The sequence below is a fragment of the Methylophilus sp. UBA6697 genome (assembly GCF_002454655.1).
GTDB lineage: Bacteria > Pseudomonadota > Gammaproteobacteria > Burkholderiales > Methylophilaceae > Methylophilus.
In genome coordinates this window covers 1-57,301 of sequence record NZ_DKJH01000031.1, presented here as the reverse complement: position 1 = coordinate 57,301, position 57,301 = coordinate 1, and the positions used below count along the sequence as shown (strand labels likewise).

Genomic DNA, 57,301 nt, shown 5'->3' with positions numbered 1-57,301 from the left:
GCAGCGCGTTCAAACATGACAAGGAGCGATCAGTATGAATGTACGGCAGCGTTGGGTCAGTTTTGCAGGGCGGGTTTTGTTGTCTCTGATTTTTATTATTAGTGGCATTGCCAAGATCATGGATCCGGCAGGCACTATTGTTTATATCGAAAGTGCGCACCTGCCCTTGCCGCAAGTGGCTTATGTGGTGGCACTGATAGTCGAGTTAGGCCTGGGTATTGCTTTACTGGTTGGCTTTAAAGCGCAATTGGCCGCAGCAGGGATTGCCATTTTCACCTTTATCACCGCATTGATGTTTCACAGCAATATGGCTGATCCGGTGCAGGTCATTATGTTTCTGAAAAACACCACGATTATTGGCGGTTTGTTGGTGATCATCGCATTTGGCCCTGGTGGTTACAGTGTGGATGGCGGCAAGCGCGTGATGTTAATGGAATAAGGTTTCGTCATTGCGGCTGCCAGCGACTCAGGCAGCCGTTGCTTGAAACCAGTGGCGCAAATGCTCGATCAAGGCCAGTGCATTCGCCGACACCTGCTTGTGATAGGGATACATGGCATAAATGCCCGCGCGCTGCATGCGATATTCTGCTAACACCTCAACCAGGCGCCTCTGTTGCAAATCTTCCAGTACATAAAAGGCCGGTAAGCCGGTAATGCCAAGTCCGGCGACGGCGGCATCGCGCAATACTTCTCCGTGGTTTGATTTTAAGCGTGCCTGAATCGGGATGCGGTGTATCTGGTCGTTTTCAGTAAATAACCACTCACTTGCCCGGTGTGTGAGGCAGGCATGCTTGGAAAGTGCTTGCGGGGAGCTTGGTACGCCATAGCGTGCGATGTAGTCTGGGCTGCAGCAATAGCACATCGCCGCATCTTCCAGTTTACGTGCCACCATGCCTTCTTCTGGCTGGTCGGTCACGCGTATCACCATATCATAGCCTTCGCTAATCATATCCACATGCCGGTTATCTGCATCCAGCCAGACATCCACCAGGGGATGTTGTTGCATAAACGCAGTGAGGGCAGGCGCCAGCCGCAAGTTGGCATAAGACAGTGGCACAGATATTTTAAGCAGTCCACGCAACTCGTCCGAGCGATTACTGATTTCGAGTTCAGCATCGTGAATAGCTTGCAGGATTTGTTGCGCGCGCTGGAAAAACACTTTGCCGGTTTCTGTTGGCGACAGTTTGCGGGTCGTGCGTAACAACAAGCGCACACCCAGTCTGGCCTCCAGCGCAATGATGCGGCGGCTGACCAGTTGCTTGGAGATCCCAAGCGCGTGCGCTGCACTGGTGAAATTGCCGTGTTTGACCACCTCCACAAAAAAGTGCATTTCCTCTAATGAAGCCATCGATTGTCAACCTATATGAGACAGTTTTACTATTATGCGTGGGATTATCATTTTTTTGTTTCAGGAATACAATGCCATTCATCAGCCAAATAACGGCAGTACACATTTTCTCAGGGAAGTGTGCGATGTGCGGCTGATCATCGCATCGCACAACCACAACAAGGAGTACAACATGAACGCAATCCAATCCGCAGCCAGTGTGGCTGGTCGTATTTTGTTATCACAGATTTTTATTATCAGTGGCTTGAGTAAGGCAGCGAATCCGGCCGGCACCATTGGCTATATTCAAAGTGTAGGCGCGCCATTGCCTGAGGTAGCGTATGCGATTGCCTTATTTGTAGAGCTGGTGCTTGGCATTGCTTTGCTGGTGGGTTACAAGACGCGTTTGGCCGCGGCCGGCATTGCCGTGTTTACTGTCGCCACGGCATTTATGTTCCACAATAACCTGGCCGATCAAATGCAGCAGATCATGTTCCTGAAAAACCTGACCATTGTTGGTGGCTTACTGATGGTGGTGGCATTTGGCGCGGGTGCGTTTAGCCTGGATAACCGTCGCCGTTAATATAGGCGGAGTGTATTCATATGACGACCTTGTTTGTGTCACATGGTGCACCAACGCTGGCGATCGAACCGGGTAACACCGGCGAGGTGCTGGCCGAGGTGGCTGCCGCCTTGCCCAGGCCGGATGCCATCCTGGTTGTCTCCGCACACTGGGATACGCGCGTACCGACAGTCAGCCTGGCGAACCAGCCGGAAACCATTCATGATTTTGCCGGCTTTCCGCCAGCGTTGTATGCAAAGCAATACCCGGCACCGGGCGCACCAGCATTGGCACAACAAGTAGCGGCATTGTTGCAAGCGCAGGATATTGCGGTGCAAGCACATCCACAGCGCGGGCTGGATCATGGGGCGTGGGTGCCGCTGATGCTGATGTACCCGGAGGCAGATATTCCGGTGACGCAGTTGTCGATCCAAAGTCGCAGCACGCCAGCTGAACAGTTTGCGCTTGGGCGTGCGTTACAAGGCCTGCATGAGCAAAATGTGCTGATTTTAGCCTCAGGCGCCATCACGCATAATTTGTCAGATTTTTTTACGGCTGACAGAAATGCCGCCCCTTTGCCATATGTGTTGCCTTTTGCCGACTGGATGGCTGAACGTATTCAAACGCAACAATGGCAACACATGTTCAATTACCGTGCTCAGTGTCCGCAAGGGATGCAAGCGCATCCGAGTGAAGACCACTTGATGCCATTGTTTGTCGCGGCGGGCAGCGCCATTGGTGAGGCCATACGTTTTACGCCAGAAAACACTTATGGTATTTTGGCCATGGATGCTTATCTGTGGCGTACTTGAAACTAAGCCGAGTAAACGGTTAGCTAACGCAGCCCGTATTGGTTCAATTTGTTCCAAAGTGAGCGCTCGCTGATCTCTAATAGCTTGGCGGCCTTGGTTTTGTTGCCCTGACAATCATCAAGGGCTTGCAGGATCAGGCGACGTTCAATTGCCTCCGTCGCACGTGGAATAGACAGGTCATGACTGTCAGCGGCCAATGGACTGGAGTCCGTGTTTACCGGTATCAGCTGTTGAGCAATATCGGCAGGCAAGTGTTGCTGTTGTATCGTCTGGCTGCCAGCCAGAATCGCGGCGCGTTCCAGAATATTTTCCAGTTCGCGCACATTGCCTGGCCATCGATATTGCTGCAAGCTCAAGCGCGCACTTTCGCTAAGCTGGCTTTGGCGTTTGCCTAGAAAATAGTCAGCCAGCAGGCTAACATCTTCGCCGCGCTCACGTAGCGGCGGAATCTGTAGTTGAATCACATTCAAACGGTAATAGACATCTTCGCGTAGCTTGCCCTCTTTGACCGCTTGCAAGGGGTCACGGTTGGTGGCGGCGACGACGCGCACGTCCAGCGCAATCTGCCGGTTACCGCCCAGTTTTTCGACGACGTTTTCCTGCAGCACGCGCAAAAGTTTGGACTGTAACTGGATAGGCATCTCGGTGATTTCATCCAGGAACAGGGTGCCGCCATTGGCCAGTTCAAATTTGCCGACCCGCTCTTTTACTGCGCCGGTAAATGCGCCTTTCTCGTGCCCGAACAATTCAGATTCCAGAATATCGACCGGGATCGCCGCACAGTTCACCGCCACGAATAATTCTGACTTGCGCGAGGAGGCGTCGTGCAATGCTTTGGCCACCAGTTCTTTACCCGTGCCAGTTTCACCAACAATAAATACCGTCGCCCGTTCTGGCGCCACTTGCTGAATCATCTGCTTGAGCGATTGCATGGGTACACTATTGCCAATGAGGCCGGTGACAGGCGGTTGGCTGCTTTCCTTTAGAAACGTGTTTTCGATCTGGATACGATTCACCGCCAGGGCTTTCTGGATAGCGATTTCCAGGGTTTCGAGTTCAAATGGCCGCAGAATATAATCGCTGGCGCCCAGTTTCATGGCTTCAACAGCGGTTTTAATTTCGCCTTGCGCCGTCACCATGATAAATGGCAACTGTTCATATTGTTTGCGGATGGCGCTCAGCAATTGCAAACCACTCATGCCAGGCATATGCAGGTCGCTCACCACCAGGTCAATTTGCTGTTGCTGTATGAGTTCCAGTGCTTCGCGGCCATTGCCCGCAGACAGCGCCCGGTAGCCCGCCTGACGCAGGCTGATTTCCAGCAGTCTGCGCATGTGCGGTTCATCATCGACAGCCAAAATAGTGTGTTGCGGGGTGGACATGGTTATGCAGTCGCTAACGGAAGTGATAAGTTAAATTGGGCCCCTTGCCAGGGGCTGGTGCTATAGCTGATTGTACCATCGTGCGCTTCGATGATTTGCTTCACCACGGCTAGCCCGAGGCCAACCCCGCCAGCGCGTTGGGTAAAAAAGGCTTCAAATAAATGCCCTTGCTGCGCAGGCGGGACACCAGGGCCATCATCTGCCACCGCAATATGGGCACACTCTGCATCTGCTGAGAGTTGCAGCTGAATGTGTCCGCCCTCCGGCAAAATCTGAATCGCATTCATAAGTAAGTTGACCAGCACTTGTGTCATCTGGTCCTGGTCTGCCTCAATGATGGCGGGCTGTGTGGCTTGTAGTGTGAGGGTAATTTGCTTTGCCTGCGCCGGTTTTTGTAGCATGGCGACGACATGCTGCAAGTGCGCTTGCAGGTCCAGCGGGATTTTATTCGGCGGCCGCGGGCGGGCAGCGTCAATCAGGGCGCTGACCAGTTTATTCAGGCGTTCGGTTTCTGAAATAATAAACCCGAGTACCTCGCGACCATCTTCACTCAGTTGCGCCTCCCTGAGCAGCACATCAGCCGACGAGCGCATGATGCCCAGCGGAGTCCTCACTTCATGACTCATGGCAGCGGCCATTTCTCCTACCACGGCTAATTTTGCAGCGCGGGTCAGTTGTTGTTCAGAAGATTGCAGGTCAGCTGCCATTTTTGTAAATGCCTGGTTTAATGCCTGTACTTCTGCCGGGCCACTGAGCTTGGGAGGTGCGGCATCAGGTAGGCGTAATTGCTTGATAAAACGTAGCAATTCATCCAAGGGTTGTGTAAAACTTTTTGTAATAGGCGTGACTAGAATCAGTGAGAATACTAGAACCAGAATCAATAATATTAAAAAGGTCACACCCAGTCGATGCACGGGAGCCACAGCTACATCATGCGCTTTATTCAATTGCACCTCCCAACCATAGATGGGTAGTGCGCTTTGTATCGCAATGTGGGCATGCAGGCTGTGTCGTAGTTGCGACCAGTTGCTGGATTGCGCCAGTAAGTGCTTATTTTCATCTGCTAAAGCCAACTCTGTTGAGTGTTGCGCCGCATGATTAAGCAAGTCATGAATCACTGCCCAGTTAAATGTAGCAATCAGATGGCCAATTGGCTGCAACGTGACATTGGAAATGACTGGGGTAGAAATCATCAGTTGGTCATTCTGTAACCGATAGATCGTCATTGGTTGAGTCGTATCCTTAAACGAAAACCAAATGGGGGGGCTGGATAATCGTTGACCGATTCGGCGTGGATTGCTGGAGGCGACGATGTTTGATTGCAGGTCGACGACGTCTATTGAAATGTATTGTGTTGCATAACTGTTGCGCGTTTCTTCGAGGAAGATGGACAAACGTTTGTCGATATCACCGATCTGCATGTCCTGCATGATGGCCAGCTGGCTCCAGCTACGTACATTTTGTACGCGTTCGAAAAGCACTCTGTCTATGTGTTCACCCACGGCTTGACCGGTCGTTTGCAGATCATGTTTTATTTCGGTGCGCAATGCCGTACGTGCCTGATAGAAACTCAGCACGCTGACCAATAATGCAGGCAGCAAGCCCGCCAGTAAAAATGCGATAAGCAGCATTTTACGAATGGTTAAAGGTGCATGTTTAGGCATGGAGTATGAGAAAATACGGACTTAATTGTCGGCGTTGTACTTGCTTGATCGGAAAGTGTTTATGTTCACTATTTTACTGCGTTGTGCAGTCAGTGTAATCAGCCTCTGCATGTTGTGCAAGCCGTTACTGGCAGAGGAGGAATCCTCTTTCTGGCAAGGGTTCCGCGTGGGTGGTTATACCAGTGCTGACTTGCGTATTCCACGTACAGAATCTACACGGCTGACCTGGAATGAACTGAGTATGATCGTGACTTGGGACAAGAATACCAGGATCAAGTTTTTTGGCGAACTGGACCTGGAAGATCCCGCAAGTTATACACACTCGCAGGGGGTGGATTTTCGTGATGCCTATATCAATCCGGAACGTCTGTATTTCGATGTCAATTTGAACGAAAACAGCAATGTGCGGATTGGTCGTTTCTTGACACCGTTAGGTCGCTGGAATCAGCTGCACGCCTCTCCTTTGGTCTGGACAGCCAGCAGGCCGCTTGCAACCACTGAGTTATTTCCAAGCTTTACCAGCGGTGCACAGTTCTTTGGGAACATTGCATTTAAAGAGCGTTCACTAGACTATCAAGTATATACCGCACTCATGAATGCACAACCAGAAAGCCGTGGTGCAGCACAGTATCGCGATGCGCATGGCGCCAGAGTTTCGATCAATAATGTTTTTAATTTTACCGACGAGAATGCTGGCCTCAATACCATAGGCTTGAATTATTCAGGGTATCGCGATGAGAAATCTGGTGGATCAAGATATCGAATCGTTGGCCTGGATTTTTTACTGGAAATTGATCGCTGGGAGCTGAGTGGTGAAGCCTACACTCGCAAAGCAGAGCGTGGCCAGAGCGCGGGCAGTGGAGCGTATTTACAAAGTGCTTTTTTGATTAAGGATGATTGGTACTGGATTACCCGTCTGGAGAGTTTACGTCAACCCACTGCCCAGAATGCTGAGCGTTGGATGCTTGGGCTCACTAAACGCCTCAAGCCCAATCAATTGCTAAAATTTGAAGTCATTGGCGGTAGTGGTGAATATAACGATGTGCCGCGTGGGTTCGCGGCTTCATTTGCGATGATGTATTAAATGCAGTTTTACATGTTGAGGTACTGGATATTCTTGGCTGGTTTCCTGCCGTCGTTGGTGATGGCAGAGGAGCCGGTCATTGCGGTGATTGTGTCGGCACAGCCTAACTATAGCGTACCCATAACGGTCAATGATCTTGCGTCTATTTACTGGCGCAAAAAACTGTATGGCAATCAGGGTAAGCCCTTGCACCCAGCTAATTTGTCTACTGAGCATCCGTTACGTCAGCGCTTTTCTCAGCAGGTGTTACATAGTAGCCCCAAGGCCCAGCTTGGTTACTGGAACGGGCTGTATTTTCAGGGTGTTCAGCCGCCTTATACCGTGGAGTCACAAGAGGCCATGATTCGCTATGTGGCCTATACCGAGAGTGCTGTTGGCTATATTGAGGCCTGTAAATTGGATGAGCGTGTACGCGCTGTGGTGTGGCTCACTGCCAATAAAATCCAGAGTGAGCCACCAAGCCTGCGCTGTGATAGTGGTAATTAGTGAGTGCTTGCTTTGATTGGGTGCAAGTGTTTGCGCTGTTCCTCTTGTAGCTCGCGGTTTTGTGCCAGCCAGCCAAACTCGGCGTGGCATATTTCGGACTTCAGTTCATAGGCTGTAAGCAAGGTGCAAAACACATCGTCATGGCTGAGGGGATACTCAGCGTAGGGCGTGATTTGCGGCAGTTGATAGTCGAAATGCTGGCCCACCCATAAAATTGCCGGTACGTGGGTTTGTTCTTTGGGTGCAATCATATAGGGTGCTGCGTGCAGGTATATGCCATGCTCACCCAGGGATTCACCATGATCTGCAACATACAGCATGGCGGTCTCACGATTACTGTCATATTTCTTCAGAAACTGAATAACTTCTGACAAGAAGTAATCGGTATACAAAATCGCGTTGTCGTACGAGTTATCAATCTCTTGTTGTGAGCACTCTGACAAACGGCCAGTTTTGCAAATGGGCGTGAATTTTTTGAATTCATCCGGATAGCGGCGGTAGTATTCCGGACCATGATTGCCCATCTGGTGTAATACGATCAGGATGTCATGATCTTTGTTTTTTTCAACAAATTTGTCCAATCCGCTCAGCATGCCGATATCACGGCATTCATTGTCGTCACACACCGGGTTATGGGCGGGTGAGCGAAAATCCTCGTAAGGCACGCGCAAGGCGACGCCTTTGGAGTCGGAGTTATTATCACGCCATAACACTTTGACGCCTTCACGGTTTAACACATCCAGCGCGTTCTCCATATGCAAGGCCTTGTCTTCGTCATACTGCTTTCTGGTCAGCATTGAAAACATGCACGGCACAGAAACGCCGGTAGATGTGCCACACGAGGAGACTTGTTTAAAACTCACCACGGCCTCTTTGCTGAGTCTGGGGTTGGTTTCACGGGCATACCCATTGAGAGAAAAACGGTCGAAGCGGGCGGTTTCACCTACCACCATAATGATCAGTTCATGGTGCTGGTCCGCTTCCACATTGACCACATCCGTCGCGGTCTTTTGCAGGCCGGTGATGCTGCGCGTAAACAGTTTTTTCGAGGTCCATTTCACCACTGAGTAGTGGAAGAATGTTGGGTTGGCATACATGCGCACCATTTTATGCTCACGTACAAACGTGGCGTAATCGGCGCTGCATGGAATCACCACCAGGATCATGCCTAACAGTAGCAAGGCAATCTGCTTGAGGCGGACGCTGATCGGATCGCGCTGGAAAAAACGGGCTGGCACTTTTTTGATCAGGATAAATGTGGGGATCACGCCTAGCAGCAATATCTTGATTAAAAATCCCCATGACAACAGCCCCATGACTTCCTGGGTGTCGGTTTTCGCTGCATTGTCCAGCATGACGTGGTCAATAATGACGCCAAACTCATCCATGTAATAAGCGGCCCAGGCGGCAGACAGCAGGATGATGGACAACACCCAGCGTGCTGACTTGCCATGACTAAGCAGCATCAGCCATAAGGTAATGCTAAAGGTAAAAAACAGACTGATGCTGATGATAAAGCCAGCGTTATGTGCGTTCCATGGATAGAGGTTGAGCAGATGTTCAAATAAGGCATAGTTGCTGGTGAGCATCAGCCACAGGCTCGCGCCCCAGATCAGGCAGATTTGCGGGGTGAACAGCGCGCGTAGCGTGCGGGTAAACATTGCGAATATTTTCATTCAATACGACTCTTGGAAAAAGTGAATACCATTAATAACCAGCCGCACATGAGCCAAAGCGAGGTCAGTGTGTGCGATAAAAAGTGAGCGCCGCGGATTTGCTGCGCCCAGCCCAAGGCGAAGCCGACTGCGAGCCCGGCAATAGTCACCAATAAGGCTTTGCGAGGGGCTTGCGGTAACCATAGCAGGCCGAGTGCAGACAGCCATACGCCGCTGGTCGTGTGTCCTGCCGGAAAGCAATGACCAGCTTCTAGCGCCGGATGACTGGTGAAAGTAGGCACCCATGGCGCGCTGCCGCCGTAGCGTACGATATCCCAGGGGCAGGCATGCGGCATTTGGTGTTTGAGGCAGGAGACGACAATCGCATTGAGCAAAGCCAGCAAGACGATCCAGCGTAGTTTGTAACGGGTGGCTGTCGAAAGACGATGGCCTAACAGGCGCTCGGGCAGCCAGGCCAGCAATAACAGGGCTAACCAGATCACGGTAAACAGTTGTTTTGCATACACATGCATCACTGTTTCATAAAAAAATACATGCTTTTGAGTGAAACTGTGCTGTGTAAAGTCAAATTGCTGGTCAGCCAGCGCCAGATCTAGAGCGGTTGCATTCGCCAGCCAGACGATGGCAATCGCTAATGCGATCCAAACGCACCACAGTGCCGCCAGAGTTGGCTGAGGTAACCAGGGACTTTTTATCATGTCTATTTTGTGTTGATTGCCAAATGCAACGGGTTGTTATTTTTTGAAAATAGTTGATAGCCGGACAATTGTGAGGGTACACCATCTTTTCAAAATCTCCGACCATAAATGCAATTGATGTGCCACTTTATAATCAGCCTGATGTGTTATGAGTTAACCTGCTGATTTTGTTTGGAAAATTTATATTTTCCAACAGTAATGAAAATAATTTCATTTCAAGGTGTCTGCAAAAAATGCAGGGTATGAATTAAATGTGTGGCAATCTATCTGCAAAAAGTGCAGAGTGTGGCAGAAGTGTATATTTATAACTTCATGATTATTATGAATAATTGTCTCTGGCATGGTGTTTGCAATTAGCTTGACAAGATTGTTGTCAGTGAAAGAAATGGCATGCTGCATTCAGAGTCAAATACACCGTTTTACCATGCATCATCTGCTTATGAATTGAGGAACTTTGCCCAAGCGAAAAGGTATCAAGTGAATGAGATTACAGGTCATTTGGTTGAGTGGGGTGCGCCGTGCCGCCAGGAGGTGGAAGCCTTTATTGCGGCGGTATTTAAGCACGTGTACGGCGCGCAGGTGAATCATTTTATGCCGCAGTTGGTGGCCTTGCGTGATGCCAACGGTGTTTTAATGGCCGCGTTTGGTTTGCGTAATGCGGCACAAGAACGTTTGTTTCTGGAGCAATATCTGGATGAGCCGATTGAGCAGTTGATGTCGCGCCAACTCGGCAGAAATATACGCCGCGAAGAAATTACCTGCATAGGCAATCTGGCGGTGGCGAATCCGCGCAATGCCGGTGTGCTGATTGCGCATGTGATTCAACATAGTTTGAGCATGAATTTGCCGTGGGGCGTGGCGACCGCGCATCATAGCCTGCAAAATGGCCTGATTAAAGGCGGTGTCGATTTGTTTCCGCTGGCCATGGCGAACCCTGAACGCTTGAGCGCAGAGGAACGCGCAAAATGGGGCAGTTATTACAAGCATACACCGCAGATTGTGGCGATTCGTGGTGTAGCTGATCCTTTATAAGCGCAAATCATCATGATATTGCAACAGATTCATGCGCAGGCAACACAAAATCCGAACCGGATCGCCCTGGAAGGGCCGTCTGCGCAGCTGACTTATAGTGAACTGGCGGCGGAGATGGCGCGTGTGTCTGGCGCCTTGCGCGCGCTGACCAACCGTGCCACTGTGGCGCTGGCGCTGGATAATAGTCCGGCCTGGATTGTATTGGATTTAGCGGTGTTGGCTGCTGGCTGGAGCAACGTGCCACTGCCGGCGTTCTTTTCTGCGACACAAAAACAGCATGCGATTAAGGATGCTGGTGTTAGCCTGATCTTGACTGATATGCCAGCTTCCTGGCAGCAACTATACCCTGACAGTGTTGTGGTCGCTGAATGGCAGGTGGCAGGTCAAGCGGTGACAGTCTTGCGTATTCATGCCCATGATCGCGCCGCCGCTGCTGATAAAGTCACCTATACCTCCGGCACGACGGGTGCGCCTAAAGGGGTTTGCCTGTTTGCACACACGATGGGGCAGGTCGCCAGTGCTATTGCCAGTCTGATCGTGCCGGGCGCAGCGGATCGTCATTTCTGCGTATTGCCGCTGGCCACCTTGCTGGAAAACGTGGCGGGCGTCTATGCCAGCCTGATTTCTGGCGCAACGGTGGTGGTATATCCGTGCCACGCAGTTGGCTTTACTGGTAGTCAGTTCGACATTGGCCGCTTGTATCAAGGCCTGCAAGATAGTCGGGCGACGACTGCGATCCTGATTCCTGAGTTGCTGCGTGCGCTGGTGATGTATGTGCAAGCAGGCCAGGCGCCGCTGGCATCGTTGCGTTTTGTCGCAGTCGGTGGCGCCAAGGTGGTGCCGGCGTTGATACTGCAAGCCCATGCGCTAGGATTGCCGGTGTTTGAAGGCTATGGCTTATCAGAGTGTGCGTCGGTTGTTGCACTCAATACGCCACAATCACACAAGCCAGGCAGTATAGGCAAGCCCTTGCCACATGTGCAGCTACGGGTGGATCTGACAGGCGAGCTTTGGGTGAAAGGCGCTTTGTATGATGGCTACACTCAGCCCGAGGGTGGTATTGCCGCGCCAGTGCTGGACGAAGAAGGTTATCTGGCCACTGGCGATCTGGCTTATCAGGATGCTGAGGGTTATGTGTATCTGTCAGGCCGCAAAAAGAATATGTTTATTACCTCGTTTGGGCGCAATGTTTCGCCTGAGTGGGTGGAGAGTACATTAATACACCAGCCAGCATTGCAGCAGGTGTGTGTATTTGGAGAGGCGAGGCCGTTTAATGTGGCGATTGTGGTGCCGCAGCCGCCGTTTACCACAGAACAGGTGGCGCAGGCGATTGCGGAGGCGAATCAACAACTGCCTGATTATGCACAGGTGGGAGATGTGGTGTTTGCTCACCAGCCATTTAGCCCGCATAACGGACAACTCACGGCTAATGGCCGTTTAAAACGCGATGCGATTGCCGCTGCTTATGTGGCTGAAATCAATGCGATTTACGAAGGAATTTAAATGACTTTTTATCAGCAATTATTAAGCGCGACCGAGCAGGAGCGTAACACCTTGATGACGTTGCCGCTGATTGTGCAAGGTGCGCAAGGTAATATCACTCTGGACATCTACCGTGCATTCCTCACCCAGGCTTATCACCATGTCAAACATACGACCCCATTGCTCATGGCCTGTGGTGGCCGGCTCAGTGGAGAATACGAGTGGTTGCGCACCGCGATTGGCGAATATATCGAAGAAGAAATGGGGCATCAGGAATGGGTGCTCAATGATATTGCTGCTTGCGGCGGTGATAAAGAGTCTGTGCGCCATAGCGCGACGGCTGCCGATGCCGCCAGTCATGAAACAGAGATGATGGTGGCTTATGCTTATGACATGATCAATCGCGTGAATCCCTTAGGCTTTTTTGGCATGGTATTGGTGCTGGAAGGCACCAGCACCGCCGTGGCTACACAAGCCGGTGAAAAAATCATGCAGGCCCTCAATCTGCCGAAAAAAGCCTTTAGCTACCTGCTTTCACATGGCTCGCTAGATCTCAGCCACGTGACCTTTTATGAGGGGCTGATGAACCAGGTGACCAAGCCTGAGGATCAGCAAATCATTATTCATGCCGCAAAACGCTTTTACCGCTTGTATGGTGAGATTTTCAAGCATGTGGCGGCACAGGCGGCTGCCAGTCAACCGCTGGTGGCAGCAGCTTAGGAGTCGGCGATGGAGTTACGTAACCTGCATGTGGTATTGACTGGCGCAACTGGTGGCCTCGGGACCAAGCTCGCCCTCGCACTTGCTGCGCAAGGTGCTGTCGTCGGACTGGTCGGGCGGGATCCGGTCAAGTTGCATGCGCTGCAAAAAAGAGTCGCGGCGCAGGGTGGCAAGTCACATATTATTGTCACCGATCTGGCTCAGCCCAATATGGCCAGCCAGGTATTAAAACAGTCTTTGCGCGAGATGGGGCATGTGGATTTGCTGATTAACAATGCCGGTATTATTGAGTTCACCGAGTTTGCAGAGCAAACCGAGGTGAGCATCGATAATATGGTGCATACCAATGTCACGGCAACTCTGGTTTTAAGTCGCGAATTTGTGGCCTACTTTTTGCAACGTGGCCGAGGCCATTTGGCGTTCGTCGGCTCTATTTTTGGCTCGCTGGGCTTCCCACATTTTGCCACCTATTGTGCGAGTAAATTTGCCATTCATGGGTTTAGCCAGGCATTGCGCCGTGAGTTGGTGGATACCAATATTGGCATCACTTACATTGCACCGCGCGCCATTGCCACCCCCATGAATGATGACCGCACCAACGCCATGTGGCAGGCCTCTGGCCAGGCCGTGGATAGCCCGCAAGACGTAGCAGATAAAATTGTGCAGGCATTGCAGAAAGATAAGCAGGAGCTGTTTATCGGCCAACCGCAAAGCTTGTTTGCCTGGTTTAATGGACTGGCCCCCAGGCTGGTGAATTTGGGCCTCAAACAACAGGTCGCGCTGGCGAAGAAGTATTTATAAATGTGATTGCTCTGAAGTGAGCAATAGGTGCGGGTTCATGTAGAACATTCTTTTCCATCCTTGCTTTTCCAATGTGATTTCTGCCGGGTTGGGCATAAGCCTGAGAATGCTGTAATGCAGATGGGGAGCCTTGCCTCTGGCGTTACCGCTATTACCTACCGTGCCGATCAGGCTTTTCTGCGTGACCAGGGTCAATGGCTGCGTTGCCACCGACTCTAAATGTGCGTAGTAGTGAATACGTCCTTTGGGCGAAAGGATTGCGACGACATTTCCGCCTCTTTCAATGTTTCCTGTGAATATGACTAATCCGTTACTTGCTGAAAGCACAGGGGTTTTCTTGCGGGCAAAAATATCTATACCTTTGTGTACACCTGACTTTCCCCAAGGGGCAAACCAGTAACTGTCCTGGTTCCAGTCTTTAGCTGTCGCCGTTTGCACCGGAATGACCGTGTTTTCGGGCATCATGCTTGCCAATACTGTGCAAATGATCAGTCCGTAAAAAATCTTTTTCATCGCTGGCCTCACTTATACGGACGGCAAGTGCCGCCCTGAAGTTTTATGGATGGCTAAGTGCGTACCAGTTCACTTTTCTGGTCACTATCATGGTGAAGGTCAATAGGCTGAATACCAGCAAGGAGCCCATGAGCAAGGCATTGTCTTCGGAAATCAGAATGCCATATAAGGTGCCATACAACAGGCTCAGCTTGCAGGAAAATACGATGCCATAACGCCTGTTCTGCAGGATGCTCACCAGATAGTAACCAATCAGGCCGATGCAGGCTGCGCTGGCAATCAGATAGGCATAGCTAAAACCAATATGCTCTGCCAAAGAAATCAGCAATAAATAAAATATTGCCATGGCTAAGCCAACCAATGTGTATTGTGCGGGGTGAATGCGCAGTTGTTTCATCACCTCAAAGATAAAAAAGCCCGCAAAGGTTAGCCCTATAAACAATAAACCATATTTTGTGGCCCGATCTGACAGGCTGTAGATGTTGACTGGTTCAACAAAGCCGACTGTGATCGCTTCGAGGGGCAGGTTCGCAGATGTGCGGTTTAAACTGGAGAGCAGTCTTTCTTGGATATTGCTGGCGAGTGATGAGACCTCCCATTGGGCATCAAAGCCTTTGTCACTAATACGTTGGCTGTTAGCATCAGGTAAAAAGTTACCGTCAAAATGTGGGTGTTGCCAGCTGGAGTGTAAGCGCACGCTATTCTTGTCTGCCAGCGGGATCAGATTAAATTGCTGCATCCCTCGCAGGTGTAGATTCAGCTTGAACGATACCAAGCCTTGTTCTGGTTGCAAGTGGCCCAGGTCCGCATGGATGCCTGCCCCCAGCAAAGGTAATTGCGTGCCTTGTTTCAGGCCTAATGTTTGGGTGCCCCAATGCAATACCGGTTGACCATCTATACCCCGTGTGTCACTGAGCCCAATCGCAAGTGAGGCCTCACCAAAGCGGATGCTGCCGTTTGTATGCTGAGCTTGCACCTTGATTTGATTTAAATTGAAGCCGCCCGCAATATCCCCATTAAAGCGATACATGAGGGCTTTGAAAATGCCGCGTTGTTTATAGTTGTGCGCAAAGTCGCCCGTGACCGTCAGTGTACTTGGCAGCAGGTAGAGATGTCCCTCATCCTTACGTTCAACTATCTTGCTATCCTTATCTCTGCCTACCGTTTCGGTGTAGTGTTCGGTATAGGGAATCACCAATATGGGGCCGGTGAATGTTTGTGCTTCGGTGGAGGATTTTGCGATATTGCTTTCTACGTTAGCTTGCCTGGACTGGCGTTCGAGAATCAGGTCATTCACATAGCCCAAGGCCAGCGACATCAGTAATATCAGCGCCAATATGCCAAGGGATTTATATAAAAATGGTTTTTGCATTGCAAACTCCTCAATGAAAGAGTTTGCAGCATAAAACTGGCAGGTGAAGCCTTGTTGTGTTGAATGTGAGGCGAGTGTGAAGTGCGCTTGAGTATTTAGCCCGGCCAGCACAAACGGGCAATTGCCCCATTGGGATGTACATTGGTAATGAATACATCGCCATGATGCAAAGCCATGATTTGCTGCACAAAGTTCAGGCCGAGCCCCGTGCTTTTTTGGCCGGCATGTGGTGTATTGGCCGGCCTGGGTAAAGAGTAGAATTTGTCTTTGATTTTATCCAGAGCGTACAGCGGGATCCCGCTACCCTCGTCTTGAATGCTTAACTGGATGCCGATATCAGTCTTGCATAATACGATATGAATGCGGCTGTCGTTTGCACTGAAATCCAGCGCATTTTCCAGCAGGTTACTGATGGCCTGGCCGCAGAGGAAAGCATCTCCTGCTATGGATAAGGAGGTGTCTAGGGTTATTAGCAGCTGGATATTTCGCTGTGTGGCGCGGTCTTGAATGAGCCGGAGTTGTTGTTCTACCAAGTCAGACAAGGCAATGTGCACGGGGTGTACCAATACTTGTTGTTGTTCCAGCGCGGCCAGTCCCAGTATGTTTTGTATCATATGTTGCAAGCGCTTGGTCTGTATCTTGATGCTGTTTAGAAAGTGTGTCCGGTCTTGCTCGGGCATCTCTGGGGTAATCAGTTCGGTCGCCGCTTGTATGGCCGTCATCGGGCTTTTTAACTCATGGGTGAGTTGGTGTATGGCTTCCTGAATATGCTGATGGCCATCCAGTTCATCGCGCATGGTTTTCATGGCTTGTGCCAGCTCTGCCAATTCGTCGTTGCTTGAATCTGGCGCGACGGCTTTATGGCCTTGCGCGACCGCTATGGCGTAATCTCTTAAGCGATGAATGGCGCGAGTGAAGCGCCATGTAAATAAAATACCCAAGCATAAAGAGAGCGCTAGCAACAGTATGCCCCAACGCATGATCTTTGCCTGGGCGTGCAGGATAAATGGTTGCATGGTGCTATTAGGTTTCGCCACCGTCAACACGCCGATCAGTTGATAATTGTCCATGACCGGCGCCGCGACATACATTACTGTCTCGCCGTCTGGTCTGGTTGGATCTACAGGGGTGGTTCTTGCACCATATCGGCTTTTCAATGTCAGGTAGACATCATTCCAGCGGGAATAGTCTTGCCCGACTGCCTGATGATCAGAGTCAAATACAACCATGCCGGTGCTGTCGGTGATATATACTCGATAATCTGCAGATCGTTTGGGCACTCCCCAAATGTTGGCTGTCCCCGACTTGTGCTGATAGTCATGCAAGCTACGCGCAAATTGACCGTTTTGGATGCTGCCTTGCTTCAGGTCATCTTTGGCCAGTTCGGCCAATAAATTGGCGGTATCCACCAAGGTGTCCTCCATTGCTTGGCGTACACCAGGTTTGACTTCGTCTACAAATACCGCTAATACAAACCATGCGGCAAGCCCCACCAGTAAAAAGTATCCCAGGAAAATTTTAAGGCTGATTTTCATGCAGTTATGATTATGGGAGCAAGCTGTAACCCATACCTCTATGCGTCACAATTAACGTTGTTGCGGGTAGTTGATGTGCGAGTGAAACTTCGCGTAGTTTGCTGCGCAAGGTTTTTACATGCGTATCGACAGTACGCTCCATGGAGTCTTCTGCCGATTGCCAAACGGTATCCATCAGGCTGGCACGCGAAAATACGCGATGCGGTTGCAATATCAGTGTTTTGAGTAACAAAAATTCATAACGTGTGAGCGGCAACAGCTGTTGCTGATAATAGATACGACTGGCATGTTCATCCAGTTGAAATCCTGTGGCAGCGTGGTCAATTTCAGGATGTAAGCGTCGTTGAATAGCCTTGATTCTGGCGACAATTTCTCTGGGACTGAACGGTTTGGTGACATAGTCATCAGCACCTATCTCCAGTCCTAGAATTCTGTCTACTTCGTGATTGCGTGCTGTCAGAAATAAAACCGGTGTATTACAAAAACGCCGCAGTTGTTTGCAAACATCAAATCCGGTCATATCAGGCAACCCGATATCCAGAATGATCATGTCAAACGGTTGTTTTTTTAGCACATCCAATGCTTGTTGGCCGAGGACGACGTGGTAGGCCTGCATTTGCTCAGCTTGACAAGCATAGATGATGGTTTCGGCAATCGAGGGTTCATCCTCGATGATCAGAACGGAGAGAGACATGGCTGCATTGTAGAACAGAACGATCTTCAGATACCAGTCAGCGGTATGGCTGATCTAGATGGAGCATCACTGGCGCGTTGTTGTCGATAACCGTGCACAATGAACAGCAAAGCTAAGTGCCTACTCCCACTCCAGCTGCGGATAGATCACATTCACATTGCGTCGGTTGGCAATATCGAACAATTGCCATTTATCGTGTTCAGCGGCCGCTGCGGAGTCCATGGTTTGTTCCATGCTGATGCCCTTTTTGATGCTATTGCGGACGTCAGCCAGCAGCAAGTTGAGGTAGCGTAGCTCGTTGCCAATAATGGTTGGTTGATCTGCGCTTTCCAGACCATGCCCAGGAACAATCAGTGCATAATGTGACTGGTTTACATATTCAAGGGCCGCAATCAGGCCTTTGATATCCCCTTCAACGACAGGGGTGCGTTGCGCGAATAGCAAGTCGCCAGTAAACAAGGTGTTGGTTTTCGTATCGAGTACGGTTAAGTCAGTGTGGGTGTGGGCAACTTTTTGTGCTTGCAGTTGCAAGCTGCGGCCACCTAAATCCAGCGTGAGTTGATCATGCACGGCGGTATCTGGTGTGATGGTTGCGCTGGCTTTGCCTGCCTCACCGAGTAGTCGGGCATTGAGTTTTTCATACTGTTCCTTACGTAACAGCATAGTATTCGCCAGTTTTTCATGGCCGACAAAGTGGGTAGCGCCGTTTTGAAAAGCGGCATTGCCGTAGGTGTGATCAGGGTGCACGTGCGTGTTGATGACATAACGTATCGGCAGCGGGCTGATGGTTTTGATGGCTTGCAGTAATTGCTCGCCAGTGTGTTTGCTGCCACCGCTATCAATCACAGCAATGGCATCGCGCCCAACCACGACGCCCAGGTTACAAATGTCGCCCTGGTAGCCGTCGTCGATATCCAGATGTTGACCATGATGGACATACACGCCTTCGGCAACTTTTTGCAACTCAAATGTGTCTGCCTGCACATGACTACAAAACGTTACAAAACCGAATGTAACACCGGCACACAATAGCTTGATTTTTGATAACATGACGACTGCCCATGAATGTTTCATACATCATAATCAAATCATTCATGATGACAAAGTGACTGCTGTCACACGTAATTTCAAGGAGAAAACATGAGTTCCACGCAACGATATACCAAAGTTGCCGTTATTTTGCATTGGCTGATCGGGTTGGCGATCATCGCCATGTTCGCCCTCGGCTGGTACATGGGTGAGTTGCCCAAGGATGGCCCCAAGCAAACCGCTTTTGACTTGTTTGATCTGGGCATTTACACCTGGCAGATGGACGAACCCGCCAGCGCCAGAACCTTGTATTTCAATTTGCACAAATCGCTAGGGTTTACCTTGCTGTGGCTGATCCTGTTCCGGGTCTACTGGCGTATCAGCCACACGCCTCCAGCAATGCTGGCCAGCTATTCTGCGCTGGAGCGCAAAGTGGCAACAGGTGCGCACCATTTGCTGTATCTGTTGATGGTAGGCCTGCCGTTGAGTGGTGTGTTAATGACGCTTTATAGTAAATTTGGCTTGAAGTGGTTTGGGCTAGAGGTATTTGGTGGTCTGGATAATGCAGACTTGCGCGATGCGTTCAAAGAGTCTCACGAGCTATTCGCCAATATCCTACTGGTTGTGTTTATCGTGCATGTAGTTGGCGCGCTTAAGCATAAGTTTATTGATAAAGATGAGACCATGTCGCGCATGTCTTTAAAGTAAATCTGCCTGTTCACTAAAAAGCCTGCGATTGCAGGCTTTTTTTGTGTCTGCTATTTGCGAATACCTCGCAAGTTCTGCAAAAAATGCATTGACCACTGATTAAAGGCATTAGTGGTCTGCAAAAGATGCAGGGATTCTTATTTGGTTTGATGTAACTATTTGATTATTAATAACTATATTGTCGGCATGCTGTTTGCTAAATGGTTGCTATTGTTGACTTAAATGCTAATGACTTCCAGCCAATAGGGAGCGCTTTATCCGTCAGCAATACAGGGATCAATCTATTAAAAAAAGCGGGTAGGCATGTCGCAAGGTCGGTTAAAGCAGTGGGTCAGTTCCAGTCACCTGGTCTGGTTGGGAGTTACAATTCTTTGGTTAGGTGTCGCCGCCGTGTTCAGGCCGCTGGCGTTGCCGGATGAAGGACGCTATGTAGGCATTGCCTGGGAAATGCTGACATCCGGTGACTGGTTAGTGCCGCATCTGGATGGGTTACCTTATTTTCATAAACCGCCGCTATTTTACTGGCTCACTGCCGCTAGCCTCAACATCTGCGGCCCTCACCTCCTCTGTAGCCGTGTAGCGCCACTGCTGTCATCCATTGTGATGGCCATTGCATTATTCAGGTTCTTGTTCCTGTATTTAAATAAAAGAACGGCGGTGATGGCTTTTGTGGTGCTGGTCACACAACCATTCTTTTTTGCCAGTGCGCAGTTTGCCAACCTGGATATGCTGGTCGCTTGTATGATTTCGCTCACCATCCTGTCTGCAGCGGAGTTTGTCTGGAGCATAGATAGAGAGCGGCCAGCAGAGCACCATTTAATGCTGACCATGTTTTTTGCGGTAGGTGGGATCCTCGCCAAAGGCTTGATCGGCGTTGTATTGCCTGCAGCTGTTGTTTTTTGCTGGTTGCTGGCAAGCAGGCGCTTAGCTTACATCAAGCATTTCTTCTGGTGGCCAGCAGTCGCGGTGTTTTTATTACTGGTCAGCCCCTGGTTTTTGTTGATGGAATCTCAATTCAAAGGCTTTCTGGATTATTTTTTCATCCATCATCATTTTCAGCGTTTTGCCGGATCAAATTTTAACAACCAGGAGCCGTTCTGGTTTTATTTACCGGCACTCTTGTTGCTCACATTGCCTTCGTCATTATGGTTGCTCAGATTCCGTAGACATGCCTTACGGATGTGGACACCTGTGCAACGTGACGTGGGCTTGCTGATGCTGTGCTGGCTGGGTTTTATTCTGTTGTTCTTTTCTATTCCGGTCTCCAAGCCGTTGGGTTATATCATGCCGGTATTGCCAGCGCTGGCGACCCTTACTGCGCTATTGATGGTACAGGCCTGTCAGGACTCTGTATTCAAGCGCCGTAGTTTGTGGCTGACGCTGGCTGTGGCCATTGTGGCCTGTGTCATTGCGATTATGACGGTGATTCAGCACGCAAAAAAGGTGGCTTCTTATCAATTGGCAATGCAAGTGCAATCACTCGCCCATGCAGGCGATCAGTTAGTGATGTTGGGTAAATATCAGTTCGATTTGCCGTTTTATTTGCATTTATCCAAATCGGCCTGGGTTGTGACTAATTGGCAGGCGGCTGCGCAGGAGGTGTTGGATGACAGCTGGGAAAAAGAATTGCTTGAAGCCAAGCGTTTTAATCCTCAGGTCGCGGCAGAAAATCTGTTGAACGAGCAGCAGTTGGCGCAGCAAATATGCCGTTTGCAGGCGAATCAGTCACTTTGGGTCGCGGGTGATCCGGGGAGCGCGGCACATCTGGCCTTATTGGCAAAGGTCGCGCCGCAAGCCAAAGTACGCGATCATTATTTATGGCGCATCAGCCCGGCACAGATCGCTAGTGCTTGCGCTAAGATGTAAGTGTTAAGGATGTAAGCATTAAGGGCTGCATGACGCAGCCCTTCGTTGTATTAAAGATGGTATTGGGGGCTGAGTTTGCGCAGGGTTTCCAGCATGCATGCGGCATGTTCAGGCGGTGTCCACTGCGTAATGCCATGGCCCAGGTTGAAAACGTGGCCATGACCATTGCCATAGCTGGCCAGAATGCGGGCGACTTCTTTTTCAATCGCGGCTGTTGAGCTCAGCAGAATGGCTGGATCCATATTGCCTTGTAGCGCAACCTTGTTACCAACACGTTGGCGTGCTTGCGCGAGATCGACGGTCCAGTCCAGACCTAGCGCATCTGCGCCAATGGCCGCTTGTTGCTCCAGCCACAAACCGCCGCCTTTGGTGAAGACGATACTGGGCACGGTTTTACCTTCCGCGGTTTTTGTCAGTCCAGCGACGATTTTCTGCATATAGTTAAGCGAAAATTCGATATAAGCGTCATGTGACAGTGCGCCGCCCCAGGAGTCAAAAATCATCACGGCTTGAGCGCCTGCGGCAATTTGTGCGTTCAGGTACTGAATCACGGTTTGTGCCGTGATTTCCAGAATGCGATGCAACAGCTCCGGTCTGGCATAACCCATCTTTTTGGTATTGAGGAAGTCGGTACCGCCTTTGCCTTCGACCATATAAGTCGCCAGGGTCCAAGGGCTGCCGGAAAAGCCGATCAGCGGAACGCGGCCATTGAGTGCTTTGCGGATGCTGCTGACCGCGTCAAACACATATTGCAGTTTGGACATATCCGGCACTTCAAGCTTGAGGATATCTTCCTCCGCTTGTAAAGTGCGCTCAAATTTCGGGCCTTCACCCTCTTCAAAATACAAGCCCAATCCCATTGCATCCGGCACGGTCAGGATGTCACTAAACAGGATGGCCGCATCTAATTGCGGGTAGCGATCCAGCGGTTGCAGTGTGACTTCAGTGGCAAATGCCGGGCTTTGGCATAACTGCATAAAGCTGCCTGCAGTTTTCCGGCTCTCACGGTACTCCGGCAAATAACGACCGGCCTGACGCATCATCCAGACCGGCGTGTATTCTGTGGGTTGGCGCATCAGTGCGCGTAAAAAAGTATCGTTTTGGAGTTGAGTCATTGGATAGCAATTGCCTTATCTGTGATGAGGCAGGTCAACAATATGTAAAAGCATGATTATAAAGGCCAAGCTGCTATTTCACCCGAAAGAATGGTGTTTTTTTGCGATATGACAAATAAAAAACGCCGATGATATCCATCGGCGTTTTTGAGGGGGCCATTTTACTGAATTAACGTGGCAACGTCGAGCTACCCATCAAGAAAGCATCGACTTCGCGTGCGCACTGACGGCCTTCGCGGATCGCCCATACCACCAGAGATTGGCCGCGACGGATATCGCCAGCAGCAAACACTTTGGCTTTGCTGGTTTTGTAACAGCCTTCGCCATCGGTGGTGGCTTTGGCATTACCACGATTGTCTTTTTCGACACCAAAGGCGTCCAGTACTTTTTGTACTGGTGAGACAAAACCCATGGCCAAAAATACCAAGTCCGCTGGAATGGTGAATTCAGAGCCTGGTACGTCGACCATTTTGCCGTCTTTCCACTCTACGCGTGCGCCTTTGAGCGCGGTCAGTTTGCCATTTTCACCAATCAGTTCTTTGGTGGTGATAGACCAGTCGCGGTCTGCGCCTTCTTCGTGTGAACTGGAGGTGCGCATTTTGAGTGGCCAGTTTGGCCACACCAGTGATTTGTTTTCTTTTTCTGGTGGTTGTGGCATCAATTCGAATTGCGTGACGCTGGCGGCGCCATGACGGTTGGAGGTGCCTACGCAGTCAGAGCCGGTATCACCGCCGCCGATGACGACGACATGTTTACCGGTGGCTTTGATCTGGTTAGGGACGGTATCACCGGCGACCATTTTGTTGTTTGGTGTCAAAAAGTCCATGGCGAAATGCACGCCATCCAGTTCGCGGCCTGGTACTGGCAGGTCACGTGGCAACTCGGCGCCACCGGCCAGGATCACGGCGTCGAAGTCACGTTCGAGGTCCGCTGCGCTGACGTTCTCGCCTACGTTCTGGTTCACTTTGAAGGTCACGCCTTCGGCTTCCATTTGTGCAACGCGACGGTCAATATTCGATTTGTCCAGTTTGAAGTCTGGGATGCCGTAACGCAGCAAGCCGCCGATACGGTCGTTTTTCTCAAGCACAGTCACGCTGTGACCAGCACGAGCCAATTGCTGTGCTGCTGCCAGGCCTGCAGGGCCTGAACCTACCACAGCAATTGTTTTGCCGGTTTTGTTGGGGTTGATTTGCGGTGTGACCCAGCCGTTTTCCCAGGCTTTATCAATAATCGCGTGCTCGATAGATTTAATGCCTACGGCGTCATTATTGATGTTTAAGGTACAGGCTGCTTCACAAGGTGCCGGACAAATACGGCCTGTAAAATCAGGGAAGTTGTTGGTGGAGTGCAATACATCAATCGCACTACGCCAGTCCTGGTGATACACCAGGTCATTCCAGTCTGGAATGATGTTGTTGATTGGACAGCCGGTGGTACAGAAAGGAATGCCGCAATCCATGCAGCGAGCACCCTGCTGTTTGGCCTGGTCGTCTGTCAAATGCAGGACGAACTCTTTATAGTTTTTGACGCGATCTTTGACCGGCAGATTCTCTTCTGCCAGGCGGTCAAATTCCATGAAACCTGTGACTTTACCCATGTGAAATCATCTCTTCCCTGTTGCTTTGTACAGACGCAACCTTAACAAGGCCCCGCGCGAGGCGGGGCATACAATTAACAAAAACGATTAAGCGGCTTGTTTGGCAGAAGCTGCAGCCATTTCGGTCAGTGCGCGTTTGTATTCGTTAGGGAATACTTTGACGAATTTCGCACGTGAGGCCGGCCAGTCAGCCAGAAGTTCTTTTGCCCGCGGACTACCGGTCAGCGCCAGGTGCTGCTCGATCAAGCCTTTCAGAATCACTTCATCAGGCTGGCCCAGGTGCTGCACTTTGCCGACATCGGCTTCAGCGGCTTCCACTTTGTCCAATGACACCATGCTCATATTGCAACGTTGGGCAAATTTGCCATCAATGTCGTAAACATAGGCAATACCGCCGCTCATCCCCGCTGCAAAGTTCTGGCCGGTTGGACCCAGGACCAGCACAGTACCGCCAGTCATGTATTCACAGCCGTGGTTACCCACGCCTTCAACCACCGCCGTTGCGCCGGAGTTACGGACGCAGAAGCGCTCGCCTGCGACGCCGCTCAAGAAGCTCTGACCAGTCGTTGCACCGTACATGACGGTATTACCGACAATAATGTTCTCGTAAGACAAACCGCGGAAAGTCGCTGGTGGCTTGATGATGATGCGACCACCACACAAACCTTTACCCACGTAGTCATTGCCTTCGCCGGTCAGTTCAAATGTAATGCCTTGAGCCAGGAATGCCGCAAAGCTCTGGCCGGAGGTGCCGGTGAATTTGACGCTGATGGTGTCGTCAGGCAAGCCTGCATGACCATAACGGCTGGCGACTTCGTGTGACAGCATGGTGCCCACGGTACGGTTGGTGTTGACGATAGGCAACGCAATGCTGACTTTTTCGCCTTTTTCCAATGCCGGTTTTGCCAGTTCAATCAATTGATTGTCCAGGGCTTTAACCAGGCCATGATCTTGCACGTCATTGTTTTTGCGCGACACGCTGGCTGGCATTTCTGGCAAGTGGAATACCTTGCTGAAGTCCAGGCCATTGATTTTCCAGTGCTCAATCCCGGCTTTCATGTCCAGCAAGTCTGCGCGGCCAATCAGGTCTTCAAACTTGGCAATGCCGATGCTGGCCATCAGTTCACGTAACTCTTCTGCTACAAAGAAGAAGTAGTTCACCACATGTTCTGGTTGACCGGTAAATTTCTTACGCAGCTCAGGGTCTTGTGTCGCCACGCCAACCGGGCAAGTATTCAGGTGACACTTACGCATCATGATACAGCCTTCAACCACCAGTGGTGCGGTGGCAAAACCAAACTCATCTGCACCCAGCAAGGCGCCGATCAGTACGTCACGGCCGGTTTTCATCTGGCCATCGACTTGCAGCACAACACGGCCACGCAACTGGTTCAATACCAGGGTCTGCTGGGTTTCGGCCAGGCCGAGTTCCCATGGTGTACCAGCATGTTTGATTGATGAAATAGGGGAAGCACCCGTACCACCGTCATGGCCTGCGACCACAATGTGGTCGGACTTGGCTTTGGCTACACCAGCCGCCACGGTACCGATACCTGTTTCAGACACCAGTTTCACAGAAATAGACGCTTTTGGATTGGCGTTTTTCAGGTCGTGAATCAGTTGTGCCAAATCTTCGATCGAATAAATATCGTGGTGAGGCGGTGGGGAGATCAAACCTACGCCAGGCACTGAGAAACGCAGTTTCGCAATGTACGGCGATACTTTATGGCCTGGTAATTGGCCGCCTTCACCTGGTTTGGCGCCTTGTGCCATCTTGATCTGGATCTGGTCGGCGCTGCTCAGGTATTCAGCAGTCACGCCAAAACGGCCAGAAGCCACTTGCTTGATGCGTGAGCGCATGGAGTCGCCCGCTTTCAAGGCCACATCGGCTTCAATCAGGTCGCTACCCAGCACTTTGGCAATGCTGGAATCTATTTGTACTGGAATAAAGCGTTTAACGTCTTCACCACCTTCGCCGGTGTTGGACTTACCGCCAATGCGGTTCATCGCCACTGCCAGTGTGGCATGTGCTTCGGTGGAGATTGAGCCCAGTGACATGGCGCCAGTCGCAAAGCGTTTGACGATGTCTTTGGCAGGTTCAACCTGATCCAGCGGAATGGCTTTGCCAGCTGCTTTGATTTCAAACAGGCCGCGCAAGGTCATGTGACGGCGGGTCTGGTCATTAATCAGCGCAGCATATTCTTTATAGGTATCGTATTGACCGGTGCGGGTAGCATTTTGCAATTTGCTGATGGATTGCGGTGTCCACAAGTGCTCTTCACCACGCACACGGAAGGCATATTCGCCACCTGCTTCCAGGGCGTTGGACAATACCGGGTCGGTACCAAAGGCCTGACTGTGCAAGCGTACGGTTTCTTCGGCAACCTGTTCCAGACCGATACCTTCAATCTGGCTGACGGTGCCGGTGAAGTAGTCGTTAACGAATTGGCTGTTCAAGCCAATCGCTTCGAAAATCTGTGCGCCACAGTAAGACTGGTAGGTCGAGATACCCATTTTGGACATCACTTTGTACAAGCCTTTACCGATTGCCTTGACGAAGTTCTTGCCCGCTTTTTCAACATCGCTGGTCATGGTCTTCATGGTTTCATATACCAACCATGGGCACACTGCTTCGGCGCCGTAACCTGCCAACAGGGCAAAGTGGTGTACCTCACGGGCAGAGCCGGTGTCGATCACTAAGCCAGTGCTGGTGCGCAAGCCCGCTTTAACCAGGAACTCATGCGTTGCAGAGCAGGCCAGCAAGGCTGGAATGGCGATACGGCTGGCAGATACACTGCGGTCAGATAAAATCAGCACGTTGTAACCGTCATGCACGGCTTTTTCGGCCTGGTCATGCAAGATGTCCAGGGCCTGTTTCATGCCTGCTTTACCAAGGGCTGCATCATAAGTCAGGTCCAGCACGATGGATTTGAACTGGCCTTTGGTCAGTGACTCGATCTGTTTGAGTTTTTCCAGACCATCCAGGCTCAATACCGGTTGGCCACTTTCCAGGCGCAATGGTGGGTTGGTTTCGTCAACCGCCAACAGGTTCGGTTTAGGGCCGATAAAGGTCACCAGCGACATCACCAATTCTTCACGAATCGGGTCAATTGGCGGGTTGGTTACCTGTGCGAACAACTGCTTGAAATAGTTGTACAAGGTTTTGGCCTTGTTGGACAACACTGGCAGCGCCGCGTCGTTGCCCATGGAGCCTGAGCCTTCTTCACCGTTATCCAGCATTGGCTGCAGTACAAACTTCAGGTCTTCCTGGGAATAGCCGAAGGCTTGTTGCGTATCCAGCAAATCCGCATTCAGGCTGACTTCTCCGCTACCTACATTCGGCAGCTCGGTCAGGTGGAAGCGCGTTTGCTCAATCCATTGACGGTAAGGCTTGGCTTGCGCCAATTCAGTTTTTACTTCTTCGTCGTCAATGATGCGACCTTGCTCCATGTCGATGAGCAACATTTTGCCCGGCTGCAAGCGCCATTTTTTAACGATTTTTTCTTGCGGGAAAGTGATCACGCCCATTTCAGACGCCATCATCACGATGTCGTCTTCAGTCACCAGGTAGCGCGCTGGACGCAAACCGTTACGATCCAGGGTCGCACCAATCATTTTGCCATCGGTGAACGCCACGGCAGCCGGGCCATCCCATGGCTCCATCAGCGCGGCGTGGTATTCATAGAAAGCGCGACGGTCTTCATCCATTAATGGATTGCCAGCCCAGGCTTCCGGGATCAGCATCATCATGGCATGCGGCAGGCTGTAACCACCGGCGACCAGCAACTCCAGACAGTTGTCAAAACAGGCGGAGTCAGATTGGCCTTCGGCAATCAGTGGCCACAGTTTTTCCAGATCTTCACCCAAAACGGCGGATTTCATGGTTTCGTGGCGTGCCGCCATCCAGTTAACGTTGCCTTGTACGGTGTTAATTTCACCGTTGTGCGCAATCATGCGGAATGGGTGGGCCAAATCCCAGGCCGGGAAGGTGTTGGTAGAGAAACGCTGGTGTACCAGGGCCAAAGCCGAGACCACGCGCGCATCTTTCAGGTCGGTATAGTAGATACCTACTTCGTTCGCCAGCAGCATGCCTTTATAGACAATGGTGCGGGAAGAGAAAGAAGGCATGTAAAACTGTGCTTTGTCTTGCAGGTTGAGCGCGCGAATCGCATGCTCAATACGTTTGCGAATCACAAAACATTTGCGTTCAAAGGCAGTGCTGTCTGCTGTGGTGCTGGCAATAAATACCTGGCGCATCACCGGCTCAACGGCGCGCGCTGCATCAGCGATATTGCTGTTGTCGACAGGCACATCGCGCCAGCCCAGCAGTGTTTGGTTTTCTTCAGCGATGATTTGCGCAAAAATGGCTTCGCACTTGGCGCGGTTATCTGCATTTTGTGGCAAGAAAGCCTGGCCCACAGCGTATTGGCCTGTGGCTGGCAGGGTCATGCCCAATTTGGCGGCTTCTTCACGCATGAAGGTGTCAGGCATTTGCATCAGCAAACCAGCGCCGTCACCCAGTTTCGGGTCATAACCTGTTGCGCCGCGGTGCGTCAGGTTATCCAGTAATTGCAGGCCCTTGGCGACGATATCGTGGCTTTTCTGCCCTTTGATATGGGCAACAAAGCCCACGCCACAGCTATCCTTTTCGTGGCGTCTGTCGTATAAACCCTGAGATTGGGGAGCTAAACCAAACTGGTCGTCCAGAGCGGTTGCGGTATCTTGAGAAGCACTCATCACGTTGTTGTCAGACTGCATGTCCATTGCCAGATTCTTCACTTACAAAACATTTGGAGGAACCTTCAATGATACCGTTAAAGTTTAGCAATTTCAATTGTTTAGCCTGCGTTAAATAACGGATAAATCTATTTTTTTATCTTAATTGAGAATGGTTTTTATTTACCCGTGAAAAATGGCAGCAGAGACCGAAGTTTGGCGGTTTTTACGGCGGCAGTTGCGCACGCCGTGTATGAGATGTGCGCTGTTTTAATTGAGGAAAGTGGGCTTTTACGGATTGACGTCTTGAAATAAGGCGCGCATTTGAGGTGTCTTATTTAAGTGCCCAATGTGGGGCTTGTTCTTTTGTGCGGTCAGCTGGTTTTATTTGCATCATGCGGCACACCGGCGGATGGGGGTGCCGCATGATCAAGAGGGATTACAGGCTTGCGAAAGCGATTGCTGCCGCCTGTACTGTTTGCGCGATATCTGCATCGGTATGTGCTGCTGAAACAAAACCTGCTTCAAAGGCCGATGGGCCGAGGTAAATGCCGCTGTCCAGCATGCTGTGAAAGAATTTGTTAAAGGCGTTTTTGTCTGCCTGCATCATCTCTGCATAGCTGCTTGGGTGGCTGGCACTGAAGTACAGGCCAAACATACCGCCGACACTCTGTGCGCTAAACGTCACGCCAGCGGCCTGCGCTGCCTGGGTCAGGCCTGCGGTGAGCTTGGTTGTTTGTGCGGTTAGTTTTTCATAAAAATCAGGGGCTTGAACCAGTTTTAAAGTGGTCAGGCCTGCTGTGACCGCCACCGGATTGCCCGAGAGCGTGCCTGCTTGGTAGACCGGGCCTAATGGCGCTAATACACTCATAATGTCTTTGCGGCCACCAAAAGCACCGACCGGTAAGCCGCCGCCGATGACTTTGCCCAATGTTGTCATATCGGGTGTGATGCCATACAAGGCTTGTGCGCCGCCGAGGGCCACGCGGAAACCGGTCATCACTTCGTCAAAAATCAGTACCGTGCCGTGCTGGGTGCACAGTTCACGCAGGGTTTGCAAGAATTCCTGATGTGGCACGATCAGGTTCATATTGCCAACAACGGGCTCCAGAATCACGCAGGCGATTTCATCGCCGATGCTGGCGAAGGTGTCTTTGAGCATTTGCGTGTTGTTGTAATCCAGCGTCAAGGTGTGGGCAGCCACTTCTGCGGGTACGCCAGCCGAGCTGGGTTCGCCAAAGGTCAGCAAGCCAGAACCTGCTTTTACTAATAAAGCATCGGCGTGGCCGTGATAACAGCCTTCAAATTTGATGATTTTGCTGCGTTTGGTAAAGCCGCGCGCAACGCGGATGGCGCTCATGGTGGCTTCGGTGCCGCTGCTGACCAGGCGTACTTGTTCCATGCTAGGCACCAGCGCGTTGAGTAGCTCGGCCATTTCCAGTTCAAGGCCGGTGGGTGCGCCGAAGCTCAGGCTGTTGGCAGCCGCTTGCTGCACGGCGGCGATGACTTCAGGATGCGCATGCCCCAGGATCATGGGGCCCCAGGAGTTGATGTAGTCGATATATTCCTTGCCATCGACATCCCACAGTTGGGAGCCCAGGCCTTTTTTAAAAAAGATGGGCGTGCCGCCCACGCTGCGAAACGCGCGTACTGGCGAGTTGACACCGCCTGGAATCAGTTGCTGGGATTTTTCAAACAATTGCTGGTTGCGAGAGGTCATGGATTATGCAATCTGGTAAACATCAAAAAAACGTATTCTATCAGAGCGAGCAGGCTTGATCATGCTGGTGTAGATCGCTAGTGCAAATCGCTGCAAATCATTAGTGAAGCTGTTGCAGGCGCTGTTGAATGTCCGGCCAGGCCTGGCTGTCCAGTTGCTGGATATGCTGCTCGGCATTACTTAATAATGTGAGCTGTTGTGTTTGTTGCGCCAGGATAGCCAGACCGCTCCAGGCATCAAGATGCGCTGGCTGCAAGCTAACCGCACGTTCATAGGCTTGTTGCGCAGCGGCAGCCTGGCCTTGGCCATGCAGTGCACTGCCCAGGTAAAAACTGGCTTCTGCCGATTGCGGCTCCTGGGCCAGCCATGCGCGCGCAATGCCTTCTAATGCTTGCCAATCCCCGGTTTGATAAGGCTGTACCACTTGCATCAAATAAGGGCGTGCATCCGCAGGCAAATCCCAAAAGGCGGTGGCATCCGGCACGGTGGTGGTTGCGGCGCGCTGTTGCATCAGGTTTTTTATCCACTCTACAGGCAAACTGTAAAAATACGCATCCTTACCTGGGCTTTTAAACGTACTCAGAGATACCAGCTCGCCCGCCTGGTTGAAGGTCGGGCTGCCACTGGAGCCCATAATAAAAGCAGCATCCGTGCGTACAATGAGGCTGCCGTCGTAAGGATATAAGGCACGCACCTTGCCTGCGATGGTTTGTGGTTTCGGTGGGCCGCCTGGAAAGCCAATCGAAAACACGTCATCCCCATAATGCAGAGAGGCGGCTGAAGCGAGTTTGACCGCTGGTAATTCAAGGTATTTGAATTTTAGCAGGCAAATATCATGTCGCCAGTCGGCAATCATCTCGACCGGACTCATACTGTCGCCAAACTTCGAAATGCTGATGCCGTTGCTATTCGCGACCACATGGCAGTTGGTGGCGACCGTATCTTTATCAACAACGACGCCACTGCCGACGCCATGGCCACCGCTATTGGTCAAGGCGTGCACTTTCACCACCGAAGCTTTCAGGTGGTAAACCAGGTCAAGGTCAGGCTGGGCATGCGCTGCCTGTGCCAGCAGCCAGCAGGTCATTAAGGTAAAGAGATAAGGCAATAAGCGCATATGAACTCCCGGTATAGGATTGCGGGTCGTGATTGCAATCTGTTTTTGATTCAAAAATGCAAAAAATTCTCATTCCGGCCCATAAACCCAGTGAAAAGCCGTGCAAACAGCGCTAGAATAGCCGATATTTTTGATTGTCTTAAGGATTTACCATGCTGATTACAAGCGAAATCGTCGATTTGAACACTCCAACCGGAGTGATGCGTACTTATGTACATCGTCCAAAACACGATGGCAAGGTGCCTGCGGTTTTGTTTTACTCTGAAATCTTTCAGCAAACCGGCCCGATTGAACGTGCTGCACGCTTTTTAGCTGGCCATGGTTATGCCGTGCTGGTGCCAGAAGTGTTTCATGAATTAAACCCGATTGGTACCGTCCTGGGCTATGACGACGCCGGCCGCGATAAAGGCAATGCTGACAAGATGGCTAAAGACGTACAAGCCTATGACACTGACAACCGTGCCATGATTGATTACCTGAACGCACAAGCCTGGTATGACGGCAATTTGGGTGCGGCTGGTTTCTGTATCGGTGGCCACCTGGCTTTCCGTGCCGCGTTGCAGCCAGAAGTCAAAGCCACCGCCTGTTTTTATGCCACCGATTTGCATACCAATATTATTCCAAACAAACCAGGCCAGCACAGCATGGAGCGCGTTAACGAGATCAAAGGCGAATTGCTCATGATCTGGGGCAAGCAGGACCCGCATATCCCTGGCGACAAGCGCGCTGAGCTATATAACCGCTTTGCGGCTTTGCCTGGTTTGCATTACACCTGGCATGAATTCAATGGCCAACATGCCTTTATGCGCGATGAAGGTGAACGTTATGATGCGCAGTTGGTCAACCTCGGGTATCAGTTGACCTTGCAAATGTTCGGAAACGTACTCAAGTAAGTGATTGCTAGCAAACTTGAGTGAAAGAAAACTATGGTGCTGAATATGTCATGCCAGTTGCGAATTTCAAAACAACGAGCATGCGGTATTCAATACATACCCTAGTCCAAGCACAGGTCAAAAGCCTGTGCTTTTTTTTCAACTAAATTAACCATTTATTAGAGATAACTATGACTATAAAAAATGCGGATATTGGATTGGTGGGATTGGCAGTGATGGGCCAAAACCTGGCACTTAACATTGCGGATCACGGCTATACCATTGCGGTCTATAACCGTGACCCCAAGAAAATGCTGAACTTCATCGAGGAATGCAAAAAGAATGAGCCTTCGCACGAGCGCGTGGTGGGTCATGCCGATCTGGCTTCTTTTGTATTAAGCATCAAACGTCCTCGTAAAATTGTGCTGCTGGTGAAGGCCGGTAGTGCGACGGACGTAACGATTAACGCTTTGCTGCCTTTTCTGGAGCAGGGTGACATTATTATTGATGGTGGCAATGCCTTGTGGACGGACACTATCCGTCGCGAAAAAGAGCTGGCTGCCAAAGGCATCGAGTTTATTGGTTCTGGTGTTTCCGGTGGTGAAACCGGCGCCCGTTTTGGTCCTTCCCTGATGCCATCCGGCACACGCAAGGCCTGGTCTAGCCTGGAGCCGATCTGGCGCGATATCGCTGCTAAAGTCGACCCTGTGACTGGTGCTCCATTAGAAGGTGGCGCACCAGGCAAGCCGGTGGTGGGTGGCTTCTCTTGTGCCGAGTATATCGGCCCGGACGGTGCTGGCCATTATGTGAAAATGGTGCACAACGGCATTGAATACATCGATATGCAGTTGATTTGCGAAGCCTACTGGCTGATGAAGAACCTGCTGGGCATGCCAGCAGACGAAATCGGTAAAGTGTTTGCCGAGTGGAATAAAGGGGAGTTGTCCAGCTTCCTGATTGAAATCACCGCTGATATCCTGCAACAAAAAGATCCTGCCGGTAAAGGCTTCCTGGTGGACCAGATCCTGGATACGGCTGGCCAGAAAGGCACCGGTCAATGGACCGCCGCCAACGCACTGGAATTGGGTGCGCCTGCGAATGCGATTGCCGCTGCGGTATATGCGCGCGCCTTGTCCAGCCTGAAAGAAGAGCGCGTCGAAGCGAGCAAGATCCTCAAGGGCCCGGCGATTGTGCAAGAGAAAGACAAAGCGGCCATTATTGAGGCGATCAAGAATGCCTTGTATTGCTCAAAAATCTGCGCCTATGCACAAGGCTTCCAGCTCATCGACAAGGCACAAGTGGCTTACAACTGGAAACTCAACTTCGGTGAAATTGCCCAGATCTGGCGTGGCGGTTGTATCATCCGCGCGCGTTTCCTGCAAAAAATCACTGATGCCTATGCATTGAACTCACGCCTGAAAAACCTGATGCTGGATCCATACTTCACCAATGCGATGAATGAAGGCCAGGCTGGCTGGCGTAAAGTGATTGCGCTGGCGGTGACCAATGGTATCCCGGCGCAAGGCTTTGCGGCCGCGTTGGCTTATTATGATGGTTACAGAAGTGCAGATTTGCCAGCAAACCTGTTGCAAGGTCAGCGTGACTACTTTGGCGCGCATACCTATGAGCGTAAAGACCAGCCGCGCGGTCAGTTCTTCCACCTGGATTGGCCAGAAGCTGGTCGTCCGCAATTGGCGATTGAGTAGGTGCTTTGCCGGGTGCCAGCAATGGTGCCCGTAGCATGCATAGATAAGTCGGATGCATAAACAAAAAGATGGCGCTGGTCGCCATCTTTTTTGTTTTCTATCTTTAATATTTGTCGCCTTGCCTGAAGTCTCAGGTTTGGAGGGAGCAAGGGCCGCTACAGGCTGAATAAGGTCAGTGTATGACACTCAATGCATGTTTCTGCATTGAGTCAGAAATCGTGACCCGCTACCGGGTCTTGCGCCAGCTAAAGATGCGTGATTAAACGCAGTCGCAGCTGGATTCCAGAAAGCGGTGTAACTCGTTAATTGCTTTCGTGTGTTGCTGTGCTTCAATAGCCGCTTTTGCATCTGCCAGGTTGGCGGCGGTATTCAAGCTTGGTGCATAAATTTCGTCCACTAAAAAAATTTTGGACGGACTTGCCTGGTGTGACTGTGCGATTTGCATTTCAATATTCCTTTTGGGATTTCCAATATTCGGGGCACAAAACGACGAATTGTGTTCGTCGTGCATGTGGCGCCAAAATTAACAAAAAGTTCCTTGTACAGCAATGTGATATCCGCCGTGATGACCAAACTTGTCAATTTCTTACGACATATTTGTATTGCTACAACATACAAGCAAACATGGTGCCATGTTTAATGACCTTAACGCATACCAATCCTGTTAGGATGACAGGGCTTGAATGGCGCCTGAAAAAAGACCGCACATGAAAAACTGAAAGCCAAATGTGCTGATTTTTCGTAAAATATCGGCTTGATCAATCAAAAATGAAGAGCAGCATGCAAATTTTTGTCAACGGTAAGGCTACGCCACTGCCCGCAGAGGCCATGAGTGTGCTGGCGCTGGTAGAGCATATGCAGCTCACTGGCAAGCGCATTGCCATCGAGCGCAATGGCGATATTGTGCCGCGTGGCCAATTTGCCGAGGTGCAATTGCAGGCGGACGATAAACTGGAAATCGTGGGTGCCGTTGGCGGTGGCTAGTCACCGACTGCTGATATAGATGATTGAGTTAAACGCATTGAATAGAGAGTTTTTGAATATGAATGACGCTTTGGTAATCGCCGGTAAGTCTTATCAGTCCCGCCTGTTGGTGGGCACCGGCAAATATAAGGATTTCACGCAGACGCGTGCAGCCATTGATGCCAGTGGTGCAGAAATTGTCACCGTGGCCATCCGCCGGACCAATATTGGCCAAAATGCTAACGAACCCTCTTTGCTGGATTATTTGCCGCCCAGTGAGTTTACCTATTTGCCGAATACGGCTGGCTGCTATAGCGCTGATGATGCCGTACGTACATTACGCCTGGCGCGTGAGTTGCTGGATGACCATAGACTGGTCAAGCTGGAGGTGCTGGGTGACCCTAATACTTTATACCCGAATGTGATGGAGACGATTGCCGCTGCCAAAACCCTGGTAAAAGAGGGGTTTGAGGTGATGGTGTATACCTCGGATGACCCGATTATTGCCAAGCAGTTAGAGGATATCGGCTGTGTGGCGGTGATGCCGCTGGCCTCACTGATTGGGTCGGGCATGGGGATTTTAAACCCGTGGAACCTGCAGATTATTATTGAAAGTGCCAAGATCCCGGTGCTGGTTGATGCGGGTGTGGGCTGTGCCTCTGATGCGGCGATTGCCATGGAGCTGGGCTGTGCCGGGGTGCTGATGAATACGGCGATTGCTGCGGCGCGTGACCCGGTGCTGATGGCGAGTGCCATGAAAAAAGCGGTTGAAGCCGGTCGCGAGTCATTCCTGGCTGGCCGTATGGCGAAAAAGCTGTACTCTGCCAGCCCGAGCTCACCAACCACGGGCATGATAGGTTAATCATGACGGATACTGGCTTATATGCATGCGAAGTCTCGGTGGTGACCGAGTATTTGACTGCGCAATCATCGCCCGGGGCGGGGCAATATGTGTATGCCTACACCATCACCATCCGCAATACCGGCAAGACGCCGGTGCAACTCATTAGCCGCCATTGGGTCATTACTGATGCCATGCAGCAAGTGCGCGAAGTGAAAGGCCTGGGTGTGGTGGGCGACCAGCCGCTACTGGCACCCGAGGCTGAGTATAGCTATACCAGTAGTGTCATGTTCAGCACGCCTAGCGGTGAAATGTTTGGCACGTATCAAATGGTTGCGGTAGATGGTCACTGGTTTGAAGTGGATATCCCGACCTTTTGGTTACATCAGGCGGCCGGTTTGCACTAACTGTATTGATACTGCTTGCTGAATCCGGCGCATGCATGCGTCACATATCGAAACTGCCAAAGATAAACATTGCAAAAAGCAAAACAGTGATAGCCACCAACCATACTTTTAAATTCTGCCAGGCCATGTTGCTGGCCTCCCTATTTTTTCTGGCGGGTTGTCAAAGCGTGCCGCCCGCGACCAAGCCGCCAGTTATTAAGCCAGCCACGCCAGGCAAACCCGCTGTGGCACCTGCGCCTGAAAAACCAGCGGCGACCAATGTGCCGACGCAGCCTTATGCTTTGTTAAAGGCAGCCAGTTGGACGGATTTGCCCGGGCTGGCCAAAGAGGACTGGGTCACCAGCTGGCGAGCCTGGATGCAAGGCTGCCAGGGGCTCAGAAACAAAGCTGACTGGCAAGCCGTCTGTGCCGTGGCTTTACTGGTCAAGGCCGACGACGCTGCGGCCATACAGGCCTACTGGCAACAGTATTTCAATGTCTATCAGACACAGCAACCTGAAGGTGCGCCGCAAGGTTTGATGACCGGCTATTACCAGCCGGTATTAAAAGGGGCCCGCACGGCCAGCGCACGCTACCCGGTGCCTCTGTATAAAACACCTGCCGACCTGGTGACGGTGAACTTGTCCGGCTTGTTTCCTGAGCTCAAATACAAGCGTGTGCGTGGCCGCCTGCAAGGACAGTCACTCATCCCTTATTACACGCGCGCAGACATCGAACAAGCGCAATCGCCGTTGGCTGGCAGCGAGTTGTTATGGGTGAATGATTCTGTCGAAGCATTTTTCTTGCAGGTGCAAGGCTCGGGGATCGTTGAGCTTGAAAACGGCGAGCGATTGCCGGTGGGCTACGCGGATCAAAACGGGCATCCATATCAATCCATCGGCAAGCTGTTAGTCGAGCGTGGCGAGATGGTGGCGAGTGAAGCTTCCATGCAGGGAATTAAAAACTGGGGGCAACAACATCCTGACCAATTACGCGCATTGCTGGATGCGAATCCTAGCTATGTGTTTTTTAAATTATTGCCTGCAGGTTTGTCTGGACCGCTAGGTGCGCTGGGTGTGCCGTTAAGCGCCGCCCGTAGTATCGCGGTTGACCCGTTTTATATCCCACTGGGGGCGCCAGTCTACCTGGCCACGACTTACCCAAACTCGGAGGCGCCTTTGCAGCAGCTGATGCAGGCGCAAGATACCGGTGGCGCCATCAAAGGTGGCGTACGTGCAGATGTCTATTGGGGTGAGGGCGAGTCTGCGGGCAAGCTGGCAGGCGCGATGCGCCAGCAAGGGCAGTTGTGGGTGTGGTTGCCTAAAACGTTCCCGCTACCACACTAGCTGCTATGCACCGCATGCATGACAGGCAAGATTACGGCTGGCAAGCACATGTGGTTGGTCGGCTACCGTTGCGGCCCTGGTTGCAGGAACGTGGCTCGTTAACCGCTCGATTAAAGCGTCAATATCCGGATTTCTCAGTCAAGGTGTTGTCTCAAGGCTGGCGCAAGCCTAACGTCGATGAGCAGGCAGTGTTACGATTGCCTGCCGCCACCCATGCCTGGGTGCGCGAAGTCATGCTGATGGGGCAGGGGCAGCCGCAGGTATTTGCACACAGCGTCATTGCCCGTAAGGACTTGCGAGGGGCATGGTGCCAATTGCGCAATATTGGGCGTGTGCCATTGGGTGCGGCACTGTTTGCCAATGCCAGTGTGCAGCGTGGTCGTTTACACTACCGAAAATTGTCACCTGCACACCCGCTGTACAAAGCTTTTTACCGTCATTTTCCTGAGCAAGCGCGGCAGGTGCTATGGGCTAGGCGCTCATTGTTTTGCCTGCGGCATTATCGTTTGCTGGTGACTGAAGTGTTTTTACCGTCCTGCGCCCAGCCGCCTGGTCGTTAATCCTTATCAGGAATCCTTTTTATGCAACTTCTCGCCAAATGGCATGCTTATTACCGGCTGACGCGGCTGGATAAGCCTATCGGTATCTGGCTGTTATTGTGGCCTACGCTGTGGGGGCTGCTGATTGCAGGGCAAGGGCAGCCACAGTGGTGGGTTGCCTGTGTATTTGTGCTGGGGACAGTGTTGATGCGGTCGGCAGGCTGTGCATTAAATGATATTGCTGACCGGCATTGGGATGGCGCCGTTGCGCGCACAAACAAGCGGCCGCTGGCGACCGGTGAAATCTCCGTCAAAGAGGCTTACCTGGTCGCCATCGGATTGTCGTTACTGGCGTTTGCGCTGGTTTGTACACTGGGCTGGCAAGTCGTGTTGTGGTCTGTGCCTGCATTGTTTCTCGCCGTCAGTTATCCTTATACCAAACGCTTTTTCGCCATTCCACAAGCCTATCTGGGCATTGCCTTCGGTTTTGGCATCCCGATGACTTTTGTTGCCTTGCAGGGGCAGGTGCCTGCGGTTGCCTGGTGGCTATTGTTGGCCAATGTCTGCTGGTCGGTGGCTTATGACACGGCCTATGCCATGGTCGACCGCGAAGATGACCTCAAAATTGGCATCCGTTCTTCGGCTATCACCTTCGGGCGTTTTGATGTGCTGGCGATTATGGCTTGCTTTGCCGCCATGCTGCTGATTGTGGGCTATGTAGCGCAAGTGCTGGCGCTGGGCTGGCCATTCTGGCTGGGCTGGTGTGTGGCGGTTGCGCAACTGTGGCGGCAATACAGGCTGATTCGTCACCGGCAGCCTGGTGATTGTTTCAAGGCGTTTCTGGAGAATGTCTGGATTGGTGCGGCATTGACCGCCGGGTTGGCAGCCAGTTACTGCTTAGGCGGACTTGCGTAATGTTGAAGGCTCATCCAGTTCGAAGGTGAAATCTGTCCAATACTGGAAGGGCGTGTGTTCAACTGGCGCCAGAATATAAAGATCTTCTGACAGCTGTTGCAACTCACGCAAGTTGCCATTGATCGGTTCTTCATGGTCAGCCGCTTTTGGCGCGGGCGGCACTGCTGGCAAGTTTTGTGTCTGGCAGGCAATTTCTTTCAACAACATCAGGTCTTCAAAGACGCTGCGCTCAAAGCCCATGCGTGGTACCAGTCGCGTGTTGTAAACCAGGTCGTCAATCAAGGCAATCACCTGCGGTGTGCCCCAGGCTTGTTGCAAGGCTTTCATGACGCGCGGGAAGGATTCAATACCTTGTTGCTTCAAGTCCGGCGCGTGCTCCACGTTGAGGTTGAAATGTTTGCGGCATTCGCCGGCAACAATATCAAATTCTTGCTGCTTGCCTTCTTTCGACAGCAGGTCCAGCAAATACAGCCACATCCAGGGTGAGGATTTCGGATGCTTGGCCAAATGCTGCTGCAAATGATCAATCGCCTGATTGACCCGGCCATGTGTGAATAATCGCGAAGCATCTTGCATCACCGCCTGTGTACTTTGCTGCGAGCTCACCTTCAGAGGCACGCCGTGTGGCATCACCGTATCATCGTTGGCATGCATGGGCACTGATTTTAAGCGGCTGCTTGTTTTGGTCGTGGCAGGTGGCTGAGTTAGCGTATTTAAGCCATGTGTGTCACTTGCCTGCTGAGTCGGCAAGACGGTGGCTGAAAAAGGTTTGCCACTCAGTGGGCGCGTCGCCGGGCCCGATGTGCCATCGGTAGGTATAGATGCAGCGTCACTTTGTTTCGCTGTACGGCGTGACTTAATCACTTTTGGCACGGCGGCGTGGCGGCGTAGCCAGTCAGCAAAGAAAAAACCGCTGGCGATCAGCGCGAGCCCCAAGGCAATGACCAGTGTGCGTAATAGGTGATTTTCGTTTTGCAGGTGAGTAAGCTGGGTTTCTAGTGTCGCCAGGATGTCCGCCTGCGCCAGGTTGCTGGCATACAGGACATCAGATTTTGTCTGTAATTGTTTGAAGTTTTGCTGCAAATCGTTAATTTGCGCTTGCAGTGCCGTATAAGCTTCTACTGGGATGGCAGGCGGCGCGGGCGGTGTTTCAACCACTTCTGGTGAAATCACTGCAATGGGCACAGGAGTCGCGTTGCTGATGGGTGGCGTGGCTGCAATAGCGATTGAAACCGTATTGTCGGGCTGAATGGTCACAGTCTGCCGCGTGTGCTGGCAGCGATCAGTCAAGGTCAGTGTCAGCGGGCTGGCAATGGCAGCGTCAGACCACAGCATCAATACGCCCTGCTGGCTACCCAGGGTCGTGTATTCCAGGTGAACAGGGCTGGTCTCTGGCGCTGATTGTTTGGAAGATTGGCTCAGGTTGAAGCAACTGATATCTGTGTCTGCCTGAACATGACTCAGCGGTAGCTGGGCCAATAATGGCTGGCCTGGCGCAGATTCAATCGTGAGTGCGCCAAATTCAGCGGCTTGTAGCAACGATGTAAACGCAAACAGCACGGAAGCACAAAGCCCTCGCCAGCCAGTGGCAGCGCGAAAACGGAGTGATTTAACCTGGTATATGCCTGAAAGCATCTAAAATTATTTTTAGTAGTGTTGCTGCTGTTTAATTAAGTGACTGTGGTTTAAATCAATCTAAAGTAAACGGATGCAGAAAGTCAAAACTTGAGCTAATATAGCATCCGATTGCAATTATCCTTGAAAAAACAAGGCTTGTTTGTGATAAAAGCACGTTTTATATCAAGTAATTTGCCTAATTGATGGCAAAAAAGCCACAAAATAGCTTGCCTCAGTCAGCAACCTGATTCCATCAGGCTGGTTACGATTATTTTAGAATATTTCGTTGACAAGCTTTCTTATGCTGGCATATAATCCGCCCTCTTAATTTATACGCTATAACTCGGTAGTTATAAAATGAAAACTTTTTCAGCAAAATCGCATGAAGTACAACGTGACTGGTTCGTGATTGACGCCACAGACTTGGTATTGGGTCGTTTGGCCAGCGCAATCGCTCATCGCCTGCGTGGTAAGCATAAAGCTATTTACACACCACACGTGGATACAGGCGACTACATCATTGTAGTCAATGCGGACAAAATTAAAGTAACTGGTAACAAAGCGGGTGACAAGCTGTATCACCGCCACTCCGGTTACCCAGGCGGTATCACTACGACTTCATTCTCAAAAATGCAAGACCGTTTCCCAGGTCGTGCGTTGGAGAAAGCTGTGAAAGGCATGTTGCCAAAAGGTCCTTTGGGCTATGCCATGATCAAAAAAATGAAAGTGTATGCGGGCGACAAGCACGAGCACATTGCGCAGCAACCGCAACCATTAACCATCTAATTTAAGACGATTAGGATAAAACATGATCGGTAAATACAACTACGGCACTGGCCGCCGCAAAAGTTCAGTGGCACGTGTGTTCCTGAAGTCCGGCAGTGGCAATATCGTGGTCAACGATAAGCCAGTTGACACATACTTTTCACGCGAAACTTCTCGCATGATTTTGCGTCAACCGCTGGAATTGACTAACAACACAGCAAGCTTTGACATTCTGGTCAATGTGCATGGTGGTGGTGAATCCGGTCAAGCGGGTGCAGTGCGTCATGGCATTACCCGTGCGTTGATTGACTATGATGCAGCTTTGAAGAGCGCATTGTCTCACGCTGGTTTCGTAACACGTGATGCACGTGAAGTTGAACGTAAGAAAGTCGGCCTGCGTAAAGCGCGTCGTCGTAAGCAGTTCTCCAAACGTTAATTTCCAGCGTTTGTTACAAACCTGTTGTGCAAAAAGGTCGCATTGGCGGCCTTTTTCATTTATATTGTTTTACTTTTTATGCATGGGTCGTCATCGAACGCGCATCTGGTAAAGATATGGAAAAAATCAAAGTTGGCATTGTAGGTGGAACGGGTTATACCGGTGTTGAGTTGCTGCGTTTGTTAGCAAGACATCCTGATGTGCAATTGCAAGTGATTACCTCCAGGGGCGAGGCCGGTCTGCCGGTCGCCGATATGTTTCCCAGCTTGCGTGGCGTGATTGATCTTAAGTTTAGTGATCCGGCCACGGTCGATCTGACGCAATGTAATGTCGTCTTTTTTGCCACGCCGCATGGCGTTGCCATGGCACAAACGCCTGCGCTGGTGGCAGCTGGGGTGAAGGTCATCGATCTGGCTGCTGACTTCCGCCTCCAGGATGCTGCTGAATTCGAAAAGTGGTACAAATTGCCGCATAGCTGTACTGACGTATTGAAAGATGCCGTCTACGGCTTGCCTGAGTTGTATGCCGCTGACGTGCAGCAGGCAGACGTCATCGGTAATCCTGGTTGTTACCCGACCACGGTATTGCTTGGCTTAGCGCCGCTACTGGAGCAGGGCTGGATTGATTTCTCCGTACCTATCATTGCGGATGCCAAGTCTGGTGTCTCCGGTGCTGGTAGAAAAGCCGAGGTGGGCACCTTGTTCTCTGAGTCCAGTGATAACCTGAAAGCCTACGGCGTGGCCGGACACAGGCACCATCCTGAGATTCTGGCCCAGTTAAAGAAACTGTCCGGTAACGACGCGGTCAACCTTATATTCGTGCCGCATTTGATTCCCATGATCCGTGGCATGCTGACCACGTTGCATGTAAAACTCAACGCACAGGGCAAGCAGCAAGTGTTGCAGCAAGTCTATGAGCAGCGTTACCAGGGCGCCACTTTTGTGGATGTGATGCCTGCAGGCTCTCTGCCTGAAACCCGCTCGGTACGTGGTGCCAATGTTTTGCGGATGGCGCTATACCCACAGGCAGGCGATTATGTCACAATCGTTGTCGTGCAGGACAATCTGGTCAAAGGCGCATCTGGCCAAGCCGTGCAGAATATGAATTTGATGTTTAACCTGGCGCCGGATGCTGGTTTGCAAGTGCTGCCTTTGTTGCCATAATGATCAGGCCGATACGCAGAAGACTGAGAAACCATTTTGGCCTGACCGCCAAGCAGGTGGCAGTGCGCTCTCATCGGCCCTGGTATTTTCAAAGCATGCTGGCGGTGACCTATGTCGTTATCGGCTTTGCCTTGGCCTACTGGGTGGTGCATGATGATGATGGTGAGCATATACGTCAGCGTTTGCGGCAAGTGACCACCGAAAATATTGAATTACAGAAAAAACTGATTGCCTCGCAGCGGGAATTGCAAGTGGAGCTGGCTACCAGTAACAACCTGGCCAAAACCCTGACGGCGCAGCAGGATGAAAGCATCAAACTGAAAGAAGAATTGGTGTTTTACAAGAATATGACCAAGCGTTAGCCGCCTGCATGATATGGCTGATGCTCAATGGCCATCGCCATTTAAGTTAATTCGGAACAGGAAGTAGCATGTTTTTCAAAAAAAGCGTTCAAATCGACAGTCATATTGATACCTTGATCGGCCATGAAACACAGATTAATGGCAATATGCAATTTGCGGGCGGGTTAAGAGTCGATGGCTTGATTGCCGGGAATGTGATTGAAAAACGTGAGCATCCCAGCACACTGATTATCAGTGAAAATGGGGCCGTGACAGGCGCCGTCGAAGCTTCTAAAATTGTTTTGAATGGCATGATACGCGGCCCGGTGCGCTCTTCAGTGTTTATTGAGTTACAAAGCAAGGCCAGAATCGTGGGTGACTTGTACTATAAATCACTTGAAATGCACACCGGCGCGGTGATTGAAGGAAAACTGATTTACCTGGGGGAGCCATCTGAGGCTGCCGTCCCGGAAGCGACTTGAAATTAAAACTTTCGTCGCCATATTGTTATTGAGAATTTGACAGGAGTCTATGATGACCGCAGAAGCTACCCTTGAAATGCCCGTTCCATTGGTGTTTACCGACAATGCCGCCAAAAAAGTGAAAGAACTGATTGATGAAGAAGGCACGCCAGACCTGAAGCTGCGTGTATTCGTCAGCGGTGGTGGCTGCTCAGGTTTCCAATACGGCTTTACTTTTGAAGAAGAAGTAAACGATGATGATACACAAGTCGATAAAGACGGCGTGACCTTGCTGATTGACCCGATGAGCTTGCAATATTTGGCCGGTGCCGAGATTGATTACACCGACAGCCTGCAAGGTTCACAGTTTGTGATCCGCAACCCGAATGCGACCACTACTTGCGGTTGTGGTAGCTCGTTCTCGGTTTAACGACTGCATTCAGTCATGCGTTTTATGATTGAGAAAAGCCAAGCGTGTGCTTGGCTTTTTTTATGCCGGCTGCTACTTGTCATAAGTATGGCTACCATCAGCCAGGGCTGTACCAAGCATGCAGCAGTAGTGGTGCAAGCTATCCCTGCTGGCGCGACCGTACTTGTTCTGGGCGATAGCATTAGCTACGGTACAGGCGCCGAGCATGGCACGCAGGATTATCCGACACTGCTGGCACGCAAGACCGGCTGGCAGGTCATCAATGCCGGTATTGCTGGGGATGTTTCCAGCGGTGGTTTGTCACGCTTGCCGGGCTTATTGGCGCAGCATAGACCTCAACTGGTCATTGTTGAGCTGGGTGGCAATGATTTCTTGCGGCAAATGGCGCCAGCGCGTGTCGAGGAAAACCTGAAAAGTATCGTACATTTAGTACAGCAGGCGGATGCAGCCGCTATATTGATTGCCATGCCGCAAGTGAGTCTGGCTGGCCCGCTCAGTGATCACCCGCTCTATGCACGCGCGGCCGAGGCAACTGGCGCACTATTAGTGCCTCACGCAGTGTCTGCTGTCTTGTCAGATGGCCGACTGCTTGCCGATCAAGTGCATCCGAATGCAGAAGGTTATCGTGAGTTGGCGGATGCACTGACAAAACAGCTCCATGACCTTGGTGTGTTGCGTTAGCGGAAACGATCAGGATCGGAGAATATGAAAAGCCCGACAATCTACTGATGTCGGGCTTTTTGTTTTTGCAGGCGTGATTCAGTCTGTGGCTAGCGTTGGTGCAGCGGTACAAACTCCCTGCGTTCAGAGCCGACATACAATTGGCGCGGGCGGCCAATTTTTTGCTCAGGGTCGGCATTCATCTCGCTCCATTGCGAAATCCAGCCAGCGGTGCGCGCTAGCGCAAATATGGCGGTAAACATGGAGTTTGGAATGCCCATGGCACGCATGACGATGCCGCTGTAGAAGTCGACATTCGGATACAGTTTGCGTGAGACGAAGTATTCATCCTCCAGCGCGATTTTTTCCAGTTCCATCGCCAGTTTGAACATTGGGTCATCGTGCAGACCGAGTTCGTTCAATACTTCATGGCAGGTTTTACGCATGATGGAGGCGCGCGGATCCATATTGCGATAGACGCGGTGACCAAAGCCCATGAGGCGGAAGCTGTCAGTTTTGTCTTTGGCGCGTTTGATGAATTCACCAATGCGGCTGACGTCGCCAATCTCTTCCAGCATGTTCAATGTTGCTTCGTTGGCACCGCCATGGGATGGTCCCCACAAAGAGGCAATCCCGGCCGCGATACAGGCAAACGGGTTGGCGCCACTGGAGCCAACCAGGCGTACGGTAGAGGTAGATGCGTTTTGCTCGTGATCTGCATGCAGAATCAGGATACGCTCAAATGCACGTGCCAGGATCGGGTTGGGTACATACTCTTCGCAAGGGGTGGCGAACATCATATGCATAAAGTTTTCTGCGTATCCCAGCTTGTTTTGGGGGTACATAAATGGCTCGCCTACATTGTACTTGTAGCTCCAGGCGGCAATCGTCGGTACTTTGGCCAGTAGACGCATGGCGGCCACCCGGCGAGATTCCGGGTCGGCCACATTGTTATTGTCAGGATAAAACGCAGCCATGGCACCCACGACCGCAATCATGACTGCCATCGGGTGGGCATCGCGGCGGAAACCGCGAAACACGTTGCTCATCTGGTCGTGCAGCATGGTGTGCTGGCTGATGGTGTCGACGAATGCTTCACGTTGTTGCAGGTCCGGCAGTTCGCCATTGAGCAGTAAGTGCGAAACTTCGAGGAAGTTACAGTTTTCTGCCAGTTGTTCAATCGGGTAGCCACGGTAGTACAGCAACCCTTGCTCACCATCAATAAAGGTGATGCCGGAGTTGCAAGAAGCCGTAGACATAAAGCCGGGGTCAAATGTGAAGTAACCATGTTTACCCAGGTTACGGATATCGATCACATCCGTGCCCAAGCTGCCCTTTAAGACGGGCAATTCAATTGCGGTACTGTCGTTGTCAAATGTAATGGTCGCTTTGGTAGCCATAACGTACTCTGTTTAAGTCAAGGTTGTCTAAATTATACGCAATCGTTTTTGAATATGGGGGCTTGTGCGGAAATGAGGGTGGAAAAGTTCAAAAATCGTCTTCAATCCTGCACCAGTTTAAATCAAACGTTGAGTGCATTCGCACTGCTTTAGGGTGTCTTAGTCCTAATTCGGATAAATCGCGCCTAAGACCCGTGGCCCTGCTGCGCCGGTGACGGCAGGCAGGTTGCCGGGTTGATGGTCCACGCAACGTTGCGCCAGCCAGGAAAAAGCAACGGCTTCCACCCAGTCGACGCCAATTCCCAGGCTATCCGTGTGTTGCACTGGTCGCCCGCACAGGGTTTGTAACCTGTCTATCAAAGCAATATTGTGCGCACCGCCGCCGCAGACATAGATTTCTGCGGCACCGCTGCAATGCTGTTTCAAGGCATTGGCAATCGTCACTGCTGTCAATTCCAGCAGCGTACGGGCGACATTCTGTGGCGTGTCAGCATGGGCTTGCAGGTGTGCATGGAGCCAGGCCTGGTTAAACAGGTCGCGGCCAGTGCTTTTCGGGATGGGCAATGCAAAATACGGGTCAGCAAGCAAAGCGTCCAGCAAGGCTGGATTGACGTCGCCACGTACTGCCCAGGCGCCACCAGCATCATAGCTCTGGCCTGTGTGCTGCAGGGTCCATGAGTCCATAAGTAAGTTGCCGGGGCCGGAATCAAAGCCAATCACCTTGCCGCTCACCGGCAAGTCGCTCAGGTTGGCGATGCCGCCAATATTCAAAATGACGCGATGTGTGTCTGGTGCTGCAAAGATTGCCTGGTGAAAGGCGGGCACTAATGGCGCGCCTTGTCCGCCAGCCGCAATGTCGCGGCTGCGAAAGTCGCCGACCACGGTGATGCCAGTGCGTTCCGCCAGGCGCGCATGGTTACCCAGTTGCAAGGTATAGGCCTGGCCGTTGGCCAGATCAGGACAGTGGCGTATGGTTTGCCCGTGGCAGCCAATCGCCGTCACGGCTTCTGCCGATACATTGGCTGCTTGCAATAAGTCTTGCACTGCCGCTGCGTAGAGGTCGGCCAGCTGATTGGACACTATAGCGGCGGTATGTAATTCGTTGACGGCTGGCGTATGCAGATCCAGCAGGATTTGTCTGATATCCGCCGGATAAGGCAGGAAATACTGGCTTTGTTGCTGCAGATGCTCGCCTTGTTGCGAGACCAGGACGGCGTCCACCCCATCCAGACTGGTACCAGACATCAGGCCGATAAACAGGCGTGTTTGAGTGGGTGGGGCAGAAAAATTCATAAGGCATAAGTGTAACACTGCTCATGCCTGGCTTACAGAAATGCATGGGATTACGTTAAAATAGCTGTTTTACTTTCATGACGAAGCGTGCGCAACGCGCGCCTCAAAAAAAGAACCTTTATGACAGACGTAAACCAAGCTTCAGTGACGACTGAAGCACTGAGTCCAGAGATTGTGAACGCACTGGCGATTATCAAGCGCGGTGCCGATGAACTATTAATCGAGCAAGAACTGATTGAAAAGCTGAAAACCGGCAAACCCTTGCGTGTGAAAGCAGGCTTTGACCCCACCGCACCTGACCTGCATCTCGGGCACACCGTGCTGATTAACAAATTACGCCAGTTGCAGGATCTAGGGCACCAGATTCAATTCCTGATTGGTGACTTTACCGGCATGATTGGTGACCCGACGGGTAAAAGCACCACGCGCCCGCCGTTAACGGTCGAACAGGTGAAGGCGAATGCCGACACCTATTCCGAACAGGTATTCAAGATTCTGGACCCGGCCAAAACCGAGATTGTGTTTAACTCCAAGTGGTTAAGCGACCTCGGTGCCGCGGGCATGATCAAACTGGCAGCCAGCCATACGGTTGCCCGTATGCTGGAGCGAGATGACTTCTCCAAGCGTTTCAAAGGCAACCAGCCAATCGCGATTCATGAATTCTTGTATCCCTTATTGCAGGGCTATGACTCTGTGGCTTTGCAGGCCGATTTGGAACTGGGCGGCACAGACCAGAAATTTAACCTGCTCATGGGCCGTGAATTGCAAAAGCAGGCTGGCCAGTCGCAGCAATGCGTGTTGATGATGCCGTTGCTGGAAGGCCTGGACGGCGTGAATAAAATGTCCAAGTCTTTGGGTAACTACATCGGTATCAGCGAAGCGCCTGAGACGATTTTTGCCAAAATCATGTCGATTTCTGATGAACTGATGTGGCGTTACATCGACTTGCTGTCATTTGCCACCCTGGAAACCATCGCTCAGTGGAAAGTGCAAGTGGCTGCTGGCGACAATCCGCGTAATATCAAGGTCGGTTTTGCACAGGAAATCGTCGCCCGTTTCCACGGCCAGGCGGCGGCTGAAAAAGCCCTGCAAGATTTCCAGACCAGGGCTAAAGGCGGGATTCCTGATGATGTGCCTGAGGTAGCAGTGGCGATTGACGGTGATAGCATCAGTATCAGCCAGTTGCTCAAGCAGGCGGGCCTGGTGGAAAGCACCAGTGAAGCCATGCGTGCCGTGCAACAAGGCGGCGTGAAGCTGGATAGCGTAAAGGTTGATGATAAAAACCTGTCACTGGCAAAAGGAGTGACCGTGGTGGCGCAAGTGGGCAAGCGCAAGTTTGCCAAAATCACCATCCAGTAAACATGCGTTACTCATTCAAAAAGGCCGCATTTGCGGCCTTTTTGGTTTACAGCGATTTGCGTAAATTGGCTGGTGGAATATTCAGCGATTCGCGGTATTTGGCAATGGTGCGGCGCGCAACCACAATGCCTTGCTGCGCCAACGTATCGGTGATTTGATTGTCAGACAATGGTTTTTTCTGGTTTTCTTCAGCGACCATTTGTTTGATGAGCGCGCGAATGGCGGTGGCAGAACATGAGCCGCCCGCATCGGTGGCGACTGAGCTGCCAAAAAAGTATTTAAGTTCAAATACACCGCGTGGCGTGAGCATATACTTATGCGTTGTCACGCGAGAAACCGTGCTTTCATGCAAGTCGAGCTCTTCGGCAATTTCGCGCAATACCAGGGGCCGCATGGCAATTTCCCCATGTTCAAAGAAATTGCGCTGTCTGTCCACAATCGCTTGCGACACACGCAAGATGGTAGAAAAGCGTTGCTGGATATTTTTAATCATCCATTTGGCTTCCTGCATCTGGCTCTGCAGATATTGGCCGGAGCTTTCACGGTTGCGCTTGAGGATATCTGCATACAACTGATTGATACGCAATTTGGGGATCACGCCATCATTGAGCGACGCCATCCAGATGCCTTTGATTTTTTTGACCACGACATCGTGCTGAATAAAGTGGTCATGGCTAAAGGTCGCAAACTCATTGCCTGGCTTGGGGTTTTGCTGGCGGATCAGTTGTTGCGCGCCTTTGAGCGCGGCTTCGTCGCAAGTGAGTACCTTGCGCAATTTGACAAAGTCTTTGTTGGCCAGCAATGCCAGGTGATCTTTGGCAATTGCCATCGCAATACGCAGATAAGGTGTCTCAGGCGGCAGTACTTGCAGTTGTAGCAAGATGCATTCACGCAGGTCACGTGCACCGACGCCGATCGGATCCAGGTTCTGGATCAATTTCAGTGCGGTTTCCAGCTCCAGTAACTCAATTTCCAGCTCTGGCGGCAACAGGTCGACAATCTCCTGTAGATCCTGCTCTAAATAACCATCATCGTTAATGCTGTCGAGCAAAAATTTCACCAGATCCATGTCACGCTTGGATAGATGTGCCAATTGCATCTGGTTGATCAGGTGCTCGCGCAGACTGATGTTGCTGGCGTCCTGGCGAGAGAAGTCACTATCTTCATCATCGAGGTTGTTGCGGCCCGCTTCGTCCCAGTTGCTGGCACTGCCAAACTCTTCGTAGTCATCTTCAAACTCGGGCGGCGTGAATTCTTCATTCAGATTTGGTTGTTCGCCTTCAGTGCCGCTCGTTTCGTCACGTGGTTCATCACGCAGACTCTCTGCAGGGGGCGTGAGGTCGTTTTGGGTAGCGACATCAAATGAACTTGCATCCACCTGCTCTGTGTCTGTCGAGCTGGTGGCCAATGGCGAGTTATCTTCAAATTCTCCTTCTTCGCCATCTGCCATTTCCAGCAACGGATTTTCCTGCAGGATGGTTTCCAGCTCCTGGCTTAACTCCAGCGTGGACAACTGCAACAGGCGGATAGACTGCTGCAGTTGCGGGGTGAGCGCCAGGTTTTGTGAGATGCGTAATTGCAGGTTTTGCTTCATATCAGGTTACAGCCTAAAGTTCTTGCCGAGATAGACTTCACGTACGCCTTCGTTCTGAATGATTTCGTCTGGCGTGCCTGCGGCAAACACAGCGCCTTCATTAACGATATACGCCCGGTCACAAATATCCAGGGTTTCACGCACGTTGTGGTCTGTAATCAAAATGCCGATATTCTGGCTGCTCAGGTAGCGGATAATTTTCTGGATCTCAATCACCGCAATCGGGTCAATCCCGGCAAATGGCTCATCCAGCAGGATGAATTTTGGATCTGTGGCCAGGCAGCGCGCAATCTCTACGCGGCGGCGCTCGCCGCCCGACAGGCTGACGGCCTGGCTGTGACGGATATGCTGGATATGTAATTGATCCAGTAAAGACTCCAGCCGCGCTTCACGCTCTTCTTCCGTGTAAGGGCGGGTTTCCAGGATTGATAAAATATTATCAGTCACCGTCATTTTACGAAAAATGGATGCTTCTTGTGGCAGGTAAGCCAGGCCCATGCGGGCGCGCTCGTGCATGGGCGCGCGGCTGACATCTGCCCCATTCAGCGTAATGCTGCCGTCGTCCAGTGCGACCAGGCCAACAATCATGTAAAAGCTGGTGGTTTTGCCAGCACCATTCGGGCCGAGCAAACCAATCACTTCGCCGCTGCGTAGCTCAAGTGTAGTGTTTTTAACCACGGTGCGTCCCTGATAGGCTTTTTTCAGGTGGCTGACACGTAAGTGGTTATGATCTGGTGAAACTGTTGTCTGCATAAGGCCGGTCTTTAGGGTTGCGCTTTCGTAGGCTCATTAGTGGTGTCGGCGGGTGCCGGTTCCACTTTGATTTGCAGTGAGCGGTTCATGCGCAGCCCTTGTTGCGAGGTTGGCTTGTTATCAATCACAGGCGGCGTGGTTTTGTTCTTGGGCTGAATGGTCGCTTTGACGCGGCTACCGGCGGTACCATTGGGGTTAGCCTTGGTGCCGCCAATGACTTCGGCGTACTCTGCATTGGCGTCATAACTGATGTAGTCGCCGGTGACCAGGTCTTCACCACGTTTGACCCAGGCGTTGGTGTATAGCTGTACCTTGTCCATGCGCGCGTTGTATTCAATACGCTGCCCACTGCCTTGCATCCATTCGTCTTTGCCTGTGCGTTTTTGCTTGAATGTGGTCGGGTTGCCGGTACAGGTACTGTGCTGAAAGCCATCCTGGTCTTCACGCACAATCATTTTGTCGGCTTTGATTTGCAGGGTGCCCTGGTTGAGGATCACATTGCCGGTATAAATGCTGATTTTTTTGGCATCATTCACAGTCACGGTATCCGCTTCCAGCTCAATCGGCTGGTCACGGTCAGACTCTTCAGCCAGCACGCTGGTTGACCACGATAGCAGTGCCCATAAGGTCAAGCAGGTGGCATAAAATAATGGCTTGTGCGTGTTCAACTCATTTCTCCAGAATCAACGACCCTTGTGATTGCCTGTTTTCGCCTTCGCTGCCGGGCTTGCAGTTTTTGCGACTGCGGGTGCGCGTACATAATGTACATGCACCCGGTTAAATAATTGCATGGTGCCTGCCTTGTTATCAAAACGCATGCCGGTACCTGTGATCACCGTCGCCGGTAGCTGGCGGATAGTGACCGGCAAATCGGTGTAAGCGAGGTCTGTATCCGGTTCCAGCGTTAAATGTTCGGTTTGCAACTGCATTTCAGGCTTGGCCAGCGTGCCCTGGCGTATGACCTTGACCTGCTTGCTAAACTCGACCAGTTTACCATTGGCTGACACTTTGCCGTGCTGGCCATGAATTTGCGTGTAAGGTTTATCCTGCCCAAACTGGGTGAAACGCGGGCGCTGTAATTCGGTATAGTCGTTATCCGGAAAATGGCGCATTTCTGCGGCAGCTAACACGTATTTGGTATTGCCAGTGGCGTCGGTACGCGTGCTGACAAAGTTGTATAGCATGTAATCCGGGTCGTGACGACTTAAGCGGCTCAAGCTCAGCGCCTGCTCCTGTACGGTCTGGTTAATCCAGAACGTCAGCAGCGCTAAAAACAGCATTAACGCAATCGGCAATAAGATGGGGTGTTTAAGCATGCGGGCGTTCCAGGGCGTCAGTGAACCTAAACGATTTTTGCCTTGAGTAAATCATGCATGTTAAATGCGCCCACTAATTGCTGCTGCTCGTTCACTGCCATAAACCCGTTAATTTTATATTGCTCCATCAGGTTGACTGCTTCAACTGCCATTTGTTGCATGCCCAATAAACGTGGCTGCGTATTCATGACCGTTTTGATTGATTGTTGCGTATCGGTTGCACCTTGCATAAACAGGCGACGCAAATCGCCGTCGGTGAATACGCCGATCGGGTGTTGTGCGCTATCGACAATCGCTGTAAACCCCATGCCTTTGCTCGAAATCTGTGCAATCGCTTCCTGTACGGTGCCATGCTCGCTGATAGCGGGGATCGCATCCCCCGTGCGCATGACATCTTTAATCCTCACCAGCAGTCGTCTGCCCAGGCTGCCGCCAGGATGTGACCGTGCAAAGTCCTCGGCAGTGAATTCGCGCAAGTCGAGAACGCAGAGCGCCAACGCATCGCCCAAGGCCAGTGCGGCCGTCGTGCTGGCCGTGGGTGCCAGACCCAGCGGGCAGGCCTCGTGGCTAACTGCGGCACTTAAATGCACGTCTGACTCGCGCGATAGCGTGGACTCTTCGCTACCGGTAATGCTCAGAATACGCGCACCGATACGGCGAATGGCGGGCAAAATATTGATGATTTCATCACTTTCACCGGAATTGGATAGTGCAATCACGACATCTTCAGCTGTGATCATGCCCAGGTCGCCATGGCTGGCTTCCGCCGGATGCATAAAGAACGCAGGGGTACCCGTGCTGGCCAGGGTAGCCGCAATTTTGCCGCCGATATGGCCGGATTTACCCATGCCAGTGACGACAATGCGGCCGCGACAGGCCAGAATCATGCTGACAGCGGCTTCAAATTCGCTACCGATACGGTCTGCCAGTTGGCGGATTTCATCTGCCTCGTGCAGCAGTATGCCTCGTGCACGCGTCACGATGTCTGGACTTTTCACGAGGTGGACACCTGATTTTGCTGTGTTCATGGCGGGTTAGTATAGCAAGTGACGCCCCCGGCAAGAAAGCGAAACGCAGCTTTTTTACGGATTTTTTATTAGCGGGCACATTTTTTGCATAAAATAGTGTTTTGTGGCAGGATGCATCATCCTGAAACGCGACTGTTTCAGGTTACATCACTGACGATACGTCATAATATATGGTTTGCTGGCAGACATTCATCTGCACGGCTTGACATTAATGCTTTAGAATTTTTGCATGTTCGATTCCCTGATCCATTTATTATTGTTGCTTACCAGCTCGGTCTTCGCCGTCGGCTTATTCCGCATCCTGGGTTTGCCAGCGATGCTGGCTTACTTCATGATCGGTATTGTGCTCGGCCCGCACGCCTTGGGTTTGCTGGAAGATGAAGAAACTGGCCGCCAGGTGGCCGAGTTCGGTATTGTATTCCTGATGTTTAGTATCGGCCTCGAGTTCAGCCTGCCTAAACTCTATGCCATGCGTAAAACCCTGTTCGGCTTGGGTGGCGGCCAGGTAGTACTGACTTTGCTGGCCAGCCTGGTACTGGGCAAGCTGGCCGGGCTAAGCCTGACCTCGGCGTTCATTATTGGTGCCGCCATCACCATGTCTTCGACCGCCATTGTGTCCAAAATCCTGATGGAACGTGTCGATTTAAACTCCAGACATGGCCGCCTAAGTATCGGCGTGCTACTGTTCCAGGATTTGGCAGTGATCCCGATTCTGGTGCTGATCCAGACCTTGGGCTCACACAGCGATAACTGGCTGGATGTATTGGGGCTGACTTTGTTCAAGTCCTCAATCCTGCTGTTTTTCTTGTTTAAGTTTGGTAAAAACATCCTCAACTTCTGGTTTGAGCTGGTTGCCAAGCAGCGTTCACGTGAGCTGTTTGTACTCAATGTATTGATGGTGACCTTGTTAATGGCAGCGGCCACTAACTTTGTTGGCTTATCGTATGCCTTGGGGGCGTTTGTGGCGGGCATGCTGATTTCAGAAACCAAATACCGCTACCAGGTAGAGTCCGATATTGCTCCTTTCCGCGATATTTTACTGGGCCTGTTCTTTATCAGTGTTGGCATGTTGCTAGACGTCTCTGTGCTCGTCCAGCATGTGGGGCTGATTGCTGTCTTGCTGATATTGTTCCTGGTCTTCAAGATCGGCTTGATCGCCTTGCTGACCAGGTTCTATGGCTTTGAAATGGGCGTGGGTGTGCGTACCGGTATTATCCTCGGTCAAGCCGGCGAGTTTAGTTTTGTGGTACTGGCGCTGGGTTTGCAAACCAATTTGATTGATGGCGACTCCTTGCAACTGGTGTTGTCTGTGGCCGTGCTCTCCATGCTGGTGGCGCCGTTTATTATTCAAAAAAACGGCCGCATTGCGCGTGCGCTGGTCAAAAGCTACAGCCGCAATAGCATCAAAGTAGTGGATACCATACAGGAGCATAGCCAGGATTTGCGTGATCACGTGATCATTTGCGGCTATGGCCGTAGCGGCCAATACCTGGGGCGTTTTTTGCGTGAAGAAAATATCCCGTATGTCGCACTGGATATGGATGCCAGCCGCGTGCAGGAAGCCGCTTCTGCGGGTGAGAATGTGATTTACGGTGATGCCGGGCGGCGCTCGGTGCTGGAAGCCGCTGGCTTGGCCAGAGCGAAAGCCGTCATCATCAGTTATGCCGAAATCCGCGGTACCATGAAGGTTTTGCATGTGATTCAGGAGCGGAATCCCAACCTGCCGGTGATTGTGCGCACGCATGATGACAGTGACATGGATGCACTGCGAGATGCCGGTGCCGCAGAAGTTGTGCCGGAAATCCTTGAAGGCAGCCTGATGCTGGCTTCGCATGCACTGGTGACCTTAGGCGTCCCCCTTAATCGTGTCGTCAAACGCATCCGCCTGTTCCGTGAAGAACGTTACAAAATGTTCAAGGGCTACTTCCGCGGCGTCAGCGATGCTGATACCGCCACTGCCTCGTTACCGCAGTTGCACTCGGTGGAAGTGTATAAGAATTTTTATGCACACGGCCTGCGACTGGATCATATCCCGTTCGGTGATTTTGCCGTCGAGGTCAAGCAGTTACGTCGCCCGAATATGCCAGAGCCAATCGCGCCCAGAGATGACATTATGCTGAATGAAGGCGATATCCTGGTGTTACTGGGCAGTAATGCCGCCTTGATTGCAATGGAGGTCTATTTGATTTCCGGACGCAAACCGTAAGACAATACACGCCTCATGTCCTGGCAGGGTGTATATCTCCCTGTCAGGCTTTTCATGCTATTTCAGAAAAAATCTTATGGCTAACAGTTCAGTCGTGGTGGTGGGTGGTGGTATTGTCGGGTGCCTGACCGCCATGCAGTTGCGCAAGCAAGGCCATACGGTCACGCTGGTTGAGCGCAACATCATTGCGGCACAAACCTCAGGTGAGTCCTCTTGGGCGGGCGCTGGCATAGCGTTTCCCCTATTGCCCTGGTTTTACCAGGACGTCGTCAATGAACTGGCGTTGGCTGGTGCGCGTGCCTATCCGGCAGTGAGCGCAGAGTTGTACGCCGAAACCGGTATAGACCCCGAATGTACCCGTAGTGGTATGCTGATTCAGCCACCGTTTGACCTGCAACCAGCCATAGACTGGTGTGAACGGTTTGGCCTTGAATACGCGTTACAGGGCGCTGATCTATTGATTCCCGAAGTCGTGCAAATCCGTAACCCGCGCCTGCTGCAATCCCTCAAAGCCTGGCTGATCAAGCATGGCGTCACGCTGCGCGAGCAGACCCAATTGATGCCATTGCAAGAAGGTCACGCATCCATCACCAGCTGGCAAACCACTACTGGTGAAACCTTATCTGCCAATGTGTTTGTCGTCACCTCTGGTGCCTGGAGTTTTGAACTACTCAAGCAAACGACCTCCAGTCTCGATATCAAACCTATGCGTGGGCAAATGCTGTTGTATCACATGACGCCTGGCCTGTTGCCGCATATTCTTTACCGCGATGGGTTCTATATGCTGCAACGGCAGGATGGTCATTTGCTGGCAGGCAGTAGCCTGGAGGATGTTGGTTTTGATACAGGGGTGACAGAGAGCATGCGCATGGAAATGCTGCAAAAGGCGGAAGCCATATTGCCTGCACTGCGTGGACAGCCGATTATCAAACACTGGAGTGGCTTGCGGCCGGGGACACCGCATAATATTCCTAGTATTGGGCGACATCCGCAGATTGAGAATTTGTACCTGAATACTGGGCATTTTCGGTATGGGGTGACTATGGCACCGGAATGCGCGCGGCGGATTACGGTGTTGTTGGATTAGGGTGGGAAAGTGATTCTTTTGTTGTAATGGTGTTTTTCGCTTTTTCAGCGAGTTACTTTTCTTTGCTTGCACAAAGAATAAGTAACCAAAAGAAATGCACCCCAGCTTCCGCTTTT

Annotated in this window: 53 protein-coding genes; 29 read left to right on the top strand and 24 right to left on the bottom strand. The window is 51.5% G+C overall.

Annotated elements, in window-relative coordinates:
- Nucleotides 1-34: 34 nt before the first annotated feature.
- Entirely contained in the window at nucleotides 35-439 is a 405-nt protein-coding gene (locus B3355_RS09285; protein ID WP_292782999.1) for a DoxX family protein, read from the top strand.
- A 27-nt stretch (nucleotides 440-466) separates the two neighbouring features.
- Here B3355_RS09285 and B3355_RS09280 read toward each other — a convergent pair whose 3' ends face one another.
- The gene (locus tag B3355_RS09280; protein ID WP_292782996.1) at nucleotides 467-1,348 is read right to left on the bottom strand and encodes a LysR family transcriptional regulator; all 882 of its coding nucleotides are present in this window, start codon (nucleotides 1,346-1,348) and stop codon (nucleotides 467-469) included.
- A gap of 172 nt (nucleotides 1,349-1,520) precedes the next feature.
- On the opposite strand from B3355_RS09280, the gene B3355_RS09275 reads away from it, so the two are divergent.
- On the top strand, nucleotides 1,521-1,910 hold the full coding sequence (locus B3355_RS09275; protein WP_024930945.1) for a DoxX family protein: 390 nt from the start codon (nucleotides 1,521-1,523) through the stop codon (nucleotides 1,908-1,910).
- Nucleotides 1,911-1,930: 20 nt separating this feature from the next.
- Entirely contained in the window at nucleotides 1,931-2,701 is a 771-nt protein-coding gene (locus B3355_RS09270) for a DODA-type extradiol aromatic ring-opening family dioxygenase (RefSeq protein ID WP_292782989.1), read from the top strand.
- 23 nt (nucleotides 2,702-2,724) lie between these two features.
- On the opposite strand, the gene B3355_RS09265 is transcribed toward B3355_RS09270, so the two are convergent.
- Nucleotides 2,725-4,083 carry a sigma-54-dependent transcriptional regulator gene (locus B3355_RS09265; protein WP_292782986.1) on the bottom strand — a complete coding sequence of 453 codons (1,359 nt, stop codon included), beginning with the start codon at nucleotides 4,081-4,083 and terminating at the stop codon, nucleotides 2,725-2,727.
- Between the two features lie 2 nt (nucleotides 4,084-4,085).
- Nucleotides 4,086-5,714 (bottom strand): sensor histidine kinase, encoded by a 1,629-nt coding sequence (locus B3355_RS09260; protein WP_292782983.1) that lies wholly within the window; start codon nucleotides 5,712-5,714, stop codon nucleotides 4,086-4,088.
- 94 nt (nucleotides 5,715-5,808) lie between these two features.
- Here B3355_RS09260 and B3355_RS09255 point away from each other — a divergent pair, with 94 nt between their 5' ends.
- Together B3355_RS09255 and B3355_RS09250 are read left to right on the top strand one after the other, a co-directional pair.
- Entirely contained in the window at nucleotides 5,809-6,831 is a 1,023-nt protein-coding gene (locus tag B3355_RS09255) for a hypothetical protein (RefSeq protein WP_047515796.1), read from the top strand.
- A 12-nt stretch (nucleotides 6,832-6,843) separates the two neighbouring features.
- A complete protein-coding gene (locus B3355_RS09250) occupies nucleotides 6,844-7,317 on the top strand; it encodes a hypothetical protein (protein ID WP_235272994.1) in 474 nt (157 codons plus the stop codon).
- Here B3355_RS09250 and B3355_RS09245 read toward each other — a convergent pair.
- A complete protein-coding gene (locus B3355_RS09245; RefSeq protein WP_292782976.1) occupies nucleotides 7,314-8,993 on the bottom strand; it encodes a phosphoethanolamine transferase in 1,680 nt (559 codons plus the stop codon). The genes B3355_RS09250 and B3355_RS09245 overlap by 4 nt on opposite strands.
- Nucleotides 8,990-9,691 (bottom strand): phosphatase PAP2 family protein, encoded by a 702-nt coding sequence (locus tag B3355_RS09240; RefSeq protein ID WP_292782973.1) that lies wholly within the window; start codon nucleotides 9,689-9,691, stop codon nucleotides 8,990-8,992. Before B3355_RS09240 ends, B3355_RS09245 begins: the two co-directional genes overlap by 4 nt.
- A 477-nt stretch (nucleotides 9,692-10,168) precedes the next feature.
- Here B3355_RS09240 and B3355_RS09235 point away from each other — a divergent pair, with 477 nt between their 5' ends.
- The 4 genes from B3355_RS09235 to B3355_RS09220 are packed head-to-tail and all read left to right on the top strand — an operon-like array spanning nucleotide 10,169 to nucleotide 13,726.
- Nucleotides 10,169-10,723, top strand: a complete 555-nt coding sequence (locus B3355_RS09235; protein ID WP_292782971.1) for a thermostable hemolysin — start codon at nucleotides 10,169-10,171, stop codon at nucleotides 10,721-10,723.
- A 12-nt stretch (nucleotides 10,724-10,735) separates the two neighbouring features.
- Nucleotides 10,736-12,226 carry an AMP-binding protein gene (locus B3355_RS09230; RefSeq protein ID WP_292782968.1) on the top strand — a complete coding sequence of 497 codons (1,491 nt, stop codon included), beginning with the start codon at nucleotides 10,736-10,738 and terminating at the stop codon, nucleotides 12,224-12,226.
- Nucleotides 12,227-12,925 carry a TenA family transcriptional regulator gene (locus tag B3355_RS09225; RefSeq protein WP_024930934.1) on the top strand — a complete coding sequence of 233 codons (699 nt, stop codon included), beginning with the start codon at nucleotides 12,227-12,229 and terminating at the stop codon, nucleotides 12,923-12,925.
- Nucleotides 12,926-12,934: 9 nt separating this feature from the next.
- Nucleotides 12,935-13,726, top strand: a complete 792-nt coding sequence (locus B3355_RS09220) for an SDR family oxidoreductase (protein WP_292782963.1) — start codon at nucleotides 12,935-12,937, stop codon at nucleotides 13,724-13,726.
- On the opposite strand, the gene B3355_RS09215 is transcribed toward B3355_RS09220, so the two are convergent.
- The 5 genes from B3355_RS09215 to B3355_RS09195 form a co-directional block, all read right to left on the bottom strand.
- Nucleotides 13,721-14,239, bottom strand: a complete 519-nt coding sequence (locus B3355_RS09215) for a M23 family metallopeptidase (RefSeq protein ID WP_292782960.1) — start codon at nucleotides 14,237-14,239, stop codon at nucleotides 13,721-13,723. The genes B3355_RS09220 and B3355_RS09215 overlap by 6 nt on opposite strands.
- A gap of 43 nt (nucleotides 14,240-14,282) precedes the next feature.
- Nucleotides 14,283-15,611, bottom strand: coding sequence for a cell envelope integrity protein CreD (gene creD / locus B3355_RS09210; RefSeq protein WP_292782957.1), 1,329 nt, complete (start codon nucleotides 15,609-15,611; stop codon nucleotides 14,283-14,285).
- 95 nt (nucleotides 15,612-15,706) lie between these two features.
- Entirely contained in the window at nucleotides 15,707-17,146 is a 1,440-nt protein-coding gene (gene creC, locus B3355_RS09205; protein WP_292782954.1) for a two-component system sensor histidine kinase CreC, read from the bottom strand.
- Nucleotides 17,147-17,156: 10 nt separating this feature from the next.
- Nucleotides 17,157-17,840, bottom strand: coding sequence for a two-component system response regulator CreB (gene creB, locus B3355_RS09200; RefSeq protein WP_292782951.1), 684 nt, complete (start codon nucleotides 17,838-17,840; stop codon nucleotides 17,157-17,159).
- A gap of 120 nt (nucleotides 17,841-17,960) precedes the next feature.
- Nucleotides 17,961-18,914 (bottom strand): quinoprotein relay system zinc metallohydrolase 2, encoded by a 954-nt coding sequence (locus tag B3355_RS09195; protein ID WP_349679999.1) that lies wholly within the window; start codon nucleotides 18,912-18,914, stop codon nucleotides 17,961-17,963.
- Nucleotides 18,915-18,980: 66 nt separating this feature from the next.
- On the opposite strand from B3355_RS09195, the gene B3355_RS09190 reads away from it, so the two are divergent.
- Nucleotides 18,981-19,577, top strand: a complete 597-nt coding sequence (locus B3355_RS09190; protein WP_047515811.1) for a cytochrome b — start codon at nucleotides 18,981-18,983, stop codon at nucleotides 19,575-19,577.
- Between the two features lie 303 nt (nucleotides 19,578-19,880).
- Entirely contained in the window at nucleotides 19,881-21,443 is a 1,563-nt protein-coding gene (locus tag B3355_RS09185) for an ArnT family glycosyltransferase (protein WP_292782944.1), read from the top strand.
- A 50-nt stretch (nucleotides 21,444-21,493) separates the two neighbouring features.
- On the opposite strand, the gene hemE is transcribed toward B3355_RS09185, so the two are convergent.
- The 5 genes from hemE to B3355_RS09160 form a co-directional block, all read right to left on the bottom strand.
- Nucleotides 21,494-22,558, bottom strand: a complete 1,065-nt coding sequence (gene hemE / locus B3355_RS09180; protein ID WP_292782941.1) for a uroporphyrinogen decarboxylase — start codon at nucleotides 22,556-22,558, stop codon at nucleotides 21,494-21,496.
- Between the two features lie 169 nt (nucleotides 22,559-22,727).
- Nucleotides 22,728-24,155 (bottom strand): glutamate synthase subunit beta, encoded by a 1,428-nt coding sequence (locus tag B3355_RS09175; RefSeq protein ID WP_019883735.1) that lies wholly within the window; start codon nucleotides 24,153-24,155, stop codon nucleotides 22,728-22,730.
- An 87-nt stretch (nucleotides 24,156-24,242) separates the two neighbouring features.
- Nucleotides 24,243-28,892 (bottom strand): glutamate synthase large subunit, encoded by a 4,650-nt coding sequence (gltB, locus tag B3355_RS09170; protein WP_414683417.1) that lies wholly within the window; start codon nucleotides 28,890-28,892, stop codon nucleotides 24,243-24,245.
- Nucleotides 28,893-29,310: 418 nt separating this feature from the next.
- Nucleotides 29,311-30,591 (bottom strand): glutamate-1-semialdehyde 2,1-aminomutase, encoded by a 1,281-nt coding sequence (gene hemL, locus B3355_RS09165; RefSeq protein WP_292782938.1) that lies wholly within the window; start codon nucleotides 30,589-30,591, stop codon nucleotides 29,311-29,313.
- Between the two features lie 100 nt (nucleotides 30,592-30,691).
- The gene (locus B3355_RS09160; RefSeq protein WP_292782935.1) at nucleotides 30,692-31,708 is read right to left on the bottom strand and encodes a S1 family peptidase; all 1,017 of its coding nucleotides are present in this window, start codon (nucleotides 31,706-31,708) and stop codon (nucleotides 30,692-30,694) included.
- A gap of 152 nt (nucleotides 31,709-31,860) precedes the next feature.
- Between B3355_RS09160 and B3355_RS09155 the strand changes: the two genes are divergently transcribed.
- Together B3355_RS09155 and gndA are read left to right on the top strand one after the other, a co-directional pair.
- On the top strand, nucleotides 31,861-32,601 hold the full coding sequence (locus B3355_RS09155) for a dienelactone hydrolase family protein (protein WP_019883731.1): 741 nt from the start codon (nucleotides 31,861-31,863) through the stop codon (nucleotides 32,599-32,601).
- A 170-nt stretch (nucleotides 32,602-32,771) separates the two neighbouring features.
- Nucleotides 32,772-34,286, top strand: a complete 1,515-nt coding sequence (gene gndA / locus B3355_RS09150) for an NADP-dependent phosphogluconate dehydrogenase (RefSeq protein WP_019883730.1) — start codon at nucleotides 32,772-32,774, stop codon at nucleotides 34,284-34,286.
- Nucleotides 34,287-34,545: 259 nt separating this feature from the next.
- On the opposite strand, the gene B3355_RS09145 is transcribed toward gndA, so the two are convergent.
- Complete coding sequence (locus tag B3355_RS09145; RefSeq protein WP_024930922.1) at nucleotides 34,546-34,731, bottom strand: hypothetical protein; 186 nt, start codon at nucleotides 34,729-34,731, stop codon at nucleotides 34,546-34,548.
- 335 nt (nucleotides 34,732-35,066) lie between these two features.
- Between B3355_RS09145 and thiS the strand changes: the two genes are divergently transcribed.
- The 6 genes from thiS (at nucleotide 35,067) to ubiA (ending at nucleotide 39,276) form a co-directional block, all read left to right on the top strand.
- A complete protein-coding gene (thiS, locus tag B3355_RS09140) occupies nucleotides 35,067-35,270 on the top strand; it encodes a sulfur carrier protein ThiS (RefSeq protein ID WP_292782926.1) in 204 nt (67 codons plus the stop codon).
- A gap of 58 nt (nucleotides 35,271-35,328) precedes the next feature.
- Nucleotides 35,329-36,111 (top strand): thiazole synthase, encoded by a 783-nt coding sequence (locus tag B3355_RS09135; protein WP_292782923.1) that lies wholly within the window; start codon nucleotides 35,329-35,331, stop codon nucleotides 36,109-36,111.
- A gap of 2 nt (nucleotides 36,112-36,113) precedes the next feature.
- The gene (gene apaG, locus B3355_RS09130; RefSeq protein ID WP_019883725.1) at nucleotides 36,114-36,497 is read left to right on the top strand and encodes a Co2+/Mg2+ efflux protein ApaG; all 384 of its coding nucleotides are present in this window, start codon (nucleotides 36,114-36,116) and stop codon (nucleotides 36,495-36,497) included.
- Between the two features lie 125 nt (nucleotides 36,498-36,622).
- Nucleotides 36,623-37,822 (top strand): murein transglycosylase A, encoded by a 1,200-nt coding sequence (locus tag B3355_RS09125; protein ID WP_292783043.1) that lies wholly within the window; start codon nucleotides 36,623-36,625, stop codon nucleotides 37,820-37,822.
- Between the two features lie 14 nt (nucleotides 37,823-37,836).
- Nucleotides 37,837-38,382, top strand: coding sequence for a chorismate--pyruvate lyase family protein (locus tag B3355_RS09120; RefSeq protein WP_292782918.1), 546 nt, complete (start codon nucleotides 37,837-37,839; stop codon nucleotides 38,380-38,382).
- 21 nt (nucleotides 38,383-38,403) lie between these two features.
- Complete coding sequence (gene ubiA / locus B3355_RS09115) at nucleotides 38,404-39,276, top strand: 4-hydroxybenzoate octaprenyltransferase (protein WP_292782915.1); 873 nt, start codon at nucleotides 38,404-38,406, stop codon at nucleotides 39,274-39,276.
- On the opposite strand, the gene B3355_RS09110 is transcribed toward ubiA, so the two are convergent.
- On the bottom strand, nucleotides 39,259-40,911 hold the full coding sequence (locus B3355_RS09110; RefSeq protein WP_292782912.1) for a type IV pilus assembly protein FimV: 1,653 nt from the start codon (nucleotides 40,909-40,911) through the stop codon (nucleotides 39,259-39,261). The genes ubiA and B3355_RS09110 overlap by 18 nt on opposite strands.
- 339 nt (nucleotides 40,912-41,250) lie before the next feature.
- Here B3355_RS09110 and rplM point away from each other — a divergent pair, with 339 nt between their 5' ends.
- From rplM to B3355_RS09075, 7 genes are all read left to right on the top strand, one after another.
- The gene (gene rplM / locus B3355_RS09105; protein WP_019883720.1) at nucleotides 41,251-41,679 is read left to right on the top strand and encodes a 50S ribosomal protein L13; all 429 of its coding nucleotides are present in this window, start codon (nucleotides 41,251-41,253) and stop codon (nucleotides 41,677-41,679) included.
- A 22-nt stretch (nucleotides 41,680-41,701) separates the two neighbouring features.
- On the top strand, nucleotides 41,702-42,094 hold the full coding sequence (rpsI, locus tag B3355_RS09100; RefSeq protein ID WP_019883719.1) for a 30S ribosomal protein S9: 393 nt from the start codon (nucleotides 41,702-41,704) through the stop codon (nucleotides 42,092-42,094).
- Nucleotides 42,095-42,210: 116 nt separating this feature from the next.
- Nucleotides 42,211-43,257: an N-acetyl-gamma-glutamyl-phosphate reductase gene (argC, locus tag B3355_RS09095; protein ID WP_292782906.1), complete on the top strand. Its 1,047-nt coding sequence runs from the start codon at nucleotides 42,211-42,213 to the stop codon at nucleotides 43,255-43,257.
- Nucleotides 43,257-43,619 carry a hypothetical protein gene (locus B3355_RS09090; protein WP_019883717.1) on the top strand — a complete coding sequence of 121 codons (363 nt, stop codon included), beginning with the start codon at nucleotides 43,257-43,259 and terminating at the stop codon, nucleotides 43,617-43,619. Before argC ends, B3355_RS09090 begins: the two co-directional genes overlap by 1 nt.
- 68 nt (nucleotides 43,620-43,687) lie before the next feature.
- Entirely contained in the window at nucleotides 43,688-44,080 is a 393-nt protein-coding gene (locus B3355_RS09085; protein ID WP_019883716.1) for a bactofilin family protein, read from the top strand.
- A gap of 52 nt (nucleotides 44,081-44,132) precedes the next feature.
- On the top strand, nucleotides 44,133-44,489 hold the full coding sequence (gene erpA / locus B3355_RS09080; RefSeq protein WP_019883715.1) for an iron-sulfur cluster insertion protein ErpA: 357 nt from the start codon (nucleotides 44,133-44,135) through the stop codon (nucleotides 44,487-44,489).
- 87 nt (nucleotides 44,490-44,576) lie between these two features.
- A complete protein-coding gene (locus B3355_RS09075) occupies nucleotides 44,577-45,170 on the top strand; it encodes a GDSL-type esterase/lipase family protein (protein WP_292782902.1) in 594 nt (197 codons plus the stop codon).
- An 89-nt stretch (nucleotides 45,171-45,259) separates the two neighbouring features.
- On the opposite strand, the gene gltA is transcribed toward B3355_RS09075, so the two are convergent.
- Both gltA and B3355_RS09065 read right to left on the bottom strand, forming a co-directional pair.
- Nucleotides 45,260-46,549 (bottom strand): citrate synthase, encoded by a 1,290-nt coding sequence (gene gltA / locus B3355_RS09070; RefSeq protein ID WP_047515835.1) that lies wholly within the window; start codon nucleotides 46,547-46,549, stop codon nucleotides 45,260-45,262.
- A 165-nt stretch (nucleotides 46,550-46,714) separates the two neighbouring features.
- Entirely contained in the window at nucleotides 46,715-47,842 is a 1,128-nt protein-coding gene (locus B3355_RS09065; RefSeq protein ID WP_292782899.1) for an anhydro-N-acetylmuramic acid kinase, read from the bottom strand.
- Between the two features lie 120 nt (nucleotides 47,843-47,962).
- Between B3355_RS09065 and tyrS the strand changes: the two genes are divergently transcribed.
- Nucleotides 47,963-49,201: a tyrosine--tRNA ligase gene (tyrS, locus tag B3355_RS09060; RefSeq protein WP_292782896.1), complete on the top strand. Its 1,239-nt coding sequence runs from the start codon at nucleotides 47,963-47,965 to the stop codon at nucleotides 49,199-49,201.
- A 46-nt stretch (nucleotides 49,202-49,247) separates the two neighbouring features.
- Here tyrS and B3355_RS09055 read toward each other — a convergent pair whose 3' ends face one another.
- From B3355_RS09055 to B3355_RS09035, 5 genes are read right to left on the bottom strand one after another with little or no spacing between them, the layout of a single operon-like run.
- Nucleotides 49,248-50,795 carry an RNA polymerase factor sigma-54 gene (locus B3355_RS09055; protein ID WP_019883708.1) on the bottom strand — a complete coding sequence of 516 codons (1,548 nt, stop codon included), beginning with the start codon at nucleotides 50,793-50,795 and terminating at the stop codon, nucleotides 49,248-49,250.
- Between the two features lie 6 nt (nucleotides 50,796-50,801).
- Nucleotides 50,802-51,548, bottom strand: a complete 747-nt coding sequence (lptB, locus tag B3355_RS09050; RefSeq protein ID WP_019883706.1) for an LPS export ABC transporter ATP-binding protein — start codon at nucleotides 51,546-51,548, stop codon at nucleotides 50,802-50,804.
- Between the two features lie 11 nt (nucleotides 51,549-51,559).
- The gene (gene lptA / locus B3355_RS09045) at nucleotides 51,560-52,216 is read right to left on the bottom strand and encodes a lipopolysaccharide transport periplasmic protein LptA (RefSeq protein ID WP_019883705.1); all 657 of its coding nucleotides are present in this window, start codon (nucleotides 52,214-52,216) and stop codon (nucleotides 51,560-51,562) included.
- 15 nt (nucleotides 52,217-52,231) lie between these two features.
- Nucleotides 52,232-52,864: an LPS export ABC transporter periplasmic protein LptC gene (gene lptC / locus B3355_RS09040; protein ID WP_019883704.1), complete on the bottom strand. Its 633-nt coding sequence runs from the start codon at nucleotides 52,862-52,864 to the stop codon at nucleotides 52,232-52,234.
- Between the two features lie 26 nt (nucleotides 52,865-52,890).
- Nucleotides 52,891-53,892: a KpsF/GutQ family sugar-phosphate isomerase gene (locus B3355_RS09035; protein WP_024930912.1), complete on the bottom strand. Its 1,002-nt coding sequence runs from the start codon at nucleotides 53,890-53,892 to the stop codon at nucleotides 52,891-52,893.
- Between the two features lie 229 nt (nucleotides 53,893-54,121).
- On the opposite strand from B3355_RS09035, the gene B3355_RS09030 reads away from it, so the two are divergent.
- Together B3355_RS09030 and B3355_RS09025 are read left to right on the top strand one after the other, a co-directional pair.
- Nucleotides 54,122-56,098, top strand: coding sequence for a cation:proton antiporter (locus B3355_RS09030; protein ID WP_019883702.1), 1,977 nt, complete (start codon nucleotides 54,122-54,124; stop codon nucleotides 56,096-56,098).
- A gap of 76 nt (nucleotides 56,099-56,174) precedes the next feature.
- Nucleotides 56,175-57,185, top strand: a complete 1,011-nt coding sequence (locus tag B3355_RS09025) for an NAD(P)/FAD-dependent oxidoreductase (protein ID WP_292782887.1) — start codon at nucleotides 56,175-56,177, stop codon at nucleotides 57,183-57,185.
- Nucleotides 57,186-57,301: the final 116 nt, after the last annotated feature.

Coding starts and splice junctions, on each gene's coding strand:
- B3355_RS09285 (WP_292782999.1), top strand. CDS start 35: ATGAATGTACGGCAGCGTTGGGTCAGTTTTGCAGGGCGGGTTTTGTTG.
- B3355_RS09280 (WP_292782996.1), bottom strand. CDS start 1,348: ATGGCTTCATTAGAGGAAATGCACTTTTTTGTGGAGGTGGTCAAACAC.
- B3355_RS09275 (WP_024930945.1), top strand. CDS start 1,521: ATGAACGCAATCCAATCCGCAGCCAGTGTGGCTGGTCGTATTTTGTTA.
- B3355_RS09270 (WP_292782989.1), top strand. CDS start 1,931: ATGACGACCTTGTTTGTGTCACATGGTGCACCAACGCTGGCGATCGAA.
- B3355_RS09265 (WP_292782986.1), bottom strand. CDS start 4,083: ATGTCCACCCCGCAACACACTATTTTGGCTGTCGATGATGAACCGCAC.
- B3355_RS09260 (WP_292782983.1), bottom strand. CDS start 5,714: ATGCTGCTTATCGCATTTTTACTGGCGGGCTTGCTGCCTGCATTATTG.
- B3355_RS09255 (WP_047515796.1), top strand. CDS start 5,809: ATGTTCACTATTTTACTGCGTTGTGCAGTCAGTGTAATCAGCCTCTGC.
- B3355_RS09250 (WP_235272994.1), top strand. CDS start 6,844: ATGTTGAGGTACTGGATATTCTTGGCTGGTTTCCTGCCGTCGTTGGTG.
- B3355_RS09245 (WP_292782976.1), bottom strand. CDS start 8,993: ATGAAAATATTCGCAATGTTTACCCGCACGCTACGCGCGCTGTTCACC.
- B3355_RS09240 (WP_292782973.1), bottom strand. CDS start 9,691: ATGATAAAAAGTCCCTGGTTACCTCAGCCAACTCTGGCGGCACTGTGG.
- B3355_RS09230 (WP_292782968.1), top strand. CDS start 10,736: ATGATATTGCAACAGATTCATGCGCAGGCAACACAAAATCCGAACCGG.
- B3355_RS09225 (WP_024930934.1), top strand. CDS start 12,227: ATGACTTTTTATCAGCAATTATTAAGCGCGACCGAGCAGGAGCGTAAC.
- B3355_RS09220 (WP_292782963.1), top strand. CDS start 12,935: ATGGAGTTACGTAACCTGCATGTGGTATTGACTGGCGCAACTGGTGGC.
- B3355_RS09215 (WP_292782960.1), bottom strand. CDS start 14,239: ATGAAAAAGATTTTTTACGGACTGATCATTTGCACAGTATTGGCAAGC.
- creD (WP_292782957.1), bottom strand. CDS start 15,611: ATGCAAAAACCATTTTTATATAAATCCCTTGGCATATTGGCGCTGATA.
- creC (WP_292782954.1), bottom strand. CDS start 17,146: ATGAAAATCAGCCTTAAAATTTTCCTGGGATACTTTTTACTGGTGGGG.
- creB (WP_292782951.1), bottom strand. CDS start 17,840: ATGTCTCTCTCCGTTCTGATCATCGAGGATGAACCCTCGATTGCCGAA.
- B3355_RS09195 (WP_349679999.1), bottom strand. CDS start 18,914: ATGAAACATTCATGGGCAGTCGTCATGTTATCAAAAATCAAGCTATTG.
- B3355_RS09190 (WP_047515811.1), top strand. CDS start 18,981: ATGAGTTCCACGCAACGATATACCAAAGTTGCCGTTATTTTGCATTGG.
- B3355_RS09185 (WP_292782944.1), top strand. CDS start 19,881: ATGTCGCAAGGTCGGTTAAAGCAGTGGGTCAGTTCCAGTCACCTGGTC.
- hemE (WP_292782941.1), bottom strand. CDS start 22,558: ATGACTCAACTCCAAAACGATACTTTTTTACGCGCACTGATGCGCCAA.
- B3355_RS09175 (WP_019883735.1), bottom strand. CDS start 24,155: ATGGGTAAAGTCACAGGTTTCATGGAATTTGACCGCCTGGCAGAAGAG.
- gltB (WP_414683417.1), bottom strand. CDS start 28,892: ATGAGTGCTTCTCAAGATACCGCAACCGCTCTGGACGACCAGTTTGGT.
- hemL (WP_292782938.1), bottom strand. CDS start 30,591: ATGACCTCTCGCAACCAGCAATTGTTTGAAAAATCCCAGCAACTGATT.
- B3355_RS09160 (WP_292782935.1), bottom strand. CDS start 31,708: ATGCGCTTATTGCCTTATCTCTTTACCTTAATGACCTGCTGGCTGCTG.
- B3355_RS09155 (WP_019883731.1), top strand. CDS start 31,861: ATGCTGATTACAAGCGAAATCGTCGATTTGAACACTCCAACCGGAGTG.
- gndA (WP_019883730.1), top strand. CDS start 32,772: ATGACTATAAAAAATGCGGATATTGGATTGGTGGGATTGGCAGTGATG.
- B3355_RS09145 (WP_024930922.1), bottom strand. CDS start 34,731: ATGCAAATCGCACAGTCACACCAGGCAAGTCCGTCCAAAATTTTTTTA.
- thiS (WP_292782926.1), top strand. CDS start 35,067: ATGCAAATTTTTGTCAACGGTAAGGCTACGCCACTGCCCGCAGAGGCC.
- B3355_RS09135 (WP_292782923.1), top strand. CDS start 35,329: ATGAATGACGCTTTGGTAATCGCCGGTAAGTCTTATCAGTCCCGCCTG.
- apaG (WP_019883725.1), top strand. CDS start 36,114: ATGACGGATACTGGCTTATATGCATGCGAAGTCTCGGTGGTGACCGAG.
- B3355_RS09125 (WP_292783043.1), top strand. CDS start 36,623: ATGTTGCTGGCCTCCCTATTTTTTCTGGCGGGTTGTCAAAGCGTGCCG.
- B3355_RS09120 (WP_292782918.1), top strand. CDS start 37,837: ATGCATGACAGGCAAGATTACGGCTGGCAAGCACATGTGGTTGGTCGG.
- ubiA (WP_292782915.1), top strand. CDS start 38,404: ATGCAACTTCTCGCCAAATGGCATGCTTATTACCGGCTGACGCGGCTG.
- B3355_RS09110 (WP_292782912.1), bottom strand. CDS start 40,911: ATGCTTTCAGGCATATACCAGGTTAAATCACTCCGTTTTCGCGCTGCC.
- rplM (WP_019883720.1), top strand. CDS start 41,251: ATGAAAACTTTTTCAGCAAAATCGCATGAAGTACAACGTGACTGGTTC.
- rpsI (WP_019883719.1), top strand. CDS start 41,702: ATGATCGGTAAATACAACTACGGCACTGGCCGCCGCAAAAGTTCAGTG.
- argC (WP_292782906.1), top strand. CDS start 42,211: ATGGAAAAAATCAAAGTTGGCATTGTAGGTGGAACGGGTTATACCGGT.
- B3355_RS09090 (WP_019883717.1), top strand. CDS start 43,257: ATGATCAGGCCGATACGCAGAAGACTGAGAAACCATTTTGGCCTGACC.
- B3355_RS09085 (WP_019883716.1), top strand. CDS start 43,688: ATGTTTTTCAAAAAAAGCGTTCAAATCGACAGTCATATTGATACCTTG.
- erpA (WP_019883715.1), top strand. CDS start 44,133: ATGACCGCAGAAGCTACCCTTGAAATGCCCGTTCCATTGGTGTTTACC.
- B3355_RS09075 (WP_292782902.1), top strand. CDS start 44,577: ATGGCTACCATCAGCCAGGGCTGTACCAAGCATGCAGCAGTAGTGGTG.
- gltA (WP_047515835.1), bottom strand. CDS start 46,549: ATGGCTACCAAAGCGACCATTACATTTGACAACGACAGTACCGCAATT.
- B3355_RS09065 (WP_292782899.1), bottom strand. CDS start 47,842: ATGAATTTTTCTGCCCCACCCACTCAAACACGCCTGTTTATCGGCCTG.
- tyrS (WP_292782896.1), top strand. CDS start 47,963: ATGACAGACGTAAACCAAGCTTCAGTGACGACTGAAGCACTGAGTCCA.
- B3355_RS09055 (WP_019883708.1), bottom strand. CDS start 50,795: ATGAAGCAAAACCTGCAATTACGCATCTCACAAAACCTGGCGCTCACC.
- lptB (WP_019883706.1), bottom strand. CDS start 51,548: ATGCAGACAACAGTTTCACCAGATCATAACCACTTACGTGTCAGCCAC.
- lptC (WP_019883704.1), bottom strand. CDS start 52,864: ATGCTTAAACACCCCATCTTATTGCCGATTGCGTTAATGCTGTTTTTA.
- B3355_RS09035 (WP_024930912.1), bottom strand. CDS start 53,892: ATGAACACAGCAAAATCAGGTGTCCACCTCGTGAAAAGTCCAGACATC.
- B3355_RS09030 (WP_019883702.1), top strand. CDS start 54,122: ATGTTCGATTCCCTGATCCATTTATTATTGTTGCTTACCAGCTCGGTC.
- B3355_RS09025 (WP_292782887.1), top strand. CDS start 56,175: ATGGCTAACAGTTCAGTCGTGGTGGTGGGTGGTGGTATTGTCGGGTGC.